At 36.6% G+C, this 57,493-nt stretch carries 61 protein-coding genes (1 of these 61 cut by a window edge); 35 read left to right on the plus strand and 26 right to left on the minus strand.

Translation table 11 applies throughout. The features are described 5' to 3' along the window. From MNY27_RS03890 to MNY27_RS03915, 6 genes are all read left to right on the plus strand, one after another. The coding region (locus MNY27_RS03890) for a hypothetical protein (protein ID WP_346391896.1) at positions 1-419 on the plus strand (419 nt) is incomplete at its 5' end. A 76-nt stretch (positions 420-495) separates the two neighbouring features. Then, positions 496-699, plus strand: coding sequence for a hypothetical protein (locus MNY27_RS03895; RefSeq protein WP_346391897.1), 204 nt, complete (start codon positions 496-498; stop codon positions 697-699). A gap of 108 nt (positions 700-807) precedes the next feature. After that, the gene (locus tag MNY27_RS03900; RefSeq protein WP_346391898.1) at positions 808-1,848 is read left to right on the plus strand and encodes a hypothetical protein; all 1,041 of its coding nucleotides are present in this window, start codon (positions 808-810) and stop codon (positions 1,846-1,848) included. Positions 1,849-2,051: 203 nt separating this feature from the next. Continuing rightward, positions 2,052-2,390, plus strand: coding sequence for a hypothetical protein (locus MNY27_RS03905; RefSeq protein ID WP_346391899.1), 339 nt, complete (start codon positions 2,052-2,054; stop codon positions 2,388-2,390). Positions 2,391-2,401: 11 nt separating this feature from the next. Continuing rightward, complete coding sequence (locus MNY27_RS03910) at positions 2,402-3,574, plus strand: site-specific integrase (protein ID WP_346391900.1); 1,173 nt, start codon at positions 2,402-2,404, stop codon at positions 3,572-3,574. A 25-nt stretch (positions 3,575-3,599) separates the two neighbouring features. Beyond that, entirely contained in the window at positions 3,600-3,980 is a 381-nt protein-coding gene (locus tag MNY27_RS03915) for a YbgC/FadM family acyl-CoA thioesterase (protein WP_152183015.1), read from the plus strand. Here MNY27_RS03915 and MNY27_RS03920 read toward each other — a convergent pair. Then, entirely contained in the window at positions 3,960-5,288 is a 1,329-nt protein-coding gene (locus tag MNY27_RS03920; RefSeq protein ID WP_152183014.1) for a hypothetical protein, read from the minus strand. The genes MNY27_RS03915 and MNY27_RS03920 overlap by 21 nt on opposite strands. After that, on the minus strand, positions 5,285-5,944 hold the full coding sequence (locus tag MNY27_RS03925; protein ID WP_152183013.1) for a uracil-DNA glycosylase: 660 nt from the start codon (positions 5,942-5,944) through the stop codon (positions 5,285-5,287). The genes MNY27_RS03920 and MNY27_RS03925 overlap by 4 nt, the downstream gene beginning before the upstream one ends. Before the next feature lie 117 nt (positions 5,945-6,061). Between MNY27_RS03925 and MNY27_RS03930 the strand changes: the two genes are divergently transcribed. Continuing rightward, entirely contained in the window at positions 6,062-7,651 is a 1,590-nt protein-coding gene (locus MNY27_RS03930; RefSeq protein ID WP_152183012.1) for a GGDEF domain-containing protein, read from the plus strand. Between the two features lie 15 nt (positions 7,652-7,666). Here the strand turns inward: MNY27_RS03930 and MNY27_RS03935 are convergent, their stop codons facing one another. Further along, positions 7,667-8,053, minus strand: a complete 387-nt coding sequence (locus tag MNY27_RS03935; protein ID WP_152183011.1) for a class II SORL domain-containing protein — start codon at positions 8,051-8,053, stop codon at positions 7,667-7,669. Between the two features lie 97 nt (positions 8,054-8,150). Continuing rightward, positions 8,151-8,783 (minus strand): GW dipeptide domain-containing protein, encoded by a 633-nt coding sequence (locus MNY27_RS03940; protein ID WP_152183010.1) that lies wholly within the window; start codon positions 8,781-8,783, stop codon positions 8,151-8,153. 88 nt (positions 8,784-8,871) lie between these two features. On the opposite strand from MNY27_RS03940, the gene glyS reads away from it, so the two are divergent. Then, the gene (gene glyS / locus MNY27_RS03945; protein ID WP_152183009.1) at positions 8,872-10,893 is read left to right on the plus strand and encodes a glycine--tRNA ligase subunit beta; all 2,022 of its coding nucleotides are present in this window, start codon (positions 8,872-8,874) and stop codon (positions 10,891-10,893) included. Between the two features lies 1 nt (position 10,894). Here the strand turns inward: glyS and MNY27_RS03950 are convergent, their stop codons facing one another. After that, positions 10,895-12,007 (minus strand): tetratricopeptide repeat protein, encoded by a 1,113-nt coding sequence (locus tag MNY27_RS03950; RefSeq protein ID WP_188109407.1) that lies wholly within the window; start codon positions 12,005-12,007, stop codon positions 10,895-10,897. 1 nt (position 12,008) lies between these two features. Beyond that, positions 12,009-13,451, minus strand: coding sequence for an adenylate/guanylate cyclase domain-containing protein (locus MNY27_RS03955; protein ID WP_152183007.1), 1,443 nt, complete (start codon positions 13,449-13,451; stop codon positions 12,009-12,011). Between the two features lie 82 nt (positions 13,452-13,533). Between MNY27_RS03955 and MNY27_RS03960 the strand changes: the two genes are divergently transcribed. Beyond that, entirely contained in the window at positions 13,534-14,655 is a 1,122-nt protein-coding gene (locus tag MNY27_RS03960; protein WP_152183006.1) for an FAD-dependent oxidoreductase, read from the plus strand. Here MNY27_RS03960 and MNY27_RS03965 read toward each other — a convergent pair. Continuing rightward, on the minus strand, positions 14,639-15,379 hold the full coding sequence (locus MNY27_RS03965; RefSeq protein ID WP_152183005.1) for a hypothetical protein: 741 nt from the start codon (positions 15,377-15,379) through the stop codon (positions 14,639-14,641). The genes MNY27_RS03960 and MNY27_RS03965 overlap by 17 nt on opposite strands. Positions 15,380-15,496: 117 nt before the next feature. Between MNY27_RS03965 and MNY27_RS03970 the strand changes: the two genes are divergently transcribed. Continuing rightward, the gene (locus tag MNY27_RS03970) at positions 15,497-16,186 is read left to right on the plus strand and encodes an alpha/beta hydrolase (RefSeq protein ID WP_246153786.1); all 690 of its coding nucleotides are present in this window, start codon (positions 15,497-15,499) and stop codon (positions 16,184-16,186) included. Then, the gene (locus MNY27_RS03975) at positions 16,186-16,938 is read left to right on the plus strand and encodes an ElyC/SanA/YdcF family protein (protein WP_152183003.1); all 753 of its coding nucleotides are present in this window, start codon (positions 16,186-16,188) and stop codon (positions 16,936-16,938) included. The genes MNY27_RS03970 and MNY27_RS03975 overlap by 1 nt, the downstream gene beginning before the upstream one ends. Here the strand turns inward: MNY27_RS03975 and MNY27_RS03980 are convergent. Genes MNY27_RS03980 through coaBC form a run of 7 tightly spaced genes read right to left on the minus strand, consistent with a single transcriptional unit; the run spans position 16,935 to position 22,719 of the window. After that, positions 16,935-17,741 carry an iron-binding protein gene (locus MNY27_RS03980; protein ID WP_152183002.1) on the minus strand — a complete coding sequence of 269 codons (807 nt, stop codon included), beginning with the start codon at positions 17,739-17,741 and terminating at the stop codon, positions 16,935-16,937. The two genes, MNY27_RS03975 and MNY27_RS03980, sit on opposite strands and share 4 nt — an antisense overlap. Positions 17,742-17,757: 16 nt before the next feature. Next, complete coding sequence (locus MNY27_RS03985) at positions 17,758-18,204, minus strand: iron-sulfur cluster assembly scaffold protein (protein WP_346391901.1); 447 nt, start codon at positions 18,202-18,204, stop codon at positions 17,758-17,760. Positions 18,205-18,213: 9 nt separating this feature from the next. Next, positions 18,214-18,924, minus strand: coding sequence for a tRNA pseudouridine(38-40) synthase TruA (gene truA / locus MNY27_RS03990; RefSeq protein WP_152183000.1), 711 nt, complete (start codon positions 18,922-18,924; stop codon positions 18,214-18,216). Beyond that, the gene (locus MNY27_RS03995) at positions 18,924-19,943 is read right to left on the minus strand and encodes an LptF/LptG family permease (protein WP_152182999.1); all 1,020 of its coding nucleotides are present in this window, start codon (positions 19,941-19,943) and stop codon (positions 18,924-18,926) included. The genes truA and MNY27_RS03995 overlap by 1 nt, the downstream gene beginning before the upstream one ends. Further along, positions 19,943-20,764 carry an A24 family peptidase gene (locus MNY27_RS04000; RefSeq protein ID WP_152182998.1) on the minus strand — a complete coding sequence of 274 codons (822 nt, stop codon included), beginning with the start codon at positions 20,762-20,764 and terminating at the stop codon, positions 19,943-19,945. The genes MNY27_RS03995 and MNY27_RS04000 overlap by 1 nt, the downstream gene beginning before the upstream one ends. Beyond that, entirely contained in the window at positions 20,764-21,441 is a 678-nt protein-coding gene (locus tag MNY27_RS04005; RefSeq protein WP_152182997.1) for a di-trans,poly-cis-decaprenylcistransferase, read from the minus strand. Before MNY27_RS04005 ends, MNY27_RS04000 begins: the two co-directional genes overlap by 1 nt. Further along, a complete protein-coding gene (gene coaBC, locus MNY27_RS04010; protein WP_346391902.1) occupies positions 21,442-22,719 on the minus strand; it encodes a bifunctional phosphopantothenoylcysteine decarboxylase/phosphopantothenate--cysteine ligase CoaBC in 1,278 nt (425 codons plus the stop codon). A 275-nt stretch (positions 22,720-22,994) separates the two neighbouring features. Here coaBC and MNY27_RS04015 point away from each other — a divergent pair, with 275 nt between their 5' ends. Continuing rightward, a complete protein-coding gene (locus tag MNY27_RS04015; protein ID WP_152182995.1) occupies positions 22,995-23,801 on the plus strand; it encodes an HDOD domain-containing protein in 807 nt (268 codons plus the stop codon). Here the strand turns inward: MNY27_RS04015 and MNY27_RS04020 are convergent. Both MNY27_RS04020 and glmU read right to left on the minus strand, forming a co-directional pair. Beyond that, positions 23,790-24,287 (minus strand): DNA-deoxyinosine glycosylase, encoded by a 498-nt coding sequence (locus tag MNY27_RS04020; RefSeq protein WP_152182994.1) that lies wholly within the window; start codon positions 24,285-24,287, stop codon positions 23,790-23,792. The genes MNY27_RS04015 and MNY27_RS04020 overlap by 12 nt on opposite strands. Before the next feature lie 9 nt (positions 24,288-24,296). After that, on the minus strand, positions 24,297-25,601 hold the full coding sequence (gene glmU / locus MNY27_RS04025) for a bifunctional UDP-N-acetylglucosamine diphosphorylase/glucosamine-1-phosphate N-acetyltransferase GlmU (RefSeq protein ID WP_346391903.1): 1,305 nt from the start codon (positions 25,599-25,601) through the stop codon (positions 24,297-24,299). A gap of 109 nt (positions 25,602-25,710) precedes the next feature. Here glmU and MNY27_RS04030 point away from each other — a divergent pair, with 109 nt between their 5' ends. The 14 genes from MNY27_RS04030 (at position 25,711) to mog (ending at position 40,289) form a co-directional block, all read left to right on the plus strand. Beyond that, positions 25,711-27,303 (plus strand): phosphoethanolamine--lipid A transferase, encoded by a 1,593-nt coding sequence (locus MNY27_RS04030; RefSeq protein WP_346391904.1) that lies wholly within the window; start codon positions 25,711-25,713, stop codon positions 27,301-27,303. After that, positions 27,300-27,986, plus strand: coding sequence for a phosphatase PAP2 family protein (locus MNY27_RS04035; RefSeq protein ID WP_152182991.1), 687 nt, complete (start codon positions 27,300-27,302; stop codon positions 27,984-27,986). Before MNY27_RS04030 ends, MNY27_RS04035 begins: the two co-directional genes overlap by 4 nt. A gap of 79 nt (positions 27,987-28,065) precedes the next feature. After that, positions 28,066-28,830 (plus strand): MotA/TolQ/ExbB proton channel family protein, encoded by a 765-nt coding sequence (locus MNY27_RS04040; RefSeq protein WP_152182990.1) that lies wholly within the window; start codon positions 28,066-28,068, stop codon positions 28,828-28,830. Between the two features lie 11 nt (positions 28,831-28,841). Beyond that, a complete protein-coding gene (locus MNY27_RS04045) occupies positions 28,842-29,615 on the plus strand; it encodes a flagellar motor protein MotB (RefSeq protein ID WP_152182989.1) in 774 nt (257 codons plus the stop codon). Between the two features lie 3 nt (positions 29,616-29,618). Further along, a complete protein-coding gene (gene fliP, locus MNY27_RS04050) occupies positions 29,619-30,356 on the plus strand; it encodes a flagellar type III secretion system pore protein FliP (RefSeq protein ID WP_152182988.1) in 738 nt (245 codons plus the stop codon). A 16-nt stretch (positions 30,357-30,372) separates the two neighbouring features. After that, positions 30,373-31,485, plus strand: coding sequence for a tRNA (uridine(54)-C5)-methyltransferase TrmA (trmA, locus tag MNY27_RS04055; RefSeq protein ID WP_346391905.1), 1,113 nt, complete (start codon positions 30,373-30,375; stop codon positions 31,483-31,485). Beyond that, positions 31,482-32,105, plus strand: a complete 624-nt coding sequence (locus MNY27_RS04060; protein ID WP_152182986.1) for a hypothetical protein — start codon at positions 31,482-31,484, stop codon at positions 32,103-32,105. Before trmA ends, MNY27_RS04060 begins: the two co-directional genes overlap by 4 nt. A gap of 27 nt (positions 32,106-32,132) precedes the next feature. Next, positions 32,133-33,539, plus strand: coding sequence for a TrkA C-terminal domain-containing protein (locus MNY27_RS04065; RefSeq protein ID WP_152182985.1), 1,407 nt, complete (start codon positions 32,133-32,135; stop codon positions 33,537-33,539). Positions 33,540-33,599: 60 nt separating this feature from the next. After that, complete coding sequence (gene aroB, locus MNY27_RS04070; RefSeq protein WP_152182984.1) at positions 33,600-34,646, plus strand: 3-dehydroquinate synthase; 1,047 nt, start codon at positions 33,600-33,602, stop codon at positions 34,644-34,646. Then, positions 34,646-36,304 carry a mechanosensitive ion channel domain-containing protein gene (locus MNY27_RS04075; RefSeq protein ID WP_246153785.1) on the plus strand — a complete coding sequence of 553 codons (1,659 nt, stop codon included), beginning with the start codon at positions 34,646-34,648 and terminating at the stop codon, positions 36,302-36,304. The genes aroB and MNY27_RS04075 overlap by 1 nt, the downstream gene beginning before the upstream one ends. Then, positions 36,304-37,554 (plus strand): tRNA (N(6)-L-threonylcarbamoyladenosine(37)-C(2))-methylthiotransferase MtaB, encoded by a 1,251-nt coding sequence (mtaB, locus tag MNY27_RS04080; RefSeq protein ID WP_152182983.1) that lies wholly within the window; start codon positions 36,304-36,306, stop codon positions 37,552-37,554. The genes MNY27_RS04075 and mtaB overlap by 1 nt, the downstream gene beginning before the upstream one ends. Further along, complete coding sequence (locus MNY27_RS04085; protein ID WP_346391906.1) at positions 37,541-39,196, plus strand: AAA family ATPase; 1,656 nt, start codon at positions 37,541-37,543, stop codon at positions 39,194-39,196. Before mtaB ends, MNY27_RS04085 begins: the two co-directional genes overlap by 14 nt. After that, complete coding sequence (gene bioV, locus MNY27_RS04090; RefSeq protein ID WP_152182981.1) at positions 39,183-39,704, plus strand: pimelyl-ACP methyl ester esterase BioV; 522 nt, start codon at positions 39,183-39,185, stop codon at positions 39,702-39,704. The genes MNY27_RS04085 and bioV overlap by 14 nt, the downstream gene beginning before the upstream one ends. Positions 39,705-39,755: 51 nt before the next feature. After that, positions 39,756-40,289, plus strand: a complete 534-nt coding sequence (gene mog, locus MNY27_RS04095; protein WP_152182980.1) for a molybdopterin adenylyltransferase — start codon at positions 39,756-39,758, stop codon at positions 40,287-40,289. A 3-nt stretch (positions 40,290-40,292) separates the two neighbouring features. Here mog and MNY27_RS04100 read toward each other — a convergent pair whose 3' ends face one another. Further along, positions 40,293-40,970 carry a MerR family transcriptional regulator gene (locus tag MNY27_RS04100; protein ID WP_152182979.1) on the minus strand — a complete coding sequence of 226 codons (678 nt, stop codon included), beginning with the start codon at positions 40,968-40,970 and terminating at the stop codon, positions 40,293-40,295. Positions 40,971-41,062: 92 nt separating this feature from the next. On the opposite strand from MNY27_RS04100, the gene MNY27_RS04105 reads away from it, so the two are divergent. The 4 genes from MNY27_RS04105 to MNY27_RS04120 all read left to right on the plus strand — a co-directional run bounded on the left by MNY27_RS04105 (position 41,063) and on the right by MNY27_RS04120 (position 43,151). Next, positions 41,063-41,578: a YeeE/YedE thiosulfate transporter family protein gene (locus tag MNY27_RS04105; protein ID WP_152182978.1), complete on the plus strand. Its 516-nt coding sequence runs from the start codon at positions 41,063-41,065 to the stop codon at positions 41,576-41,578. After that, entirely contained in the window at positions 41,571-42,152 is a 582-nt protein-coding gene (locus MNY27_RS04110) for a YeeE/YedE thiosulfate transporter family protein (protein WP_152182977.1), read from the plus strand. The genes MNY27_RS04105 and MNY27_RS04110 overlap by 8 nt, the downstream gene beginning before the upstream one ends. Before the next feature lie 2 nt (positions 42,153-42,154). Further along, entirely contained in the window at positions 42,155-42,685 is a 531-nt protein-coding gene (locus MNY27_RS04115; protein WP_152182976.1) for a peroxidase-related enzyme, read from the plus strand. Between the two features lie 136 nt (positions 42,686-42,821). Then, on the plus strand, positions 42,822-43,151 hold the full coding sequence (locus MNY27_RS04120; RefSeq protein WP_188109406.1) for a DUF1566 domain-containing protein: 330 nt from the start codon (positions 42,822-42,824) through the stop codon (positions 43,149-43,151). Between the two features lie 2 nt (positions 43,152-43,153). Here MNY27_RS04120 and MNY27_RS04125 read toward each other — a convergent pair whose 3' ends face one another. The 5 genes from MNY27_RS04125 to MNY27_RS04145 form a co-directional block, all read right to left on the minus strand. Continuing rightward, the gene (locus MNY27_RS04125) at positions 43,154-43,930 is read right to left on the minus strand and encodes an exodeoxyribonuclease III (RefSeq protein ID WP_152182974.1); all 777 of its coding nucleotides are present in this window, start codon (positions 43,928-43,930) and stop codon (positions 43,154-43,156) included. Between the two features lie 71 nt (positions 43,931-44,001). Then, positions 44,002-44,883 carry a CoB--CoM heterodisulfide reductase iron-sulfur subunit B family protein gene (locus MNY27_RS04130; RefSeq protein WP_152182973.1) on the minus strand — a complete coding sequence of 294 codons (882 nt, stop codon included), beginning with the start codon at positions 44,881-44,883 and terminating at the stop codon, positions 44,002-44,004. 10 nt (positions 44,884-44,893) lie between these two features. Then, positions 44,894-45,874 carry a succinate dehydrogenase iron-sulfur subunit gene (gene sdhB / locus MNY27_RS04135; RefSeq protein ID WP_152182972.1) on the minus strand — a complete coding sequence of 327 codons (981 nt, stop codon included), beginning with the start codon at positions 45,872-45,874 and terminating at the stop codon, positions 44,894-44,896. Between the two features lie 9 nt (positions 45,875-45,883). Further along, entirely contained in the window at positions 45,884-47,596 is a 1,713-nt protein-coding gene (gene sdhA, locus MNY27_RS04140; RefSeq protein WP_346391907.1) for a succinate dehydrogenase flavoprotein subunit, read from the minus strand. A gap of 132 nt (positions 47,597-47,728) precedes the next feature. Beyond that, positions 47,729-48,940, minus strand: coding sequence for a diguanylate cyclase (locus MNY27_RS04145; protein ID WP_152182970.1), 1,212 nt, complete (start codon positions 48,938-48,940; stop codon positions 47,729-47,731). Positions 48,941-49,023: 83 nt separating this feature from the next. Between MNY27_RS04145 and MNY27_RS04150 the strand changes: the two genes are divergently transcribed. From MNY27_RS04150 to MNY27_RS04160, 3 genes are read left to right on the plus strand one after another with little or no spacing between them, the layout of a single operon-like run. Further along, complete coding sequence (locus MNY27_RS04150) at positions 49,024-49,842, plus strand: thiamine-phosphate kinase (RefSeq protein WP_152182969.1); 819 nt, start codon at positions 49,024-49,026, stop codon at positions 49,840-49,842. Between the two features lie 20 nt (positions 49,843-49,862). Continuing rightward, entirely contained in the window at positions 49,863-50,936 is a 1,074-nt protein-coding gene (gene truD / locus MNY27_RS04155; RefSeq protein WP_152182968.1) for a tRNA pseudouridine(13) synthase TruD, read from the plus strand. A gap of 15 nt (positions 50,937-50,951) precedes the next feature. Next, positions 50,952-51,779 (plus strand): phosphatidylserine decarboxylase, encoded by an 828-nt coding sequence (locus MNY27_RS04160; protein WP_152182967.1) that lies wholly within the window; start codon positions 50,952-50,954, stop codon positions 51,777-51,779. A 9-nt stretch (positions 51,780-51,788) separates the two neighbouring features. Here the strand turns inward: MNY27_RS04160 and ychF are convergent, their stop codons facing one another. Continuing rightward, entirely contained in the window at positions 51,789-52,889 is a 1,101-nt protein-coding gene (gene ychF, locus MNY27_RS04165; protein ID WP_346391908.1) for a redox-regulated ATPase YchF, read from the minus strand. Between the two features lie 91 nt (positions 52,890-52,980). On the opposite strand from ychF, the gene MNY27_RS04170 reads away from it, so the two are divergent. Next, positions 52,981-53,304, plus strand: coding sequence for an MTH1187 family thiamine-binding protein (locus MNY27_RS04170; protein ID WP_152182965.1), 324 nt, complete (start codon positions 52,981-52,983; stop codon positions 53,302-53,304). A 278-nt stretch (positions 53,305-53,582) separates the two neighbouring features. Next, a complete protein-coding gene (locus tag MNY27_RS04175) occupies positions 53,583-53,996 on the plus strand; it encodes a cytochrome c (RefSeq protein ID WP_152182964.1) in 414 nt (137 codons plus the stop codon). 36 nt (positions 53,997-54,032) lie between these two features. On the opposite strand, the gene metE is transcribed toward MNY27_RS04175, so the two are convergent. The 3 genes from metE to MNY27_RS04190 form a co-directional block, all read right to left on the minus strand. Further along, complete coding sequence (gene metE / locus MNY27_RS04180; RefSeq protein ID WP_346391909.1) at positions 54,033-56,312, minus strand: 5-methyltetrahydropteroyltriglutamate--homocysteine S-methyltransferase; 2,280 nt, start codon at positions 56,310-56,312, stop codon at positions 54,033-54,035. A gap of 70 nt (positions 56,313-56,382) precedes the next feature. Further along, complete coding sequence (locus MNY27_RS04185; RefSeq protein ID WP_152182962.1) at positions 56,383-56,583, minus strand: hypothetical protein; 201 nt, start codon at positions 56,581-56,583, stop codon at positions 56,383-56,385. A 41-nt stretch (positions 56,584-56,624) separates the two neighbouring features. Next, a protein-coding gene (locus tag MNY27_RS04190; RefSeq protein ID WP_346391910.1) for a leucyl aminopeptidase crosses the window boundary here: on the minus strand, positions 56,625-57,493 show its 3' portion. It continues 538 nt past the right edge of the window; 869 of the gene's 1,407 nt are visible here — the last part of the coding sequence; the start codon falls outside the window, past its right edge — the gene reads right to left on this strand; it ends in the stop codon at positions 56,625-56,627.

Here is a 57,493-nt window from a genome sequence, read left to right on the forward strand (position 1 = left end):
CTTTCTTGACGCTTTTTAGTAAAAGTGTCCGAATCATTTCCGTCATCACTGTCCGATTTAAAACCGTCACAGGTGTCCGAACTAAAACGTTATGGGTGTCCGATTTGGTGCGTTTTTTGCATAAAGGCAAGGTGTTACAAAAACATTTTGCGTATGATAGAGAGCAGATCGTTCAAAAGACCAAGAGCATCACTAACGGTGAATATGAGTTCATTGATGACCATTATATAAATGCCGATACGAAACATACTTTTAAACATATAACATGTGCGACAGAGTTCAATAAAACATGGAATAAGTTCAGAGGCGGACAAAGATGCCCGAACTGTATAAGACGAGGAATGGACTCTATGACATTCCCCCATTCTTTTATCAGATTCTTTTTCAAAAACTTCATTAAAAATGTAAAGAGTTACTAAAAAGTTTTGCATTTTTTCAATAACACCTTTTTTATACATTAGTATTTGCTCATCCCAAAAAAAGGAGGAGCGAAAAATGTCTGAAGAAGATCATGTTTTCAACGAAAACAGATCGATCACTCAAGAGCGTGTTGCAGATAAAATCGCAAAGATCAAGCAAACGCAAAGATTGATCAAACGACTTGAAAGATTAGAGATCGAAATTGCCAGATTAAATAAGCAATTAGATACTAAAAATTTCAAGCGAACAGAACTGCTCGAAGAACTAGATGCGATGTGATCTATGAGCAGTTTCAAATGAGGTAAGGGTGTACACTGGGTACCCAGTATACACCTCAAAACGAACTAGGTATTTTTTACTTAGTAATAAATATAAAAAGGAAAGATAATGAAAGAAGCTAAAAGCTCTATTCATATTGAGGCTGGAAAAATCTCGGTCTTTATGCACAATGATAGAAGTATATCAACGGCAAATGCTATCTTCGATGACGAAGTAAATGAATATAATATTTCAGGCGTGCAAGCATTGCAAAAGTATTATCGTTTACTTAAATTAAGAATTGAAGTGTATACAAAACGAACAGGGCAAAAATTGAATAAAAAAACCATTACTCATTTTTCTGTAATCGTGAATATTAAGCGAACAACAACAATGAGAGAGTTAAGAAGATTAGCTATTCGAATAGAGATGCTTTTTGACACAATAGTGGTACAAATCGCGATTCATCGGGATGAAGGTCATGTCGAAGATGGCAAACACATTAAAAACTATCATGCGCATTTAGAATTTATAGGAATTGATAGTAATGGTTATTCGATCCGCCGAAAACTTACACGTAGTTCACTTTCACAACTGCAAGATATAACAGCAGATATTCTTAAAATGCAACGAGGTACCAACTATGCCAAAGAGAAAAAGAAAAGACCGAAAAGATTAGATACTCATGCCTATAAGCAGGCGATGATAATAAAGGAAAAAGCTGTAAATGCTGTAAAACAAGAGTTCTCCCTAATTATAGAACAAAAAGACAAAAGAATAGAAGAACTTAGTGAGAAGCTAGATGAAGAAAGTGCACAGTTAAAAAAAGTTACACGACAAAAGAAAAGTGTCGATACAGCATTGACCGAACTATTGCCACAATTAGAGCTAAATGCAGTAAGTGGTAGAAGATATTCCTATGCTCAGGTTAAGGAGCTTATCTTGGAAAAGTTCACTGAACTAAATAGAGAGATAGAACAACTTCAGGAAACAAATAAGAAATATCACAAATATGCAATTCATGCAAAAAAGATGTATGTAGATTTAGAGAACCAGAATATATTGCTTGAACAGAAGATAGAAATGTTAGGCAAAAACAGTATAAAAAATATAGAGAATAACGAGGACGATGATGAAGAAATTGAAAATTCTTGGAGGGTTTCTTATTAAAATGTTGAGATCTACTAAAAAAGTTTTGAATTTTGTAAGAGACGAAATTTTTTGTTATAGAATTATTCTGTTTCTTCGCCATAGGTGCACAGCCCAGAATTAGTTTAGCGACGAAATGAGCTGCGCGGACCATGCAAAGCATGAATACCATTATAGTGTATTTATGCTTTTAGAGAGTAAAGCTTAAAGGATACATGATGTATTTGGAAGAAAAATTAGATTTAATTTTAAAAAATCAAAAATTTATAAATGAAAAAATAGACTTGTTTTTACCCGATATAAGCACAGAAAAAGGGGTTATCCATTTTTTAAATATCACAAAGAATACATATAATGCATATTTAAATAATGGTGTTTTAATTGAAGGTATTCATTATATTGTTGAAGGTGAAAAACGTGTATTTAATTCAGAAGCTGTAATAAAACTAAAGAAAGGAGGAGTGAAAGGGAAGCATCGAACAAGAGCTACAAGTAATAATCAAAATAAAATAGATGCTATAAATAGACAACTTGGTATAATTCCATGTGCAGATGCCTCATAGAAGGATATGCTATGAGTGTAAGAATTTGTTCAAGCAGACATGGAGTGTTGTATTTGGACATTAGATATGGTGCTGGTTTACGAAGTCGTCAATCTACCAAGTTGAGAGATACTGTAAAGAATAGAAAGTTACTTGAAGATAAGATAATACCAAATATCTTACTACAGATAATGAATGGTACTTATAATCCAAAAGTTTCTAAGACTATTGTCCCAAAAACTCTAAAAGAGTATGGTTACTTGAGTTTAAAAAGACATAGGAACAATAGACGCTCTCATGTGCATGATGATTATGTAAGACATTTTGAAACAAAAATAGTACGATATTTCGGAAACTATTTAGTACAAAATGTGTCGGCAATGGATTTGTTGGATTGGCAACTTGATTTACTTGAAACTCACAAAGCTTCAAGTGTTAAAAAATACAGAACAGTCTTTAATGGTATTTTAGAAGATGCTTGTAAAGAGTTAGTGAATGGTGAGAAATTGATATTAGGTAATCCTTTTCGAGATGTTCCTATACCAAAAGATATAGAAACCTTTGTTGTCGATGATGATTATGAGTACATAGATGGAAATATTAAACCATTTAGTTTTGATGAAATTGATGACTTGATTCGTAAAGCATCTGGATATATGAAGAATTTTATTGGAATGGCTTCTAGGACGGGGATGAGACCTGGTGAATTAATTGCCCTTCGTTGGAGTGATGTTGATTTTGATAATGAAATAATTAAAATCAGAAAAACAAGAGTCGAAGGGAAAAATGGACCACCTAAGAAGAAAGCGTCGGTTCGAAATATCGAAATGATTCCTGGAGTAAAAGATTTTTTTCTTAATCAATATGAATTAACAGGCTCCCAAAAGAGTGATGTATTCTTAAATAGTTCCAATAAACCATTCTACAGTCATGATATTATAGCGAAGAAATTCAAGAGTTTATTGGATGATGGGGATGAAAGATATTTGTATCAACTTCGTCATTCATTTGCATCAATAATGATATCTGAAGGTGAAGATATTTTATGGGTAAGTCATATGCTAGGTCATAAAAGTTCAGATATTACATTAAAGACATATGCGAAAGCATATAAGCTTTTTAAAGATAAAAATAAGCGTAAAGCGAGAGCTTTATTCTTAACTAAGGGGCACACTGAGGGCACACCTGAGATGGTTGCTTCTTGAAAACCCCTAAAATAGGAGACAAAAGGTGAAAATACGAGTCTATTACGAAGATACCGATACAGGTGGTGTGGTCTATCACTCTAATTATCTAAACTTTTGTGAAAGAGCACGAAGTGAGGCTTTTTTCTCACGTGGCATGACACCTGTTTTAGAAAATGGACATTTTGTTGCACGTAAGGTCATCGCAGATTTTTATACAAGTGCAAAACTTGGTGATCTGCTTGATATACAAACAGAACTTATAGAGATGAAAGCAGCCTCTTTTTCTCTCAAACAGACAATCTACAAAGATGATATGAAGGTTTTTGAATTGGAAATTTTACTCGTTTATATTACGTTTGAAGGAAAAGTTCAGAAGCTGGATAAAGAGAGTAAAGAGCTTGTCTTATCCCTCTTCACGGGGTGATACATATTTTAAAAACTTTGTCCTTCCCGGTCGTAGAAGTTCAATGTCATAGATGATTTGGCTATCTGTGATATTGATATCATACTCTCGCTCTTCTCCGGTGATCTGATTATAAAAATAATCTACACCAATCGTTGTTGTATAGTTAATCCAGTCATAAACAATATCATTACCAAGCAGTGAGTTCGTCTCAACAAGGACACTGTTGTTCTTTATAATCGAGTTTGCAACAATCATCTTTTCTCTGTCTATGTATTGTGTCATCGAGAGTAACAGTGGGTCATAGTTGATTTGAGTAGAGAGAATATTTGTCGCATTTGTATCATAGAGTGTAAGTTGCGACATAATCATTCCGCTTTTGATAATAGGTGTATTTATGAAAAAGGAACCGTTAATAATATCTTCATTCTCTTTGAGATAGTGTTCAAGGTTAGTTGTTCTGCGTGAGATAAAGTATTTGATAACCTTTTTTTCAGTTACATTTCCATCGTCGGCATTGACAACTTCTTGGTCCTCTGCCTCATCATTCGCAGATGAAGAGTTAAAAAAGCTACCAAAGATTCCATCTTCTGCTACTTTTTCATCGATACTCTGTTTTGGATGTAAAAATTCTTCTTCTTGATAGAGTGCGAGTTTTTTCCCGGTTTGTGATTTATCTGAAAAAATAATAAGTGGAGAGACGGCCTCTTTTAAAAGAAGACTGCTTTGTGCATTATAGTCAATACCTCCAAATAGAAAGTACAAAGAAGATGCTTCAATGTCATTTTTGTTAATGGTTGGGAAGTAGATATTGATGTTTGGGTTTAAGTCAATGATATTTTGTGCACCTTCTTTTGTAACCGGTGCGATAACATAGTCATAGCCATCATCCTGAATCTTTCTGATAGCACTGCTTAAATCTTCTATACTCTCACTCTCGATTCTATAGCTTTTAAGACTAAAAGGATTGCTCTTTGTCATAAGATAGGCAAAAGTTGCATTTATTGTAGAAGAGGCATATTTCCCTATTTTTTTGTATGGTAGTAACAGAGCAATTTTGAGTTGACCGCCGGCATTAAATGCTCCAAGATTAAAAATTGCGATATTCATACTTCTTGCTTCATCCAGCTCTTTATCTGCCAGTTTTGTATTTGCATGTGAAAGAAAAGAGAAAATCATATCTTTTTCCAAATACTCTCGCATACATTCATTGTCACACTCATAAGGGTCTAAGTCTTGAATGTATGTCTTAGGCAGCGGAATATTTGATATCATAAAGCTTTGTGCAAATATGATAACAGGTAAAGATAAAAGTAATAATTTTTTCATAAGCAACTCTTTATAGTATGTAGATCATTTAATGTTATTTTCTTGAGTTCAGGGTTTCGTAAAAGATACTGTGGGTGATATATCGGGACTAGTTTAGAGCCTTTAAAATCAATAAGATGACCACGTATATTTTCAAAGTTTTCTGCTTTATCATTTGCAACATGCGCATAAGCTTCCTCACCCAATGTTACAATGACTTTTGGCTGAATGAATGCTAATTGAGAAAAGAGATATCCTTTACATGAATTCCACTCTGATTCAGATGGTTTGTTTGACTGCAGAGGTTTACATTTGATGGCATGTGTAATGTAAACATCATCAATCTTTAGATGCAGAACATTCTCAATCATATTTTTTAAGATCTCTCCTGAACGACCAGCATAGTAACTGTTTGTACTGTCTTGAGCCTGTGATACTAGATAGTCAATTATAACAAGTTTGGCATTAGTATTTCCAAAGCCATGCATACTTTGTCGGCGTGATTTACTTAAATCACATAAATGACAGTTTCTAATATTGTGAGAGAGCTCATCTAATGAGTTTGCCTGCTCATAATTTGTTTTTTCATTGATATTAAAATGATCAATATATTGAAATCCCATAGCTTTGAGTCTATAGAGGTTTTGGAGTAAAACAAGATTTTGAAAAGATTTCAATTTTAAGCACCAACTTCAGATAAATTCACTGAAAGTATAGTCGAAATCTTGTTAAACTCTACTTTATATTAAAAATATGTTAGTATACTATACTATAAGAAAACGTTGGAGATGTGAATGCCTGTAGATAGTGATAAGTTAGAGATAAATAATTTTCAATTAGAATCATCAGTAGAGGTAGAAGAGGTAGTCCAAAAAATAAATCTACTGAAAAAAAATAAAGTTCTAATTCATATTGTTTCTTATATCCATAATACAGTGTTGGTTCAAAATCTCATTAAAGAGTTGAAAAAAACGATACCTCAAGCACAGATAGTTCTACTCAAACATGATAACAAAGTTGTAACATCGGTAACACTCTTTACAATTGATACAGATGATGAAGAGCATATCAGCGATGAGATTCTCAAGGAGCTCTATGTCGATAACTATAATAAAAAAGAGAGCATTGAAGAGTATAGAGTACAGCTTTTTAAACGCTATTTTACAGACCACCTGACAAACCTTCCAAACCTCTATCAGCTTAGAAAAGATCTGCAAAACTGTGATGATGCAGGGCTCATACTACTTAAAATAGATAACTTTCAGGCTATCAATAACTTTTATGGTTTTGTCGTAGGTGATTATGTTTTAGAGTATGTCGGAAAATATCTCAAAGAGATTCTAAAAGAGCACAAGATTTACAGACTCTCAGGTGCAGAGTATGCTTTAACGATAGAGACAAGAATGGGATTTTACCAACTTAAAGATTATCTTACAGAGATTTATGAAAAGATAAAAAATGTGGAGATAATCTATCAAGATACAAAGATATATGTTGATTTTACTTTGGCATCTTCATCGAACAAAGATAACACAAGTATCTTCTCTAAAGTTTCAATGGCACTCATTTATGCAAAGAAAAAAGGTGTACCATTTTGGATATATGAAGACAGAATGAACTTTGAGCATGAGTATAGGAGAAACCTTATCCTCTCTCATATTGTAAGAGAAGCAGTTGAAAAATCACGTGTGGTTCCTTACTATCAAGCGATTATGGATAATGCAAACTCAAAAATAGTGAAGTATGAATGTTTAGCTCGATTAATAGATAAAAATGACAAGATACTCTCTCCAACACTTTTTATTCCTATCGCCAAAAACATCAAGATATATAATGAAGTGACAAAAATTATTATCAATAAGGCTTTTGAGACTTTTAAAGAGAGCGAGTATGAGTTTAGTGTCAATCTATCCATCGAAGATATTATGAGTAGTGAAATATTTAATTTTATCATTCAAAAACTAAAAAACAATCGTTCAACTGCAAACAGAGTGACATTTGAGCTTTTAGAATCAGAAGCGATTCAAGACTTTAAAAAAGTAGATAGATTCATTGGTGAAGTTTCACGCTATGGTGCTAAGATTGCTATTGATGATTTTGGAAGCGGGTATTCAAACTTCTCATATCTTACAAAAATCAATGCAGACTATATTAAAATTGACGGTACACTGATTGAAAATATCGATGTTGATGATGCTTCTCTTATTGTAGTAGATATTATTGTACAGTTTGCAAAACGACTGGGCATTAAAACAGTTGCTGAGTATGTACACTCGAGTGTAGTCATGGATAAAGTTAAAGAGTTGGGAATTGATTATTCGCAAGGGTTTTATATTGATGAACCCTCTTTAGAGGTAAAACTTAAGCCTACTAAGCAGGCTTAAGTTTAAAAAGAGTGATTATTCAGCTACTTCGACAACAACCGGAGTTGATTCCCAGATACCGTGTTTAGTACAGTAACCGTGAGCTACAAGATTTAGTTTGTTTTTCATTGGTCTGATGTTGAATGTTACTTCTGCATGAGATTTTTCATTACCAAGTGTACCCGGTACGAAAGTAGCCATTGCAAGTTTCGTTTCACCATCAAAAAGAGTAATAGATTCGATATAGTGATCGAAATCATCTGGGTGAGTATATTCGTTACCCATTTTAACGTTTACTGAAAGCATTTCACCTTTTTTTGCAACACCCTCTACTGTGATGAATGGTGAGTGACGATCGATTAGGTCTTTTTTTGCTTCTCTTTCTACTGTGTCAATATCAACATATTTGTTAATCTTTGGCATATTAAATCCTTTTGTTTTATTAATTTACTATTATTGTACCTGCAAAATCTTTTAGCTAAACATAAATGAGACTATTTCTGTCTTAATTAAGTTTTTTTTAATTTTTAGAGCTGAAAGTTGCTTCTTGAATAATGAGCGGATAGAAGTACCCATATCCAAAATCTTTATCTTTTATAGCAATACCCTTTGCATAAACAATCATTCCTATTTTTGGAGGATTTTGTTTCGTTGTAAATACCAAGTCATCCATCCCTTCAAATCTGCTGCCATCTTGGATATGTATCCAGTTTAGTCCCATAATTCCACTGGAAACTTTTGTGACTTTTCCTTTTACAGTAACTTTTGTTTGTGCATACTGTGTTCTCTCTTTAAAAAGTCCTGCGATACTGACTGTACCTTTTTCTTGATACTTAGAGTTCATAATATTGGGCTTTTTTTCTGCTGGATTTTTCTGTTGCTTGGCAATATCTGCAGCAAAAAGAATTTTATCAAAAGTACGGTTCAGTGTTTTGGAGTGAAAATTTTTCATCCATCCCTGTTCTGTATACTTAATTGTATCACCGGTTTTTACACTTCTTTGTGTCATTGCGATCCAATAGTTCTGATTGCCATCTTGGACTTTTATGTAGGTATATCCACCACTGTTCATTGTCTCAAGAACTTTTGCTGTGTGTATAGTCGCAGCAAAAAGAGCTGCAGATAGTAGTAATGTCAATGTCAATTTTTTCATACTTCTCCTTTATCTTCTGTATTTTAACGAGATTTTAACCAACAAATGGATAAAATCGCCACAATTATAAAGATAAAAGAGTATTCATATGTTAAAACCACTACTGATTGAAATAGGTGTTGAGGAGCTACCTGCTGTTCCACTTTTAAAAGAGTTAAAGAATATCGAAAAAAAATATGTACAAATATTAGAAGAGTATGCACTTTTAGGTGAGTTTGAGTTTTATTATACGCCTCGTCGTCTGGTACTGTGGCATAGAGAGTTTAAATCGTCTCAAGAAGACTCAGTTGAAGAGTTTTTTGGAGCACCTTTGGCTGTTGCATATAAAGATGGTAAACCGACAAAAGCGGCAGAAGGGTTTGCTCGAAAATGTGGTGTCTCTCTTGATGAGCTCAGCACTGCAGACAAAGGCGGTAAAGAGGTGCTTTACTATAAAAAAGATATCAAAGGACGTCCATCAGTTGAGCTTCTTCCTGAGATCGTAGAGAAGTGGATAAAATCACTTGATTTTGGAAAATCAATGCGCTGGGGGAGTCTGCGTGAGAGTTTCATCCGTCCTATTCGTTGGGTAAATGTACTTTTGGATGATGCAGTAGTACCTATGAAACTTTATGAAGTTGAGAGTGCAAAAACAACAAGAGTGCATCGCATTGCAAGTTTTGACCCTATTGTGATTGACGGCGCAAAAGATTATTTTGAAAAACTTAAAGTCGGTGGGGTGACACTCTACCAAGATGAAAGACGTGAGAAAATCTTTGCTGATTTTAAAGCTATTGAAACGACAAACGGTGTCACTATTGAAATTGATGATGATCTGATGGATGAAGTTGTAGCGATTACTGAAAATCCTACTGCACTGCTTGGCTCATTTGATGAAGAGTTCTTAGAACTGCCACCTGAGGTTATCATCACCTCTATGAAAGAGCATCAACGTTATTTTCCTGTCTTTAAAGATGGAAAACTTATCAATAAGTTTGTAGTAGTTTCCAATGCTTTAACAGATGACTTCTCTGAAGTGATTGCAGGAAATGAGAGAGTACTGCGTCCTCGTCTTGCTGATGGACTTTTCTTCTGGGAAAATGACTTAAAAAACGGTCTCAGCACGAAAGGACTTGAAAAAGTTGCTTTCTTTAAAGGACTAGGATCTGTTGCTGATAAGATTGTGCGTGAGACAAAGATAGCTGAGGAACTTTTTGACAAGTACAGCATCAATGCTTCAAAAGAGGACCTAAAAAGAGCGATGCAGCTTGCAAAAGCAGACCTTATGAGTGAGATGGTTTATGAGTTTACTGAACTTCAGGGACTTATGGGTTACTACTATGCTTTAAAAGCAGGTGAAAACGAGGCAGTGGCACTTTCTATCAAAGAGCAGTATCTCCCAGAAGGTGAAGATAGCCCACTTCCTTCAACACCTCTGAGTGCTATTGTAGCGATGAGTATGAAACTTGATACGTTGCTTGGACTTTTCTCTGTAAATCAGATTCCAACAGGCTCACGTGATCCGTTTGCTCTGCGTCGTGCAGTAAATGGAATCATCCGCATCGTGAATGAGTACGGATTTACTTTTGATATTGTAAAAGATATAAAAGAGCTTGCAAAAAACTATGAGGGTACAATAGATTTAGAGAAGTTGGAGAATTTCATCTTAGAGAGAATCAAACGTTACTATAAAGTAAATCCGTCTATCATCGAAGCAGTTTTAGCTTCCGGTGAGCGTGAGCTTTTAGCAATGGGTAAAAAGATAGAAGCACTGAACACTCTTGTAAATTCTGAAGGTTTTGATGAAGTGAGTTCTACATTTAAACGTGTTGCAAACATCACAAAAGATATCGACCTCACGCAGGATTTGAGTGTCAATGAAACACTCCTTCAAGAAGATGCAGAAAAAGCGCTTTATAAAAGATTTAAGGAAGTCAGTGCGCAAGAGTATACTTCATATGAAGAAGAACTTGATGCGCTGCTTGGCCTCAAGCCTGAACTTGATGCTTTCTTTGACAGTGTGATGGTAAATGCTGAAGATGAAGCACTTAAGAACAATAGAAAAGCACTTGTAGCTTCTATTTATAAAGCTATCTTAAATATTGCAGATATCAAAGAGGTAAGTATCTAAGCTACTGCAAACTTTTAATGGTATGGAGCTGTCTCTGTATCTTTTTATGATAGATAAGTGAAGTGTTATTTGTCTTATCAATTTTGAGTGCTTTTTCAAAGCACTCTTTTGCCTGATCGAGATTTTTATTGTTGTAGTACATCTTTCCATCTCTTACATATTTGTTCACAGCCTCTTTGGCTTTGTTCTTTGCAGTTCTTATGATCTGTTTTGTTTCTTTGTTCTTTGGTTCCAGTTGCAGAACATTTTTTGCATGTGCGATGGCTTGGAGGTATTCATTTGATTGTAGTGCTTTGTTGGCAAGAAAAAGCGTGTGTTTCTTACTCTGTTTGAATGCTATCTCTTTCATATATTTTGTAGCAGTTTCATCAGATGGGTAGATGGAGAGAATTTTAGTAAAGTTCTTTTTGGCTTCTTTGAGTTTTCCTTTTTTATAAATCACTATTGCCTGGCTGAGTAAACGGCTTTTTTCTTCTCTTAAGAGTTTTCTGGCTTTTTGCACAGTACTGTTTTTATAATCATATTTTGCCAAGTTTGTAAGAGAATTTTGTATGGACTTGAGTTCTGTGAAACTTCCCTTATTATTGATGAGCTTTGTCTCTAGTGCATTTTCAAGTGCATTGATGTAGATTTTAAGTGCTCTGTCATCTTTAAGATTGCGATACAACTGTTGTGTATTTTTGTAGTTTGGGTTGTTCATCATAACACTGTTGAGTTCTACGAGCGCTTTTCGTTTATTGTCGGATTTGAGATATTTTTGTGCATTTTTATAGTGTATTTTAGCTCTTACTTTTGCCTGGATTTTCATCTTCTCTATCTTTTTATTAGAGATGGCATTGGAGCCTTCATAGAAGTTCACAAGCTCATAGGCATTGATAGCATCATGGTAGTAACTGTTTTTATAATCTTCATCGCCTTTTTGACTGTAAAGGCTGATCTCATTTTTGATAGATTTGTAGATAAGACGTTTGTCATGAGAGTCTAGCTCTTTGACCTCTTTGTTAAGTCGGATAACATGAATCTCTTTTTTTTGGCTTGGTGTGACACTCTCTTGTTTGAGATTTACACAGGCAGAGAACAAAAGTGCAATAGCGAAGAGTAAAGAGGTGTACATATTACGCCTCTTTACTTGATATAGAGTAAGCAGTAACATGATTACTGATCCCTTTGAGTGAGAGAGGCTCTGTCAATGTATAGTTACATTTATATCCAGAACTTGCAAAAGTTTTCTTATCGATAATAATCTCTCCCTCTTTTGCATAGGAGCACAGACGTGAAGTCATATTTACAGCCAGTCCGATGGCCGTATAGTCCATATGCTCATTGTAGCCAACATTTCCTACAATAACTTGACCTTTAGATATACCGATGCCGACATTACAGATAGTTTTATTTTGGTTTTGACGCAGGGAGTTCTCTTGTTGGATTTTCTGTTGTATCTCTATGGCACTTTTGATAGCTTTTACCGTAGCATCTTTTCCACTAAATGATGCCATCACTTCATCACCGATAAATTTATCGATATCACCACCGTTCTTTTTGATGATCTTAGCCTGCAAAGAGAGGTAGAAGTTTATAATATTGATAACCTCTTCAGGTGTTTTTTTCTCATTTAATGAAGTAAAGTTACGAATATCACAAAACAAAAAGGTCATGTTCTTATATTCCCCACCTAGCACTACAGGCTCATGGGAAGAGTTCTTAATCATATCAACGGTAGAGTTGGAGACAAACTTCTGGAGTCTGTCTTTTTCTCTGAGCCATGCGACCATCGTATTAAAGTGATTTGCGAGATTTTGGATCTCATCATTAGTATGGACATCAAGGTGGACATCAAGATTGCCTTTTGTGATTTCCGAAGATGCTTTGGTGATTTGCAGTATGGGCTGCGTGACACGCGTACCGATAAAATAGACATAGAGCGTTGAGAGCAGTAAAATAATAAAAGCAATCATATAGATATAATCAAGTACTTTATCTATAATTTTAGAGATGGCTTTTTTATCATAATAGAGCAGTGTAAAACCAAGCAGAATATTTTCACCTTTATACTGGTAGAGAATAGGGCGGATAAAACGGTATGTCTCAATCGTCTCATTAGCTGTTTTAATCGTATAGGTATCATATGTTACATGTTCTGTTGTTGTGTTTTCAAGATACTCCAAAAGAGACTTCTCAAGAGGAAGGTTTTCTACTTTTTTACCAAATCCTGAAATATACTGGAATATACTGCCGTTTTGTTCTTTTTGTCTTTGATAGATGGAGATTCCTAGCAGTCCGTCAATGTGGGACTCTTTTAATCTTTCAATAGCGTCATTGAGACTTAAACGATTTTCATAGGTTCTCTCTAAGAGTGCAAACGAGGAGAAGTCAGAGATTCTCTCAATCGTCGTAGAACTCACTTCAAAGGCTTTTTTTTCAATATTTTCTTTGATAAAAGGGATGATAAAATAGTTTTGAACAGAGATAGCGAGAAAAATAGAGATAAATACAAAACTGATAAGTTTAAGCTTGAGTCCGCCTTTGTATAAAATCTTCTTGATTGTGGTTTTAATCATTTATCCTTACTAATTCGATATAATCTTACTACTATTTTAGCTAAAAAATTTAAATGTTTCGTTTTTTATAGGGATTGGTATAATGTATGATATAGCTGTTATTGGTGCCGGTATTAACGGCTGTAGTGTTGCTTATGAGTTTTTGCAAGAGGATAAAAGAGTCCTTGTCCTTGATAAAGAGGGTGTAGCAAGCGGCGGCAGTGGGGCAGCAGGTGCGTTCATCTCTCCGAAGTTTTCAAAGGCAGGTGAGCTCAAAGCAATCATTGAAGATGCTTTTATATACTCTATGGAATATTATGAAAAACATTTTGCAGAGCACTTTAAAAAAGCACAACTTTTACATATTGCCAAAGATGCAGATGAAGAAGAGACACTTCGAATTTTCAAAGAAAAAACAACACTACCTTTAAAAGAAGCCAAAGAGAGTCTAAAAGCAAAGCTCACGCAGAGCGCACTGCAAAGAGAGAGTGTGTCCCTTGAAGCAGGCATCGTTGATGCACAAAAGATGTGTGAAGCGATGATAGAGGGTGCAAAGTTTATCAGGCAAAAAGTAGAAAATATTGTCTTTGAAGATGGATATTGGCTTATTGATGATACCTATGCGGCAAAAGAGCTTGTATTGGCAACAGGTGCTTATAAAACACTACTAAATGAGTCCTATATTGAACTGCGTGGGGTTTGGGGACATAGAATCGATGTTCAAACCAGCACACAAAATCCATACTCCATTCATCAGTTTGTCTCTATTTCGCCGAGTGATGGTAATCGCTTGGCAATAGGTGCCACGCATAATGTGCATTATCATCCCCAAACCTCACGTGAACCTTATAATGTAGAAGAGGGGAGACGTGAGCTTTTAGAGAAAGCTTCACGCACTATTAACCTGAGTGATGTAGAGATAGTCAAAGATTACACGGGACTGCGTTCGGGTTCCTTTGATTATATGCCACTTGTCGGTCCTCTTGTACTCTCACGTGAGACACTGGCGTGTTGTGAGAAAAATATTCGTGTAAAAAAACCAGATTTTCAAGAGTTTTTGTATTATCCGCAGCTCTCTATGATAAATGGAAGCGGGGGTTATGGTTTTGTACTTGCTCCTTATCTTGCTCGTATTTTAAAAGAGCATATTTTGAGTGCAAAAGAGATAAGTGAGCGAATCATTCCTGCACGATTTTTTGCCCGTTGGGCTAAGAGGAGATCTTAACCACTTGCGGTGGAGTGGTTTTAAAGACCTCTTTGAGAGCATTTGCACGCTTCTCACGCATTTTACCTGTTGCAAATGGTGAGAGGAAGTAAGCGATTTGGCGACACTCATCTTCATCATAATTGTTATCATGCATAAATACGACTGTTTTATCGAGCTTGTTTACATGTTCAGAGAGTGCTCTGGCGTAAGCGATAATATTCTTATGGTGTCTGTCATATTTGTGTCCCATGCCGAAAAAAACAAATTTTCCAGTCAGACGAATGTTTGGAATGTCGATGTAGTTCAGTGCTCTGTCATAACGTGTAAGCTGCATTGAGTTTAACTTGTCCAAGTCTGCATCAAACTCTTCTAAAATCGGAGTCGGTTCGATATTTTCACGATTATAGTTAAAGAGATACCGTATCTCTACAAGTTTTCCTTTGTAGTGCTCTTTGAGTGCAGCATTGAGGACGTACATTCTTGGAGATTCATTGAGTGTTACATACTCATCATACTTCTCAAACCCATCCTTTTGTAAGAAACGGCTCATTTTATACCCTGTAGGAGACTCTTCCGGGTTATATAAAAAGATAGTTCCCACTACATGTTTACGCTTTTTTTTGAGCATTCTCTCTAAATCATCAAGCGTGATTTTTTCATCTTCACTCTCATTGATGTAGATATATTGCTCAACGAGATAATCCATATCGAAATTTGTTGAAAATTTTCCAAATAGTTGCATTGTAAATCCTATAATAATTGATGGAATTATACTACAATATTGGCTATGATTTATATAGCTTTTATAATTTTCACTTTACTTATTTTACTTTTTGTTTTTTATCAGTGGCAACACTTTATGGTTTTTTCACCCTTTCACTATAGAGATGAGCATTTGTGTGAAGCATGTACGCTGCTGAGTATGACAACAGATGACGGGGTAGAGCTTGAAGGTGTAGTGTATGAACCAGAGTATCCTCATAGTACACTGCTTGTATTTGTAGGAAGAAGCCATGATGCAGTTGGGCTTATCAATAGATTTGCAAAGCTCTATCCGCAGGTGAGAATCATTACATTTAACTACCGCTCTTATGGAAAAAGCGAAGGTGTGCCCAATGAGAAAAATCTTTTGCAAGATGGTCTTAAAATCGCGCAGCTTATCAAAAAAAACTATGGAGACTTTTATCTGCTTGGTTTTTCCATAGGCTCAAGTGTAGCAGCCTATGTAGCTTCTAAAGTAGATGTCAAAGCACTTTTTTTAGTAGGTGCTTTTGATTCCATACCCTCTTTGGCAGCGAAAAAATTTGGTATTAATGTAGCAGCTATGATAAGATATAAATTCCAAACGAAAAAGTTTATGCAAAATGTGCATGCAGCAAGCTACCTTTTTGTAAGTCGTGATGATGAAACAACATACATAGAAAATGCAAGAGCACTCAAAGAGAGTATAAATAATCTTGTTTATTACGTTGAAATTGATGATTTACACCATAAAGGGTTGTTGTGGGATGAGAGAGTGGTAGAAAAAATAAGGGGAGTGATACAATAATGGAGATAGGATTTTTACTTAAGAAGTTTATATCATTTTTTATCGAGCCGGTTGGTCTTATTTTAACGCTGCTCGTTCTTGGTATCTACTACTTTTATGCAAAAAATGAGAACAGAGCTGAAAAGTTCTTCTTGAGTTCGCTTTTTTTACTCTTTTTATTTTCCTATCCTCCTTTTGCAAACTATCTTGTATCAGGTTTGGAGAATCAATACTCTAAGTATGATTATAAACAGGAAGTAAAATTCATTCACGTACTGGGTAATGGGCATGATACCGATGAAGCACAGCCACTATCATCACAGCTTACAGATGCTTCTATAAAAAGAGTAGTGGAGGGTATTGTTATTCATAACAAAATGCCAAACTCAAAAATTATTTTTACAGGTTTTGAAGGCAAAACAGATATTTCCCAAGCATTGATGAACGCAAAAATGGCAGAAGCATTAGATATCTCAGGTGAAGATATGCTCATTAACCCTTTACCAAAAGATACAAAAGAAGAGGCATTGTTTACCAAAACAGTTGTAGGCTCAGAGCCTTTTGTGCTTGTAACATCTGCTTCTCATATGCCACGCGCCATGATGCTTTTTGAATCACTCGGCATGCATCCAATAGCAGCACCAACGAGCTTTTACAGAAGTGAATTTAGAGGCTACCTAAGAGTTCCAAGTGCAAATGCTTTATATATTTCAACGATTGCTCTCCATGAGTATATTGGAATTTTATGGGCAAAGTTAAAGTCACTCTTTTAGAGTAACTTTTTCATCAGCTCGATATGATACGACTCCTGATAGTTGATAAAGTCGAAAAATTTTGAGAGTTTTTCATCTTTGATGGAGTCACTGAGCTCTTTACACATCTCTTTTGCAGCTTCTTCTTCTGCTATGCCGTCTTTTACAAATTTGTCCAAATCTTTAACAACATAGGTCATCTCATGAAGCTCACGCGGGAGTGCAAGGATGCCGAGTTTTGCCATCATATTTCCAAAAGATTTGAGATGGAAGTGTGACTCATCGACAAGGTCTTGAAAGACATTGAAGTGAAGCACATTTTTTGTGCGTGCCTGCATGTATGCATAGACTAAAATGAGTTCATACTCTTTGTAAGACTCTTCAAATAAAAAGAGTGTCAGTGCATCGACTTGACTCTGGTCCAGATCTTCCCATTTTCTCTCCATATTAAAAGCGGTCACTTTGGCATCGTTTGCAGGATTAGCAAGGAGTTCAGAAATATACTGCAGAAGATAGGTATCGTCTGTTTTGATGCGCTCTCCTAGGATTGTATCAGGGTAAAGCGCTTGCGTAGCTTCTATCTCCTCTTTGAGTGCTTTTAGTATCTCAAAATTACTTTCTCGTTTTAAAAGCGCCATTTCTCTGTCGTAGTTATAATCTTTGCCACTCTCTAAGATATCATTGCCAAGCCATTTCATATGGCGGAATGCGATTTGTGAAAAGTCATAAAGACGTGATTTGATTGCTTCATCATTGATCGCAAAAGATGCAAAAAGGATGCTGAGCCACAGCTCATGTTTTTTTTGATATGTTTTATTTGTCATTTTTTTCTTCCTCTTCCTATGGTACTTCACAACTCTTTTTCATTTTTAAGAGATGCAGTTCTTCATTAGCACCGTTTTGTCTGTTTTCATAGTTTTTGAGTGATGCTATAAAGGCAGTAAAGACGATATCTGCACAGACCTGCTGTTGTGCCGAGAGTTTACCCAGTTTGTCATGCATCTTTTGAATCGCTTTTTGTGCATAATCAACATCATTCTCTTTTATCATCTCTGTAAACATTGAGCCGATAACGACGGTATCTTGACATCCGTTTGTAGCAAATTTTACATCTTTTACTATTTCATCTTCGAGTTTTGTATAGAAAATGACATACTCTTTTGTCTTTTCATCGAGTGCTACTCCAATGCCGTCTGCATCATCGAGTTTTCCATAGTTTTTGGGATACATAAGATGTTCCAGAGCTTCTGGAGACATTCCTTCGGGCATCTTTACATCTTCAAACATAGCCATCCTTTAATATTTTATTTTTGCGAGATAGAGCCCGTTTGGTGGGGCTGAATCTACTTTGTGGTTTGTGTCACCGAGTTTTTCTATAATCTCTTCTTTACTTAGTTTTAAAAGTGAGCCAACCATCATTCGAATCTGGCTTCTTAAAAATCCGTTTGCTTCAAAGTTAAGTATTATATACCCTTTATGCTTATAGGCAAATGCTTTGTATATCATTCTGATGGTTGTATTTTCATCACTGCCGTTTTTCTTGAAGTGCTTGAAATCATGCTCACCGAGAAAGAGCTGCATCTTATGGTGCAGCATCTTGACATCAAGTTTCTCTTGGGAGTATGTTACAAAGTCAGCCTCAAAAGGGCTAAGTGGCGTATCTTTTAAGATATAACGATAGACTCTTTTTTTTGTTGAATATCTGGCATGAAAATCATCACTTACCTCTTTGACACGAAGTATACGAATGGAAGAAGGAAGCATAAAATTAAGAACTCGTTTGAGCTTTTGCGTGTCACTCCAGTAAGGAGGCAGATCAAAGTGACACACCTGTCCTGTGGCATGAACACCACGGTCTGTTCGACCGCTTACAATGACTCTCTGGTCAATTCCGAGTCGTAAAAGGGCATTTTCAAAAGTACCAAATATCGTAGGTGAGATATCTCTTTGAATTTGAGAGCCGTGATAGTGGGTACCGTTGTATGCCAGTGTAACAGCTACTCTCATTAGAACTTTCTTACTATTGTTCTTCTATAAAGCAGATAGCTTCCAAAAAGCCACCCAAGAGAAACGGCTGCAATGGTGTAAAATCCAAGGTACTTCTCTAATGCCAAAAGTCCGGAGTAGTAAAAGAGAATCGTTAAAAACAAAAAGAGATAAATCTTCGATTTTTGATGTCTTGTGTGAACGACACCGAAAGAGACAATCAAAAAGAGTGTAACGAGTGGAAAAAGACTCATCAGTGAGTTTCTGATAAACAGGTGTTTCTTTCGTCCGTATCCCTCTTTTGAGAGCCAGTACTCAAGCGGTTTTTTGTAGTTCATCAAGTCCGCTTTCATGGTGTCATTTATTAGCATTGTGTTAAAGTTTATTTGGGAAAATTTCTCTGTTGAGTAACTGTACCCTTCACCCTGCGTGAGCTTGAGTCGTAAAATCCCTGCATCATTAATGACCTCTGCCTTTTTTGCAGCAATGAGAATCTCCTCTTTTTGTTTTTTGTTAAAAAGAAAAACTTTCTCAAAAGTACCGTCTTCATTCTTTTTACCGAGATACAAAAGCCAGTCTCCAAAGCTGTTACCAAACTCACTTGCAGAGAGGTTGAATTTTGCTTCACTCTTTTTGTAAGAGACAAAGTTTTTCGAGAGTACTGTTGCGTGCGGGTCAATAACCAAAAAGTTAAAAAACATAACCAAAGAGAGCAGCAGTGCAGGCCAGAAAAATGTTCTTACGATAAAAAACGGTTTGATACCCAGGGAAAAGAGCACAATGATCTCATTGTCATTTGAGAGCTTAAAGAGTGAGAGTGTCGCAGCTATGAAAAAAGTAATCGGCAGTGTATAAAAAAGTAGCTGCGGTAAGATGAAAATATAAAGCTTTGTCATCTCCCAAATCGTTAGCTGTATAATGGCAGTATATGCTGCGAGTTTGATCAAAAAGATAACAGACGCAATGGAGAACAGCGGCAAAAATATAGAGAGAAAAAGAGATGAGAAGTTACTCAGTATATATTTTCGTAGTCGCTTCATCAGTAACTAGCCTTGATGTAGTCCATAATTTGTGAATCATAAAGAAAGACGATAAAAGTAGCCATTGCTAAAAAAGGCACATAGGGTACGCGTTGTTCTTCAGCTGAACGTCCAAGAACAAGCAGCATTACAGGCAGTGCCAAAAGGGCAGATAAAAAGATAGCAACAAGACCAAGTTGTATACCAAGAAGAGCCCCCATAGTAGCTGCTACCATAATGTCGCCTTCTCCCATGGCTTCGATAAATGGTGTTCTATCATAGTGTCTGTTCCAAGTTGTTTTTGTCTTGAGACCTGCTCGAAAAACAGAAGAGGTCAAGTAGTATGAAAGTGTAAAACGCAGCAGAGTAAATCCACCGGTAAAGAGTAGGGCATTTTGAAAGTTATGCACAACACCATCAACATTCCATGCACCAAAAACTGCAAAGAAAATTGCCAACAGATTAAGTGAGTCCGGAATCATTTTATACTTAAAGTCAATGACTGAGAGTGCAAGTAGCATTAAAAAACTCATGGCAATGAAAAAAGAGGCAAAAGAGAGGCCGTATTTAGAGGCTATTGCTAAAAAAACAAATCCGGAAATCAGCTCTACGATTGGATATTGAACAGATATCGGAGTTTTACAGTAAGCACACTTTCCTCGCAGTAAAATCCATGACAAAAGAGGAATGTTGTGCCATGACTTGAGTTTATTACTGCAGTGCACACAGTGTGAGCCTCCAAATACAATGCTCTCTTCTTTGGGTATACGAACAATGATTACATTTAAAAATGAACCGATAAGAAGGCCTAAAATAAAAGAAGTGATTAGAGTATATTCCATTATTTCAGTCCTCCAAATCTACGTTCGACTTTTTTAAACTTTTTGATGATTTTTTCCAACTCTTTTGTACCAAAATCCGGCCAAAGAGTGTCAACAAAAAAGAGCTCTGCATACGCTGCCTGCCAAAGCAAAAAGTTAGAGAGTCTTTTGTCTCCTCCGGTACGGATGAGCAGGTCGACATTATGTTTACAGTCAAGTGCATTAGAGAGTATTTGTGTTGTAATGTCTTCTTCAACACTTCGCAGTTTGTTCACAGCACGGATAATTTCATCCTGTGAGCCGTAATTGAGTGCCAAAGATTGTACAAGTCCGTCACAATGTGCTGTTTTTTCTTGAACCATAGCAATCGTTTTTTGCAGTGATTTTGAAAAGGCACGAATATCGCCGATAGGTTCAAAACGGACATTATTCGCAAGATAGACTTCAAGTTCATTTTTGAGATAGTTATCAAGCAGTTTCATTAAAAACTCCACTTCAAGGCGTGGACGTTTCCAGTTCTCAGTTGAAAAAGCATAGAGAGTAAGACGTTCTATCTCTTCATTATTGGCACAATACGTTGTTATCTCTTTAACAACTTTTGCTCCGGCTTCATGTCCTTTGACACGTTTTTTGCCTTGAAGTTCTGCCCATCTTCCGTTTCCATCCATAATAATGGCTATATGCTTTGCTCTGTTCATCTACTTCTCTTGGAGGCTTTTTGCACTCTCTACTATTTCAAAAGAGAGAGAAAGTTTGCCATTTTCTGGTAATGATGTAACTTTATCTTTTGTAATGAACTCTATCTTATTTGTAGAGCTGCCAAAGCTTGAAGAATCCTCTAAAATATTCAAACAGACGGCATCAAGTTCTTTGACTTTTAACATTTTTGAAGCATTATCGATAGCGTTTAGTTTATCCATCTCTGCTTTAAACCCAATGGTTGTTATACCATCTTTATCGATTGAATCCAGTATATCTACATTTTTTTTGAGTTCAAGCTGCCATTCATCGCCAAGAGACTCTTTTTTGAGTTTTCCGGCCTGTTCAAATTTTGGTACATAGTCACTCACGGCTGCTGCCATAAAAAGGTAAGGCTTTTTCTGTATAAGATGGATATGCTCATCACGCATAAGTGTTGGTTTAGAGAGTTTACCTTTTTTTGCGATGCGAATGGAGTCAACAAGATACTCCAGCATCTCCGCTGAACTTTCAACATCAATTTTATGCATATTTTCGGGAAGTTCACTGTCAAATCTTGTTGCTATTAAGTTCACATCGGCACCTTTGAGATAAAGGGCAACAGCCAGGGCACTTGCCATTTTCCCACTTGAGAAGTTTGAGAGATAGCGGACATCATCAATCTTTTCAATTGTACCGCCACCGGTTACTATAACGCGTCTGTCAGACCAAAATTCATCTTTTAAGAGTTCTCGTGCACTCTGATAAAAAATATCGAGCGGCTCTGCCATTGCACCATCACCTGTTGTTTTACATGCGAGCTCTTTTACCTGTGTATCTAAAATCGTGTAGTTTGCAATACCGAGCATTTTAAAGTTGGCTTGTGTGATTGGGTTTTGCAGCATATTTGTATTTGCTGAGGGTGCTAAGATTTTCATACCTGAGTATGCAAGTGCGCACTGGAGTAAAATATTGTCTGCGATGGCATTGGCAAGCTTTGCTACAGTGTTCGCAGTAGCTGGAGCGATGACCATAATGTCTGCCCATTGTGTGATTTTGATATGGTTGAAGTCACTTGACCAGTCTTCATTTGTATCATCTAAGACTTTGTTTGATGAGAGTGTTTCAAAAGTAAGTGGTGCAACAAATTTTTTGGCACTTTCACTCATGACAACACGCACTTCAGCTCCTGCTTTTACAAAGAGACGAACGAGCTCAAGTGATTTGTATACAGCGATGGAACCTGTCACTGCTAAAAGAATTTTTTTATTTTGAAGTAAATTTTCTGTGATATTCATAAAAAACTTTCTAATTTTTCTTGTATTTTAGCGAAAAATTCTTATATTTGACAGGGAAGGGTAATATACTTGATTCTAAAGATAGAATATAGGTATAAAGTTAGAATAGAAGGAATATTAATGTTATAAGTGAGATTAAAGAGTATTTAAAATATCAATTGATTGTTACTAGAATATACAATTAGATGAAAATATTAAGAAATAAATCGGCAGGAATGGAAAATTTTGCTCTCTCTGCATTACAATAAAAATAGATTAGAAAAAAGGTAAGATAGATGACAAAAACACTTTTAGAAAATATAGAGTCAATTCCGGCACTTCCTGAGTCAGTTCAAGAAGTTGAGAGAATTTATCAAGATCCGGAATCTACATTTGAGGATATGCAAAAAGCCATAGAAAAAGATCCGCTTTTGACAGCTAATATCCTTCGTATTGTAAACTCGCCTGCTTATGGAATGAAAAGTAATATAACAAGTATCAAGCAGGCAATCTCTCTTCTTGGAAAAGATGCAGTAAGAACTTTTGTACTTACGAGTGCAGTTGATTCAAACTTTGAGATAGATCTCTCTCCATACAATATGACAAAAGAAGAATTTGCACTGGCATGTGACAGACAACTTGCACTGACCATTAACTGGCTTATCCGTAAAGAGTCAAAAAATCTTGGAGTTTTGGCACCGGCGGCATTTTTAGTAGATATCGGTCGTGTGATTATCGCTAAAACACTTGTAGAAGATGGTAAAGTTGACATTATTCAAAAAGCGCTTTTAGCAGGTAAAGATATCGCAAGTGCTGAAAAAACGGCTTGTGGAGCACAAACAACTGATGTAACTGCAACACTCTTTCACAGATGGGGACTTGATCCGGAAATCGTACATATTATCCGCTATAGTGATGACCCGGAGGGTACAGGGCCGGATGAACAGAGAATGGCAGCTGAGTTAAAAGCTGTACGTGAGACAGTATTGCCAAATGGTGAAATAACGGACGAATCAATTGCAACAGCAAAAGAGACCATAGAAGAGTTTGGTCTTGATATGGATGCTTATGAAAATGCTTTGGAAAAAGTTTTAAATTCCTAAAATCTCTTGAAAGAGTGCTTTGTATTTTTGTAGTTTTTCATCAAGTTTCATGCTTGCGTGAGCCGGAGATGTAGAGGGAAGGAGCACTTTTCTTATTGCAAGATGTTTATATTTTGTATTGAAAATCTGCTCTGCCTTTTTGCCTGTAAAAGCAATAAGTTCAATGCATGGATACTCTTTTAAAAGCCCTTCAAAGTCATTTACTTCTATATTTTTCAGATTTGTATCACTCGAGTTGCCTTTTTCTCTTTGCAGACTCTTTGCACTGTCAAAGAGTGCAATATGGTATTTTTTACAAAGTTCGATTTTCTCTTCTTTTGTATCTGCTTTTTCATGAAATATCTTAGAGAGTATTGGCCAGAACTGATTACGTGGATGCGCGTAGTAAAATCCCTCTTGGAGAGATTTTATACTTGGGAATGAGCCTAAAATCAAGATTTTTGAATCAGGAAATATTAGAGGATCAAATGTATGATACTCTGTCATTTTTAAAAACTATTTCTTCCCAAAAAATTTATAATAAAAGTCTTTGACAAGACGCATTTTTGTACGGCTGAGAACTAAATTTCCACTAGCAACTGTACCACTAGTAACGGTTGATCCTGCTGCTATCATTACATCATCTTCGATTGTAACAGGAGCTATAAGTTGTGAATCACTACCGATAAAGACATTTTTTCCAATGATGGTTTTATATTTGTTCTTACCATCATAGTTACAGGTAATGGTGCCTGCTCCTATGTTTGTTCCCTCACTTACCTCTGCATCACCGATGTAGCTGAGATGTCCTGCTTTTACACCATGTAGCGTTGCTTTTTTTGTTTCAACAAAGTTGCCAATATGTGTATCTGTGATATGTGAGAGTGGACGAAGATGTGCCATCGGACCACAATCTGAATCTACCATTGTGCTATCTTCAACAACACTGCCTGCTTTGATATGAGAGTTTACAATTTTGCTTTCACCTGTGATACGACAGTTGTTCTCTACGATACATTCACCTTCAAAAACTACACTCTCTTCAATATAAATAGTATCAGGCAAGTGCATAATGACACCCGCTTCCATCCATCTTTTTTTAATACGGTTTTGCATAATGACTTCTGCTTCAGCCAAATCTTTTTTAGAGTTTATCCCTTTAAAGAAGGCTTCATCAACAAGGAGCGGAACGATGGAAGCTTCTTCTTCTTTTGCCATGGCAATAATATCTGTCAGATAGTACTCTTTTTGTGCATTATCATTGGAAAGGAAAGGAATATATCTCTCTAAGATACTGCGTGAGAAAGTATATACACCTGCATTTACCGTTGTAACATTGAGCTCAGCATCACTGGCATCTTTTTGTTCGACTATGTATTCAACCTCTTCATTACGAATAATTACACGGCCATATCCACTTGGGTCTTTTAGGTCAAAAATGCTCATAATAATGTCAGCTTCCAAAGAAAGAAAACCTTTAAGAGATTCAGCAGTTATAAGTGGCATATCACCGTTTAGTACCAAGACCTTGTCATGTTTTGGTGTGATATCCATCACAGCACCACCGGTTCCAGGATAGTTCACGGCATCTTGTTCAACGAAATTGATATCATCAAAATATTGTTCCATAGTTTTTACTACTGCATCTTTTTGATGCGCAATGACCACAGTAATATCATCAGAGATTTTTTTGGACTCTTTAATGATATGATAGAGCATTGGTTTGCCACTGATAGTGTGGAGTACCTTTGCTTTGTTTGATTTCATACGGGAACCTTTTCCCGCTGCTAAAATTACGATACTGATTGCTTCATTGTTCATTTTTAATCTTTTCTTATAAATTAATGATGGAATTTTACCATTTTTTACTTTTACTTCTCATTCATTTTAAGAATGTATAATTCTAAAAAAATATAAAGAGAATATTCCGTTGGAAAAAATCACACAAACACAACTTATTTTACTGACAAGCCTTTTTTTGGTTCTGTTTGATAACTACACATTTTTTGTAAATCTGACAAAAGTCTATCCACTTGGAGAAAATTTCGGTTTTGTTGCCTCAACAGCGATTGTTATTTTCTTTTTTACAACACTGCTTTTTTCTTTGGTCAGTACGAAATGGACTATTAAACCCATTATTATTTTGATTTTGATTGTCTCTTCTCTGACAAACTACTTTATGAACAGTTACAATGTTGTTATCGATGACAGTATGATTCGCAATATGATGCAGACAAATATCAACGAATCAATGGATCTGCTGACATTTAAACAGGTACTTTACTTTACGTTCTTAGGTCTGCTTCCTTCTATTCTGGTCTATAAAGTAAAGATTGATAACAGAGGCTTTAAAAAAGAGCTCATTTCGAGATTAAAATTGATTGGTATATCTATTGTTGTTATCGTTGGTATGATTTTCATTTTCTCCAAGCACTATACATCATTTGCAAGAGAGCATAAACCACTTCGTTTTACCGTTAATCCTGCTTATTGGATCTATTCAACAGGAAAATACATCAATAAAACATTTAACAGCGGACCGATAGTCGTAGAGCCAATAGGAGAAGATGCGAAAGTTGTTAAACCATCAGATGATAATCGTTCAAAACTTGTCATAATGGTTGTGGGTGAAGCAGCCCGAGCTGATCATTTTAGTCTTAACGGTTATGAGAGAGAGACAAATCCACTGCTTAAGAAAGAAGACATTATCAACTTTACAAATGTCAGCTCGTGTGGAACTTCAACAGCTGAGTCAGTACCTTGTATGTTCGCAGTTTATGACAGGGGTGATTATAACTACAAAAAAGGTATTACAACTGAAAATGTTTTGGATGTTTTAAAACATACGAATGACATAGCAGTTTTATGGCGTGATAATAACTCAGACTCAAAAGGTGTAGCACTGCGTGTACCGTATGAAGATTTTAAAATTCCAAAAAACAACTCTATCTGTATAGAAGGTGAGTGTCGAGATATTGGAATGATTCAGGGACTTGATGCGTTCATTGAAAAAAACAGAGGGAAAGATATTTTTGTTGTACTACATCAGATGGGAAACCATGGACCGGCATACTTTAAACGCTATCCAAAAGCCTTTGAGAGGTTCACACCGACATGCAAAACAAATCAGCTTGAAGAGTGTACGCAGCAAGAGATTGTTAATGCTTATGACAATGCAATTCTCTATACAGACTATTTTTTAAGTCAGGTCATAGAGTTTTTGAAAAAATATGATGAAAGTTATGACACTGCAATGATCTATATGGCCGACCATGGGGAGAGTCTTGGCGAAGGTGGTGTCTATCTACATGGTTTACCATACTTTATGGCACCTGATGCACAGACGCATATCGGTGCGATTATGTGGTTTGGTAAAAATATGAGTAAAAAGATCAATGCAGAGGCCTTGCGTGAGAGAAGTCATAAAGAGTATTCACAGGACAATCTTTTTCATACATTTTTAGGCATTTTCAATGTAAAAACAGACGTTTATAAAAAAGATATGGATATGCTCAAAAGATGACACTGAAGCGACAAATCATCCTCACATCATTGATACTTGCAGCAGTGATACTCTTTTTTGGTATAACAGATGTTGATCTTTATATCCAGGATATGTTTTATAACTTCTCGACACATAAATGGATTTTAGACTGGTCGCTGCAGCCTTATAGATTTATATTTTATGATGGAATTAAAAAACTGCTTATTATCATTGCAGCAATGTTTCTATTTGCTTTGATCTTTTTTTGGAAAAAACCACTCATTCAGAGCTATAAAAGAGGTATAGTTATCTTGATACTCTCAGCTATATTTGTACCGGTAATTTCAAGTGGGCTCAAAAGTCAGACAAATATGCCGTGTCCAAAAGATGAGAAGCATTACGGCGGCATCTACCCAAGAAGTGCAGTATGGCAAAGTTATTCGCAAGAGTTTAAACTGACACACAAAAAAAGTAAGTGTTGGCCGGCCGGACATGCAAGCGGTGGTTTTGCGCTTTTGAGTCTTTTTTTTCTCTTTAAAAAGAAAAAAAACAAAATTATCGGCTTGGGTATAGGAGTTGTTACCGGTTGGAGTATGGGACTTTATAAGATGATAATAGGGGATCACTTTTTCTCTCATACTGTTATTACAATGGTGCTGGCATGGCTTATAATTTTACTAATCGTAAAGTTGCTTGACTCTTTTCGTGTTTTAAAATTATAAAAAAAAACTCTTCATTTCCCTCTACATAATAATTTTTGTGGTATTATAATGTGATTATAAATTTTGACAAGGTAATTAAATGGATTTAGGTACGGTCATTGGTATTGTTTTGATTATGGCACTTCTTTTGGGTGCTATGGTTATGGGTGTTGGTATCGGTGCGTACATCGATATTCCATCAGTGCTTATCGTTATCGGTGGTAGTATTGGTGCCTTAATGGTTTCATTTAAACCTTCTCAGATGAAACAGTTTACAAAGATCTTTATGAAAGCTATCAAGCCGGGAGAAGAAGATACAGGTGAACTTATCAAAAAACTTGTTGAGTTTGCTACAAAAGCCAGAAAAGATGGGATTTTGGCATTAGAGAGTGAAGTAAACAATGAAGAAAATGAGTTCTTAAAAAAAGGACTCTCTATGGCGATTGACGGGAATGAGCCAGATACCATCCGTGAGCTTTTAGAGATAGAGATGGAACAAACAAGTACTCGTCACAAGGTAAACGGTTCTATCTTTAGTCAGTGGGCAGGACTTGCGGGTGCGATGGGTATGATCGGTACACTTATCGGTCTTGTTGCGATGCTTCTAAACATGGCAGATCCTTCTGCAATTGGTCCATCTATGGCGGTTGCCTTACTTACGACGATGTATGGTGCAATGATCGGTAATATCTTTGGAGCACCGATTGCAAATATCCTGGCAATTCGTAATGATGAAGAGACGATGGTAAAAGAGATGATACTTGAGGGTATCATGTCGATTCAATCCGGGGATGCACCTCGTGTTCTTGAAGCAAAACTGCTTGCATATCTTGCACCGGCTGATCGTGTAAGCCAGTTTGATTAAAGTGAAGATTGATGGGTAAAAAAAAGTGTCCTGAATGTGAAGAGTGTCTCCCTGCCTGGCTAGCTGCCTTTGGGGATTTGATGTCTCTTCTTCTTTGTTTCTTCGTACTTTTGCTCTCGATGAGTAGTATGGATGCTAAAAAAGTCTCTGAAGCCATTGGTTCTCTCTCCGGAGCTATGAGTGTTTTGGAAGGTGGAACAAAAACAGAGATATCGAAGCAACGTATTCAGGAGTCTACTCCAATTGAATCTCAAGATGAGACAAGTGATGCAGTAAACAGAATTCAGCAGGCAGCTGCAGATGCCAATGAAATGATGGAAAAATCACAAGGTCCTGAGGTTACAGTAGAAGAGGCTGAGAATGGTTTTGTTATCAAACTGCCTGCAGCACTGCTTTTTAAATCAGGATCTGCTACGATTGAAAATCAAGATGCACTGCTTTTCTTAAAAAGAGTAGCATTTATTGTCGGTGAGTTGCCAAATGATATGCAGGTGAGCGTACAAGGACATACTGATGATGGTAATCCTGGCCCGTCTTCTCCTTTTAAGGACAACTGGGAACTCTCAAGCGCACGTGCCATCTCTGTTTTGCATGAGTTGGTTTTAGATGGGGTTGATCCTGCTCGAATGTCAGCAGCAGGCTTTGCACAGTATCATCCTATTGCAACAAATGCAACACCTACAGGACGAGAAAAAAATCGTCGTGTTGAGCTTCATTTCTTTGGTAAGAAAAGCGAAGAGAAAAATAAAGAGACAACATCTGTTTTAGATAAGGTGAACAAGTAAAAAATGATGAGAATCATTCTAGCTCTTTTTGCATTGAATATGGCTGTTTTTGGTGCTGATGCTGTAACTATTCCAACGGTAAACCTAAGTCTCTCAGCTCCAGATACACCACAACAGCTCGTCTCATCATTGAATGTTTTAGTTATTCTTACGCTTTTGGTTCTGGCACCGTCTATGGTGCTTGTGATGACAACATTCACCCGTTTTGTGATTGTCTTTGGTTTTTTACGCCAAGCTCTTGGAACGCAGCAAGTCCCACCGACACAGCTTTTGGTCATGCTTGCTATGATCCTTACATTTTTTGTAATGGAACCCATAGGGACAAGAGCATATGAGCAGGGAATCAAGCCCTATGTTGCACAAGAGATAGGTTATGAAGAGGCATTTACAAAAACAGCCCTTCCTTTTAAAAACTTTATGATTCGAAATACACGAGAGAAAGATTTGGCACTCTTTTTACGCATACGTAAAATGGAAAATCCAAAAAGTGTCGCTGATGTACCTCTCTCAATTGTTATTCCTGCTTTTATCATCAGTGAAATGAAGACAGCTTTTGAGATAGGTTTTTTACTCTTTTTACCATTTTTGGTCATTGATATGGTTGTTGCTTCGATTTTGATGTCAATGGGTATGATGATGCTACCTCCTGTAATGATATCACTGCCTTTTAAAATACTTGTTTTTGTACTGATTGACGGATGGAATCTTCTTATTGGCAATTTGATTGCTTCAATAAAATAGTGTGAGGAAATAGCTTTTGGATTGTAAATATTTTGGTGAGTGTGGTGCATGTCGTGTTTATGAAGATGGATATGAGGGACAGCTTTCGCAGAAGTTAGCGCTCAATAAGAGTAGATTTCAGCCATATTACACACAAGAGATAAAAGTTTTCGAGTCACCACAAGAGCACTACAGAGCACGCAGTGAATTTAAAATCTGGCATGTTGAAGATGATATCTTCTATGCGATGAATCATCAAGAGCACAAAGGTGTTGTATTGGTTGATGCATGCCCACAGGTAAATGAGCATATTGCTGCTTTGATGCCAAAACTCTTGTGTGAGATAAAAGAAAAAGAGCTTGGTTTTAAACTCTTTGGAGCTGATTTTCTAAGCTCAAGCTCTGGTGAGATAGTAGTTTCACTCATCTATCATCGAAAACTTGACAGTGTGTGGGAAGAAAAAGCAAAAGAGATTGCTCAAAAACTCGGTATCTACCTCATAGGGCGCTCACGCAAACAAAAAGTAGTAATCGGACAGGATTATATCACTGAATCTTTGATGATAAAAAACAAAGAGTACAAGTTTAACTACATAGAGAACAGTTTTACGCAACCAAATCCACGTGTGAACGAGCAGATGATTTTCTGGGCTATGGATGCATTTCTTGGAAGTAGGGGAGATTTACTGGAACTCTATTGTGGCGCAGGAAATTTTACGATTCCTTTTGCCACACTTTTTAATAAAGTCCTTGCAACTGAAATATCAAAATCCTCTATAAATGCTGCAAAGAGTAATATGCTTTTAAATGGTGTTGATAATATAGAGTTTGTACGAATGAGTGTTGAAGAGTTTGTAGAAGCACTTGATAGTGTACGAGAGTTTCGCAGAATGAAAGATATTGACATTAAAAGTTACGATATCAATGCTATATTTGTTGACCCTCCTCGCAGTGGTATGGATGAATACTCTTGTAAATTCAGTGCAAGATATGATACTATAGTCTATATCTCCTGTAACCCTGAAACACTCTATCGGGATCTGGAAATTTTAACAAAAACACATGAAGTGATAGATATGGCACTCTTTGACCAGTTTCCATATACACATCATGTAGAGATGGGCGTAAAGCTTCTTAAAAAAGGCAGATGATGATACGGCTCTTTTTACTTACATTTTTTCTCTTTTTTTCTTGTAACCTTTTTGCTACAGAGGAGATACAGCGGATTGATGCCATCGTTGATGATATTGAAAAACTGCGTCACAGTTATGAAAAACAGCTTTTTGATCTAAAAGAGAAAAACATTGTTTTAGAGCATGAAAACAGTGTCTACAAGAAAAAAATCACACATTTGAAAAATCAAATAAAAGAGCTGAACAAACAGTTAAAGAGACAAAAAAAGAGTCCGAAAACAAAAGTTATTGTCAAAGAGAAAATAAAAAAGATAGTCATCAGACAGCCTTTGTGTGAAGATGAGAACAAATTTCCAACACTAAAACTCAAAAAAAGTACTCAAGCTATAGTAAAAAAGAGTAAAAAAGTAGAGATAATACATTTTAAGGCATCTGCATTCCGTCTGCGTGAGGATGCAAATATTTATGCCGGTATACGTAGTTTGAAAACCATTGGCAAATGGGAAAAAGGAACTTCTTTTACTTCTAATGTGAGAACTCAAACACGTGTTAAAATCACCGGCTATTTTGTCAACAAAGTTTGGAAAAAAGCAGATAAAGAGATGTGGGTGGAACGTTCACGTATTCAAAAAAGATAACAGTTAAAGTTCTGATATAATACGGCCATGAAAAAAATATTGATAATCAGTGATGGTGCAATCGGTGAGCATTTTATTCAAAGGGTAAGTGAGACATATACGAGTGAAAACATCTATTATGTCGTTCAGCTAAAAGAAAAAGAGTTCCCTACAGCCAATCCTGCACGTTTTAAATTTTATGAATTTGATCCAACAAGTTTTTATAAACTGTCAAATTTGCTTAAGATGGAGTTTATCCAGGTTATTATTGCCATGGATAGTCAGGCGGACGTTGAAAACACCATCAAAAATATCAGAGTTATCAAAAAACAGCTTCGTATCATTGTCCTTAATCAGTGGAATATGGAGAATGAAGATGCCAATGTCGTTTTAGTCAATGCAAATGAGATCTTGGCTTCCAGAATGCTTGATTATCTTCCAAATGTTCCTGTAATTGCCCAAAATGTTGGACTTGGTGAAGGCGAGATTATGGAAGTTCTCGTTCCTTTTGGAAGTTCTTTTGTCTATCGTCACATTGGTGTGATTGAGCAAAAGAACTGGCGAATCGTTGCAATTTACAGAAATCGTCAACTGTTGATGCCTTCACGAAGACGGATGATCCAGCCAAATGACTTGCTGCTCTTAGTGGGACAGCCTGCAGTTCTTAAATCTGTATACCGTGCCATTAAGCGTGAACTTGGACAATTTCCTGAGCCATTTGGAACAAATATTTTGCTCTACATAGATATGGACATAGTTTCTCACGCAAAGATAAAAGAACTGGTACGTCGTGCTGTTTATGTACATACAAAGTTCAAACATGATCTTGTCATTAAGGTTGTCAATCCTTCAAATATAGAGATACTGCAGTATATCAAAGAGTATAGAGACCTGGATATTGTTATTGATATTAATTATGACAGCTTAAATCTCAAAGAGACATTTTTCAATGATGTCAAATCCTACCATGTCGGTCTGGTTATCGTACCTACGGAGATGTTTAGGGATTACTATGTCAGACGTGCACTGTATGAAGTACATGTTCCTGTACTCAAGCTTGCAGACAGAAGCTTCTCAAACGTAAAAGATGCGGCACTTGTGCTCTCTGATAACAGAGATTTGGAGAAGATTTCTGCAACTATCTTTGATATCTCTGAGCAGATGAACTTTAACCTTGAACTCTATAATTATCTTCAGGAGCATCAAGAGGAAAAAGAGCAGGTAATCGAGCACTATTACAACCTCTCTACAATCTTTTCAAAGTCAATTAAAGTGATAAAAGAGAATGAAAATCCTATTCGTGCTTTGAAGCATAAAGATAATTTTATTCAGATTCTTCCTTTTACTTCTAAATTGACAACACGACGCACTTATGCACTCTTCTCTACTGATTCAGAGAAACTGTACTTCAAGCTTGATAATTATCATCAAATTTTCATACCTGTACAGCTCTAATTTAGTAACTTTTTAGCATAATTTAAGTATTATCTATCATATTATATTTTTGGACAGATAATGCAAGTAAACATTCCCCTTAAACAAGTTGTTGATAACTCTTATGATATTACTATTGATACAATTCCAGAGCTCACATATGATACAAAGGTAGCTATTGTTACAAACCCTAAAGTAGCAGGTTTGCATTTAGGCTATTTGCTCTCAAAAATCAGAGCCAAAGAGCTTTATATCATTACTGTACCGGATGGAGAGGGCTACAAAAATCAGGTATCCATTGATTTGATTTTAGAATCTCTTTTCAATCATCGTTTTAACAGAAAATCTCTTTTGATCGCTTTTGGCGGTGGTGTAATCGGGGATATGACAGGATATGCTTCAAGTATCTACCAGCGTGGTATTGATTTTGTACAGATTCCAACGACACTGCTTTCACAAGTTGATGCAAGTGTCGGTGGGAAAACAGGAATTAATAACAGTTATGGTAAAAATCTCATTGGTGCTTTTCATCAGCCACGTGCGGTCTATATTGACCCGCATTTTTTAACAACACTGCCAAAACGTGAGTTTGGTGCAGGTGTTGCAGAGGTTGTCAAGATGGCAGTAACATTTAACAAAACCTTTTTTGAATATTTGGAAAATGCTGACTTGAACGATAAAACTGCACTGCAAGAAGCGATTAAACAGGCTGTAGAGACAAAAGCGGATGTTGTTGCAAAAGATGAAAAAGAGCATGGTCTACGAGCTGCACTTAACTATGGTCATACATTTGGACATGTTATTGAAAATGAAACAGGTTATACAAAGTATCTTCATGGAGAAGCTGTTGCCATTGGAATGGTTATGGCAAATGCACTTTCTGTGAAACTGGGTCTTATGCGTGAAGAAGAAGCGCAAAGAGTAAAAGCTTTGTTGGAAAAATACAATCTGCCTACGAATTATATGATAGAAAATGTAGAGAGTTTTTATGATGCATTTTTCTTAGATAAAAAAAGTTCAGATGCAACAATCACTTTTATCTTACCTGTTGGTCTTGGCGGTGTTAAAATTACAGATGAAGTGGACAAAGCAGTTGTCCTTTCTGTCTTAAAAGCGTTTGGAAAATAATGATGCTGTTTTTTCAAAGAGTACTTTTTACAGTTTTTATACTTTTTTTACCATTAAAGACTTTTGCTCTTGATGCAAACAATGCCCTAGTCCAGACAGCGGCAGAAAAATCAGATGCATATGATGCAACACAGCAAAAAATGCTTGTTTCAGAGCAGATAAGCAGATACCTTAAAGAACTGAATGAACTTGACAATCAGATATCTGATGAGAATGTTTGGATTAAAAGTTACGCATCCTATCTGACATCGCTAGAGGTGAAAAATAAGCTTGATGCTATCAAAAAGAGAATTAAGTGGCTCTCAAAGCATGCGAAAACCTCAAGTGATATGGATGAGCTTGCAGGGCTTATCTCTAAAGAGAATATTTTAACATCACAGATAAACAAACTCAAAGGTGACAGCAGTGCACCATTTTCCAAGCTCATTACGCCGCCTAAGATAGAAGATGTTCCCAAAATATCCAATCCGTTTGAGATATTTACAGGCCTCTCTCTTATAAAGACGATAGATGCAAATTATGATGACTATAAAAAAAGGAAAGAGAACCTAAGCGCTTTAATTGTTTTACTGCGTAAGGAGCTTGATCTTTATAAAAAACTTTACAAGTTAAATCCAGAGAAGTATCAAGATGTCTTGGAAAGAAAGCAGACAGAGCTAGAGCGATTTGAAAGAGCTTTAGATACAATGAGCGTAACACTCAATGTGTATCAAAAGCGCTTAGAGATTGCAAAAATAAGCATTAACAAAGGGATACAAAAACAGGTTTACAGACTTATAAAGATTGGTATCGCTGTTTTATTTGTCTTTTTCATCTTTTTTCTTCTTAAACTTATTGTTAAAAAGTACATTACTGATAATGAACGCTTCTATATGGCAAATAAGATTATTACCTTTACAAATTTCACTATAATTCTTCTGATACTCTTTTTCAACTACATAGAAAATGTCAGTTATTTAGTCACTATTTTAGGATTTGCATCTGCAGGTATCGCTATTGCCATGAAAGACTGGTTTATGTCCATTCTTGGCTGGTTGGTGATTGTTTTTGGCGGCAGTGTTCACGTAGGGGACAGGATCCGTGTAGATATGGACGGGATGAAATATGTGGGAGATGTACTTGATATCTCACTGCTTCGTATTACGATTTTAGAAGATATCACACTCACATCTATTATGCAAAATCGTCGTGCAGGACGTATCATCTTTGTGCCGAACAATTACATTTTTACACGCATGATTGCAAACTATACGCACCACTCTTTAAAAACAGTATGGGATGGTGTAAAGATTACGGTGACATTTGATTCGAACCATAAAAAAGCGATGCATCTTGTCAAAGAGATTACAAAAAAGTACTCTAAAGGATATACTGACATTACAAGAAAACAGCTCAATAAGTTGCGTCAGCACTACAGTTTGAAAAATACAAATGTTGAACCAAGAATCTACTCTTTCATTGAACCATATGGAATTGATATTGAAGCCTGGTATCTGACAAATGCCTATGGAACACTGACACTCAGAAGTGTAATATCAACAGAGATTATTGATGCTTTTAAAGCAGAAGATGATATCACTATTGCATACCCTACACAAAAACTCAATATCGATATGCAAAGTGAAGCACCTGTGGCACATAATAACGAGTTAGTATAATGTCAAAAAAAGTATATTTTAAAACCTTTGGGTGTCGTACAAATCTTTATGACTCACAAGTAATGATGAGCTCGCTTCAAGAGTATGAGATAACAGAGAATGAAGATGAAGCAGATGTTGTGGTTATTAACTCTTGTACAGTTACCAACGGTGCAGATACTCATGTACGTTCTTATATCTCACAACTTGAGAAAAAAGGAGATAATAAGAAGCTTTTTTTAACAGGTTGTGGAGCACATACAAAAGGTGAATCACTACTGCGTGAGGGACGAGTACATGGTGTCTTTGGGCAGAGTGAAAAAGAGAAAATCGACACATTACTGAAAAAAGAGCAGCCTTTTTATGAAAAGGGTGACTTGAACCATATAGATGAGATGGTTGTTGATGAGTTCGTCGGTAAAAGCCGTGCTTTTATAAAGATTCAAGAGGGATGTAATTTTCGTTGTTCTTACTGTATCATTCCATTTGTTCGTGGTGATGCACGAAGTATGGATGAAGGACGCATTTTAGAGCAGGTTTCCCGCTTGGCACTCAATGGTTTTGGTGAGTTTATCTTAACAGGAACAAATGTCGGCTCATATGGTCAAGATACAAAAACATCTTTGGCACAGTTGATGAAAAAGATGTCACTTATTCGTGGAGTACGTCGTATTCGCTTAGGGAGTGTTGAACCGATTCAAATTACGGATGAATTTAAAGAGATTTTAGATGAGTCATGGATGGAGAAGCATATGCATATTGCCCTGCAGCATACATCTCCCAAAATGCTTAAACTGATGAATAGACGAAATGTTTACAGACAAGACAGAGAACTGTTTGAGTTTTTAGCTGATAAAGGCTATGCGATAGGAACAGATTTTATTACCGGCTTTCCAGGAGAGAGTGAAGCGTTATGGCAAGAGGCAATGGAGAATGCAAAAGCATTGCCACTTACACATCTGCATGCTTTTACCTATTCAAAGCGTGATGGTACACCTGCTGCGACTATGAAACCAGAAGTAAATGGCAAAGTTGCAAAAGAGAGACTGCATGAGATAGAAGCTTTGGTAAATGAGAAAAATTATGCATTTAGAAAAGCTTTTAATGGGGAGTTGGATGTTCTCATTGAGTCCTATAAAAGCGGGCTGTATCATGGTCTTGACCAACATTTTAATAAAATAGTGGTAAAATCAGATGAAGACCTTCTTGGAAATTGGGTGAAAATTTCAGATTATGAAGTGATGAAGGAACATAATTATGCCAACATCTAAAACAAACCGTATTGCATTAATCGTTTCTGCTTTTATTATTATTGCCCTCATTCTTTTTGCAATACTGCGTGACAATGCTGATGCTATTACGCTGAGTCAGGCAAACGCTTTATTACAAAATAAGCAGGTAACAAAAGTAATAGTAACAAAAGAGTATGTCTATCTGAAGACAAAAAACGGTTATTATAAGATTGCTTCTTCACAGGTTACTCCTCGAATGTTTGTTGATTATAAAGTTGAAGTTGGTAGTGAATCAAACATTCTTATCTATATTCTTTTCTTGGTTCTTTTCTTAGGAATTGGCTCTTTGCTTTTTAAATTTTTACAAAGCAAAGGTATCTTTTCTACACTTCAATTTACAACAAAACAAAATGAAGGTACGGGTAGCAGCTCTTTAGAGATAAATGCTCCTATAGAAGCGATAAAAAGTGATGTAAGTTTTGATGATATTGGCGGTATCAGTGATGTCAAAATTGAGCTTGAAGAGATTATTGACTTTATGAAAAATCCAAAACGTTATAAGAACTTTGGTGCACGTCTTCCTCGAGGTGTTTTACTCGTAGGACCTCCCGGAGTTGGGAAAACTATGATAGCCAAAGCAGTTGCAAATGCTGCAGATGTGCCGTTTTACTACCAAAGTGGGGCTTCTTTTGTACAGATCTATGTAGGTATGGGTGCAAAACGTGTTCATGAGCTTTTTGCAGCAGCAAAGAAAAATGCACCATCAATTATCTTTATAGACGAGATTGACGCTGTCGGTAAAAAACGTGACGGACAGAGAAATGATGAACGTGAGGCAACACTCAATCAGCTCCTTACGGAGATGGATGGTTTTGAAGGATCTAGCAGTGTTATTATAATTGCTGCAACAAACAAGATAGATGTACTTGATCCGGCACTGCTTCGTGCAGGACGATTTGATAGACGTGTATTTGTTGAACTACCGACAAAACGAGAGCGTGAATCAATTCTGATGAAATATCTTTCTAAAGTACCGCATGAGCTTGATGTCAAAGTGGTTGCAAATATGACAGTCGGATTTAATGGAGCAGCCTTAGCTGCACTTGTGAATGAAGCGGCACTTTTGGCTCTTCGCCAAAATGATTTTCATATAACTTTGGATCATTTTTATCAGGTAAAAGATAAAGTGATGTTTGGTAAGAAAAAACTGCAGATGCTGAGTGACAAACAAAAAGCCTATCGTATTACTTATCAGGCAGGAAAAGTCATAATAGCAACATATTATGACCTGCCATTTGAGAAGTTGATGCTCTCTAATGAGAAGCTTACACCTGCAACAGATGAGCCTTTCATCAAGCAGGAGTTAGAGGCTCGTGTGAAAATGCTTATCGCCGGTAGTGTGGCTTGTGATATGAAATTTGATGAGCATGCAAGCAGTGCAAAAAATGACCTTGATGAGGCCAAATATATTACGCATAAGATGTGTCAAGAGTATGGAATGGGCTCATCGATCATTCCAGAAGCCAATGAGGAAGAGTTTATGTTAAAACGTCTCTATGAAGAGACAACACTGCTTTTGGAATCACTGGGTGAAGTGATGCAAAATGTTGAACGTGTCTTACAAGACAGAGAGAGCATTACAAAAGAAGAGGTAAAAAAGTATATCAATGAAATTTTTTAGTGGTTTTTCTCTAAAGAATGATGTGCACTTTTTTGCACCTTTTATCAAAGAGAGTGATTATACGGTTTGTGGTTTTTCTTATGGTGCTATAAAGGCATTTGAGAGTCTGAAAAAAGCACTTTTAGAAGGAAAAAGGGTAGATACGCTACAGCTTTTTTCACCGGCATTTTTTCAAAGTAAAGATGAAAAATTTAAACGATTGCAGTTGATGGCATACAGAAAAAATGAAGAGGCCTATTTGCGCCAGTTTATCAACGCCTGTTTTTTACCTTATGAACGTAGAAAAGTAGAGCAGAGTATAACTGTTTTAGAAGAGCTTGAAGAACTTCTGTATTATGAATGGAAAAAAGAGGAGTTGCTACAGCTGCGTGAGGCAGGTGTAGTTATAGAGGTCTATCTTGGTGCTAAGGACCACATTGTGGATGCTGATGCAGCAAAAGAGTTTTTTCAAGAGGTGGCAACCGTAACATATATAAAAGACGGGAATCATTTTTTATTAACTGAATAAAAAAATATAAAAACTATTGTAATGAAATAAAAAACTAATAAGGAAAGAATAATGGCAGAAATAAAAATAGGTGTAATAACAGCAAGTGATAGAGCAAGTAAAGGAATCTATGAAGATATCAGTGGAGTAGCGATTCAGAATACGATGAAAGATTATCTTAAAAGTGAGTTTGAGATAGTGTACAGATGTATTCCGGATGAGCAGGATGTGCTTGAAGATACGATGAAAGAGCTTTGTGATGAGGCAGGATGTTGTTTGGTGGTAACGACTGGTGGTACAGGTCCTGCACTTCGTGATGTGACACCAGAAGCTACTGAGAATGTATGCGACAAAATGATGCCCGGTTTTGGAGAGCTGATGCGTCAGGTGAGTCTGCAGTATGTTCCAACAGCAATTCTCTCACGCCAAACAGCTGGGATTCGTGGAAACTCTTTGATTATCAATCTTCCTGGAAAACCAAAATCAATCCGTGAGTGTCTGGATGCTGTTTTTCCTGCTGTGCCGTATTGTATCGATTTGATAGAGGGACCATATATTGAGACGAATGAAGATGTTATAAAGGCATTCCGTCCAAAGGCAAAATAGAGTCTATTTTTGAGTAATCTCTTCTTTTGCTCTTTGAAAAAGTAGTTTATAGGTAGAGCGGTTAAATAGATATTTTTTGGCATGAAAGAGTGTGTCAAACATAATTTTCCAAAGAGTTGTAAAATTCTCTTCATCTCTTACATCGCAAAGTTTCTCTAGCATCTCTTGCTCGATATTTGCAAGTATCGTCGCATGCTTTATGTACTCTTGCAGTATAGAGTAGGGTATTCCAACTTCTAAAAAGTGCTCTACCAGTGTTACGATAGTTGCATCTTTTTTTGTAAAGTCATCTTGATTGACTGGCAGTACAATTTCATCTTCTATCAGCTTTTGCAGTAGATCTTTATCAATCGCAAAGTGTTCAATGAACTCTTGTTTTGTGTAGTGTTCAAGTCCTGAGTCATCACTGAGTGTTTTCATAAGTGGTGCAAGCATTGTATAAGAGCCTGCAAAGGAGCTGTTCTTTTTCCTGAGAGCCTCTTTTATCTCCTCGATGGAGCTTCCCATTCTCTCTTGCATATATTTAATGTATCTTATCAGTTCTATATGTTCGTCACTGTATTTATGAACATTGAGCTTAATCTTTTTAGCTTCGGGCAATAAACCCTCTTTGATATAGTAGAGTATTGTTGATTTTGGTACATTTGTTTTTGCTACAACTTCTGAGATCTTATACTCCATAGAGAGCCTTCATTTAATTTGATTTTAATAATTATAGCATATAATACAAAACGTAAAGCATCACTTTACACTTTTTATATTAAGGAGTTTTTATGCCAAAACAGATACCGTGGTGGGCTGGTGGTATTGCTATGAGTCTACTTTTTTATTTTTCTTTTTCAATCTGGGGAGCAGATAGATCGATAGGAGCATCTACCGGTATGGCATATATATCGACGATGCTTTTTGGACTGGATAGTAGTCATTATGAATATACAAAAGAGATAGAAAGTTCAGGTGCCTGGGAAGCATTGATGCTGCTTGGTGTGTTTTTTGGAGGACTTTTTACTTCTCTCTTTATTACCAAAAGTTTTCATATCAGTTTGATTCCAACACTTTGGAAGGAGAGAAAAAATAAATCTGTACCATCACGTATGTTCTGGAGCTTTATTGGTGGGTTTTTACTTGTTTTTGGAGCAAGGCTTGCAGGTGGATGTAATGCAGGACATGTCCTCTCTGGAGGCTCGCAGATGGCAATAAGTGGATTTATATTTACAATTTTGGCACTTGGAACAGGTATGTTGGTAGGAAGAGTCTTTTATAAGAAGAAAAAGGCATGTGATGTTTGATATTATAGCAAAAGAGGAACATGGCTCGATTTTAACTATACTTGTGATAGGATTCTTTTTTGGTGCAATAATTCTCTACAGCAGGCTAGACAAGTTTGAAAAGATGGCAGGATTCTTACTTTTTGAAGATACATTAGCCATCCGTATGGCAATGACAACAGTAGGGCTCTCAAGTATCGGTTTCTATTTTTTGGTAGCCAATGGTTATGCAAGCTTTGATGTCAAGCCGACACTTCTTGGAGGTTTAATTATTGGTGCAGTGCTCTTTGGAACAGGACTTGTTATACTTGGAAAATGCCCTGCAGCATTTTTTGTCTCTGTTTCAGAAGGAAGAATCGATGCACTTGTTGGTGTCATTGGTGGTATGGTTGGCGGTGCTGTTTTTACCTATTTTTATCCTTATATTCAAAAGATAATGGAGCCAAATTTTGGTAAAATAAGACTTCCTGATTTTTTTACAGAATATGGGATGGTGATTACAGTGGTTTTTGGAGTTCTTTTACTTGTAGGTGCGTATCTGTTACCTTCTCTAGAGTATAAAGACCCTGCAGATTTTAAAAATAGTAAGGATTAAAAATGGCATATATAGATTTACCGGAATTTGAAGAGATGAGTCCAGAGATTCAAGAGAGAGCTCGTCCTATTTTAGAGAAAACAGGTTCGCTAGGAGAGATATTTAAACTTTTGGCACTTGATAAAAAAGTCTATTTTGCAACAGATGCAATGGTACAAACCTATCTTTTAGAAAAGACATATCTCTCATATGATATTAAAGAAGCGATTGCTTTGCTTATTTCTAAAGAGAATAGCTGTGTGATGTGTGTTGATGTTCATAAAAATATAGCAAAGATGCTAGGGTTGAGTGAGGCTAAAATCGAAGAGATTCTTCGTGGTATTGACAATATGCAGGTAGATGATAAAGAAAAGGCACTTTTAAACTTTTGTGTAAGAGCATCAAAAAAAGATAATTATAAGATGATGCAAGAAGATATCGATGCTATTAAAGCATTTGGATGGAGTGATAAGGAGATACTCGAAGCTGTAGCGATTGTGGGTTACTTCAATTATATCAATACACTTTCCAATGTTTTTGGACTTGGAAAGTAGTTTTGAGAGATTACACAAAAAGTACACATAAAAGAGTTACTATAATAAAACCAAAAGAGGAATTGTCGTGCTAAAGTATTTTTTATCAATCTATTTATTAGTTACTTCTCTTTATGCAGGAGACCAAGGATTTGTGTTGGATAATAAACAGCACTTACAGTGGCAGGACAATGTTGAAGCAGAAGAAAAGATATGGAAATTGGCAGTAGGATACTGTAAACAATTAGACTTAGGTGGGCACAACGATTGGCGTTTAGCTACACAAAAAGAACTTTTTACACTTTCACAATCAGATAAATTAAAAGAGAAGTTTCAATTTTTGGGAGCACATGTGTACTGGAGTAGTGAGAGTGATAAAAATGAAGAGTTAAATGCCATTACTGTTTTTACAGGCAATGGATTTACATCTTCAAGTGATAAATGCGATAAAAACTTTATTATTTGTGTGAGAGAGTATAAGAAATAATCTTATATTGCAATACGAATACCTACAGGGCAGTGGTCTGATCCTTCGATGTAGTCTAAAATGAAAGCATCTTCCAAAGACTCTTCCAAATCTTCAGAGATAAAAAAGTAGTCAATTCTCCAGCCTACATTTTTCACTCTAGCATTTGCACGATAGCTCCACCATGAGTATCTGTCAACTTCATCTCCGTTTACATAACGAAATGTATCTATATAGCCATGATCAAGCAGTTTGTCTATCCATGCTCGCTCTATCGGTAAAAAACCGGATGTTTTGGCGTTTGCTTTAGGGTTTTTTAAGTCAATCTCACGGTGAGCCGTATTAACATCTCCACAGATGATGATACTTTTTCCATCCTCACGCAGCGCTTCACAATGTGCTAAAAAATCATCATAAAACTTCATTTTATGAGCCAGTCTTTCTTCATCTCTTTGTCCATTTGGAAAGTAGACATTAAATAAAACGATATCATCATAATGTGTTTCAATAATACGCCCTTCATGGGTTGTGTCTATCTCTGGACAAGTCGAATGATAATCACTTTGTAGCATACTAAAAGTCGCTGTACCACTGTAACCTTTTCTTTGAGCAGGATTGATAAGAACTTCTGTAAATTCTTTTTCAAAAAGATTATCTGGAATCTGTTCTTTTTGGGCTTTTATCTCTTGAAGGCATAAGATGTCGGTATCACGTTTATCTACCCATTGAAGAGCTTCTTTGTTAGCAACGGCACGAATTCCATTAACATTCCATGAAATTATCTCGATTGTATCTGACATTTGTAAAGTCCTGAAGTTTTTATATAGAAGAGGATTATTCCATCTTTGAAAGATGGAATAAAAAAGAGGTATTAAACGAAATCAACTTTCGCTAAGTGATGGTTAAGTCCAAGCTCAGCCGGAGTACAGCCAAGTGCAAGCCCTACCATTTGCTGCATATGAAGTACAGGAAGCTCAACTTCACGACCGATTGCTTCACTTGCATGTGCAGTTTGCGTATCAAGTTTAAGGTGACAGAGTGGACATGGTGTTACCATCCAGTCTGCGTTTCCATCCATCGCACCCGCAATCGCATTACCAGTAAGAACTGCAGCAGTATGAGGAGCTTGAAGCTCAACATGGAAACCACAACATTTGTTCTTCTCTTCATAGTCAACATTTTGACCACCACACGCAATGATTAGATCATCGAGTGAAGTAGGGCGGTATGCTGACTCTGGAGTTTTGTGTGTCTCATTTTGTAACTCTGAGGGACGAATATTGTGACATCCATAAAAAGGAGCGATATTGAACTGGCTCAGTGGTGTTACAACCATCTCTTTGATTTTATCAAGACCGATATCATCAATGATAGCATATAAGAAGTGAGTGATATCAGAAGTACCTTTGTACTCCAATCCAACTTCTGCAAGTTTTTCATTTACTCTTGCTTTGAGTTCTGGGTTTTCATCCAGACGATGTTTTGTCATTGCAGTGTTAAGTTGACAAGTATTACAGATAGTTACCATTGTAAGCCCGTGTTTCTCAGCATAAGCAATGTTTCTTGCATTTAAAACAAGTGATAAAAAGTCATCATAATCCTGTAAGTGAGAAGCGCCACAACAAGAAGCTTCTGTTAACTCTACAAGTTCGATTCCCAGTTTTTCAGCCACAGCCATTGTTGACATCATCTGCTCTGGAGTACTCTGTTTTGCTGTACATCCTGTAAAAAGTGCGTATCTTAATTTTTCCATTCTTTAACTCCTAGAACTTTGCTGTAGATGAAGATTTGACAAGTTTTTTAATCTCATCCATATTATCTGATGTTGGAATATTCCATGGCATTGCAATTTTGCCTTTTTTAAGCATTTTGAGTGCAACTGGAACATGTTTTACAATAGCTGGACCTTCAGAGTAGAGTACTAAGCCACCTTCATCAAGGACACCACGTTTTTCAATCGATTTTTTGAATCCGACTGCGTGACGTACTGCAACATTATTTTCTGCGATTCCTTTTTGGAATGCCATTTGATGCAGTTTTGTGATCTTAGAAATAGGATTGATCTCTTTAGGACAAACTTCAGCACATTCAAAACATTTTACACAATCCCAAACACCCTGTTTCTCTGCATTTACATCCGCAAGTCTTGAATCAGCATTATCACGGACATCTGATTCAAATCTGTATGCTGCTGCAAAAGCCGCTGGTCCCATGAAATCTTCATTTATCTCAACTACAGGACAAGCATAATGACAAGCACCACACTGGATACATAAGTCTGCTTCATCAAGTGCTTCTGCATCTTCAGGTGAAACAAGATTCTCCATCTCTGGTTCCTCATCAATATCTGCGACAAGATAAGGTGTTACAGCTTCGTGTTTCTCCCAGAAGTCACCTTTGTCAATGATCATATCTTTTACAGCACGTTTGATACTGAGTGGTTCGATGACAAGCTCATTTCCAAAGAGTGCAACCATGTCGTTCATGCTCTCTTTACATGCAAGTGTACTTCTGCCATTTACTTTGATAGCACAAGCACCACAGATACCGTGACGGCAAGATCTTCTGTATGAAAAACTTCCATCATGGTCCCATTTGATTCTGTTTAATATATCAAGTACAACTTCTTCAGAAGTCACTTCCATATCGTAGTTTTCATAATATGGTAAATAATCTTCATCAGCATTAAAACGGAATACTTTGAAGTTTACTTTTTGTGTAGTTATTTTATGTTCTGTACTCATAAGTTATCCTTAGTAATTTCTTGCTTTAAGTTCATGTTTGCCAAGAACAACATCCATGTAGTCAAGTTTGATATTGCCATCTTCATCCATATACGCCATAGTATGTTTTAAGAAGTTTTCATCATCACGCTCTTGAAAATCCTCTCTGTAGTGTGCACCACGGCTCTCTTCTCTCGCAATAGCACTCTCAACAATAAAAAGAGAGTAGTCAAGCATGTGACCAAACTCAATAGCCTCTTGAAGTTCTGTATTGAATACTTTTGATTTGTCTTTGATACGAATGTTTTTAAAACGCTCACGCAGCTCTTTTACTTTATCTACTGCGATTTGAAGCGTCTCTTTTGTTCTAAAAGCACCAGCATTGTCTGTCATACACTGTTGGAGTTCATCACGAAGTGCTGGAACACTTTCATTCCCATTGTTGTTTAAAATAGATGCCACTTCATCAAGTGCACGTTGAGCATCTTCTTGGGAAGCTGGACGCAGTTTAATGTTGTCGATGTCATTCACCATTGTCTTACCAACAAAACGACCAAAAAGAAGCGCTTCAAGAACTGAGTTTGCTCCAAGACGATTTGCACCGTGAACAGATACACAAGAACACTCACCCGCAGCATAAAAACCTTCAACGAACTCTTCATTATTAAGACGTGCATGTCCGTCAATATCAACCGGAATACCACCCATTGAGTAGTGTGCAGTAGCAGAGATAAGGATAGGTTCTTTAATCATGTCAAGACCAAGGAAAGTCATAGCAAGCTCACGAAGCTCAGGAAGTCTTTCCATAATTAAATCTTTTCCTAAATGTGTAACATCAAGATAAACCGCATCTTTTCTTGGTCCTACACCACGTCCTTCACGAATCTCATTAAGAATTGCACGTGCAACAACATCACGAGAAGCCAGCTCTAGTGCATTTGGAGCATATTTTTCCATAAAACGCTCGCCTTTAGAGTTGAAAAGTCTTCCACCCTCACCACGAGCTGCTTCAGAGATTAAAACACCGTTACCTGAGAGTCCAGATGGGTGAAACTGCACAAACTCCATATCTTCTAATGGAAGACCGTGACGCGCTACAATAGAGAGACCGTCTCCTGTATTTGCGTGAGCATTTGAGTTGATTTTATACGCACGAGCATAACCACCTGTTGCAAACATGACAGATTTTGCATTGAAAATCGCCATTTGCATATCACGAATGTTAAATGCTACAACACCAGAAACTTTTCCATCTTTATAGATGATATCTGCAGCATACCACTCATCCCAGAATTTTACACCAACGCGGTCTGCTTGCTCATAAACAGTCTGAAGCAGTGTTAATCCTGTTCTGTCTTTTGCATAACATGCACGAGGAGAAGATTGACCACCGAATGGACGTTGTGCGATTTTTCCATTTTCCTGTCTACTAAAAGCAGCACCCATTTTTTCAGCCCAGCGAATTGTTTCAGGAGCTTTTTGGCACATAAATTCAACAGCATCCTGGTCTGCTAGGTAATCAGAACCTTTTACTGTGTCAAATTCATGAAGCTCAACACTGTCTTCATCACTAAATGCTGCATTGATACCACCTTGTGCTGCACCTGAGTGACTTCTAAGTGGATGTAACTTTGTAATAACAGCGACTTTTTTTCCTGCGTTTTGCAACTCTCTAGCTGCTGCACATCCTGCAAGACCTGCACCAACAATAATTGCGTCGTAAGTATAAATAGGAATACTCATTAACTTTCCTTCAATAAAGAACTAAAATAATGCTGATTATATCGCAGTCAGCCTTAGTGCAGGTTAAATATTGACTTTGTATCGAGGAAGTTTCAGTTTGTTACTATTTGAGACATATAATACAAAATGATATTATATCTCTCGTTGTGCAAGGTCTCTTGCTTGAAGAATTCTGTTGGTACCTGTTGATTGTGCGTAGTGTAAAATCTCTTTTGCCTGTTTCATTGCTTCTTCCAAAGAGGTGTTGTTTGGTTTGATGACAAAACCACCACTGACAGTTATCTGTGTAGAACCTTGATGTGGAATATTGAACTTTAGTTCTGCGATACTTTCACGAATGAGCTCCACATCTTTGTAGGACTGCTCTTTTGAAGAGCGGGAAAAAATAATTGTAAATTGATTAAAATCTGTTCTTGCAATGACATCAATGGCCTGTTCATGTAGAGAGATAGTATAGGCAATTTTTTTGAGTATTGCCTGTGTTACATCTTGAGGAAAGGCTCTGTTTGATTTTGAAAAATTATCTATCTCTAAAACTGTAACAGAGGTAAAGTTACTCTCTTTAGCACCTTTTTTCATTGAGTATGAGTTAATTAATCCTTTATGATTATTGATACCGGTTACCGGATCAAGAAAATCAGGATTGTCACTTGATGTGTTTTTTCTGTTCATGCGCAGTGCAATTGCATCGGCCTCTTGAGAAAAGATAGTATAGGTTTTTCTGTGTTTCTCCACTTGATATAAAAACTCTATATCTTTGTAGATAGCGTTAAGTGTACGACGATAGTAAAATGTTGCTAAAAGAATAAGAATAAAAATAACAACAATAGCATTTTTAACAAAGTAAAATTTCTCTTCATTATATGTTATGGTTTTTAGGAGCATAGAGTCTATATGTTTGTTAATAGTGTAGAGCGCTACGTCTAAACGTCTTTTTGCTGTTTTTTCTCGTTCTATGTCTCTTGTGTCAACATAGTACTCTTTTGCAGCTTTGTTGAAAGTGTCGGTCAGTTCTGAGAGTTTTTGTAAATCTGCAAAGTACTCTTGTTCATTTTTAAGAACATACTTGTCAATATAAGCATACTTATAAAGTGTACGTAGTTTGTTTATCTCTTGATGCAGGCGAGTGCTTTTACCATTAAACTGTATAAGTGCTAGTTCAAGATCACTTTTATCTAGCTTTGTAAGTGTAGAGATAATCTTTTTTTGATTACGTAAATTATCTACTTTGTCAAATGATAAACTATGCTCTAGAACAAGTAACATACCAAGTATCGCAACAAATAAAACAAAAAGTAAATATGTATTTAAGTTCTGAAATATCTTTTTTATGGATTGCTTCATAAATATTTTTCCTAAAAATGTTATAATAACTTACCATTCTATATCGGTTGCAATTAATAATAGCTTAAGAAAAAGAAGAGTTTTTGAATTTAGAAAATTATTTTATATCACTTTTTAACAATAAACATATTGGTGATGATGCTGCTTGCATTGGTGAGTTTATCTATTCAAAAGATGCTTTTTTTGAAAATGTCCACTTTAAAAAAGAGTGGATGAGTTATGAACAGATAGCTAAAAAAGCGATGCTGGTCAATATTTCAGATGCCATTGCCATGAATGCAAAGCCTCTGTATGCACTTTTGAGTGTTGCAATGCCAAAAAGTATGTCAAAACATGATATGCAAGCGCTCGCAAAGGGCTTTAAAGATGTTGCAAAATGTTATAATATGGAAATTATTGGTGGCGATACGATAAGTAACACGAAGTTAGACATAACCGTGACGATTATTTCAAAGAGTAAAAAACCATTACTTCGAAAAGGTGTGAGAGATAACTACCTTTTTGCGTATACAGGGAAGCTTGGAGAGAGTGCAAAGGAGCTTAAAAAACTTTTCAATCTTGGAAAGATTCATAAAAAGTCGAAGTTTGTAGATATACAACTCAGAGATACTTTTATTAGAAGATCAGAACGGTTTTTAAAAGCCGGCATGGATATTTCTGATGGGCTCCTGAGTGATTTACAAAAGATTACAACACGCAATAGTATCGGCGTGCGATTTCATACAAAACTTCCTAAGTCATTGGGGTGTAGCGGTGAAGAGTATGAGATGCTTATAGCCTTTGATAAGCGCGATAGAAAAGCAGTAGTTCGGCGGGCTGTACAAAGTCGAACACCTTTAAATATTTTTGCAAGAGCCTCACGCAACAGATATAAAAACAGATGTAGGGCACACCATTTTTAAATAGTAGGAAAAAGAATTATATGGATAGATTTTATTCGCTTGCACATGCAAGTATAGATTTTCATTTTAAACAGTCTCCACGGGATTTTGTAGTAGAAGAGATACCTCTTTATGAATTTAGTGGAGAGGGAGAACACCTTGTCCTGTTTGTGAGGAAAAAAGGACTCTCTACAACAGAGATGATAGGACAGATTGCCCGTTATCTTGGCATCAAAAACAAAGAGATAGGCTATGCGGGGCTCAAAGACAAACATGCCATGACAAAACAGTATATCTCACTGCATAGAAAATATGAAGAGGCGATGGATAGTTTTAATTTTGACGGCATCAAAATTCTCTCAAAAACCTATCACAACAATAAAATCCGTATCGGGCACTTAAAAGCTAATCGTTTCTATATTAAACTCAAAAAGGTCAATCCTACAAGTGCGGCTAAAATTGATGAAGCCTTGAAAAACATTGACAAGCAGGGAATGCCAAACTTTTTTGGATACCAGCGTTTTGGGAATGACGGCAATAACCATATTCTTGGAGAAAAATTGGCAAAAGGTGAAGCACGTGAGAGAAACCCTCGTGTAAAAAAGCTTCTTATCAATGCTTACCAGTCACATCTCTTTAATCTCTGGCTCTCACGCAGACTTGAGATTAACTCGCTTGTGAATAGTTTTGAAGCTAGCGAATTAGAATCATTGCTTAATATGCCAAATGATGAAGTAAAAAAGATGAAAGCGCAATCTCATCCTTTTAAACTTATCAGTGGAGATGTTATGGAACATTACCCTTACGGTCGACTTTTTGATTATGAGGGTGCAGAGGATGACTTAAAACGTTTTAATGAACGTGATGTAAGTGTTACAGGCCTGCTTCCTGGGAAAAAAGCTCGGCTTGCTACTATGGAAGCCAGAGTCATAGAGAAAGATTATGATGATGATATCAATGCAGATGGAGCACGTCGTTATGCATGGGTTTATCCGACAGATATAGAGGGACGTTTCAATCAAGTTGAAGCACAATATGAACTTAACTTTACACTTCCAAAAGGTTCATATGCAACAGTACTTATAGAAGAAATAGCAAAAAGAAAAATTAATTAAGGATTTATAGTAACAATGGAAAAGAGACATATTACATCAGCAATATCACAAATATTTGGAAAATTCGCATCTAAAGAGTTTCCAGCGTGGTTTCAAAATATAGTCAATCAAAGCTATGTGAGTCTAATGGGTCTGGATATGAGTGAGTTTCATGCACCAAGCACATATAAAAGTCTCAATGCACTCTTTACAAGGCATCTGCGTGAGATGAGAAACTTCTCTCTTGGGGCAGAGGATTTTATATCTCCATGTGACTCACTAATCTCGGAGTGTGGAAAACTTGTAGATGATTATGCACTGCAAATCAAAGGAATGCGCTATAAGACGGATGAGCTTTTAGGAGAGAACTTCACGCAGGAAGAAAAAGCAGAAGTTCATGATGGAGATTTTATAAACTTCTATCTCTCTCCAAAAGATTATCATCGTTATCATATCCCGACAAATCTCAAAGTTTTAAAAGCTGTACATATTCCAGGGAAATTTTATCCTGTAAATCTTCCTTCACTTAAAAAACGTTTGAATCTTTTTATAGAAAATGAGAGGGTTGTACTGCAGTGTGAGACTATGAACGGTAAAAAATTCTATATGGTTTTAGTTTCAGCACTTAATGTTGGTGTGATGAAAGTAAGTTTTGAGCTTCGCATCCAGACCAATGCAGATGTAGTAGGTGAGCAGGTTTATGAGTTTGATAATCTCTACCTTGATAAAGGTGATGATTTTGGATGTTTTGAGATGGGTTCAACGATTGTCATACTCTCTGAAAAAGGGATGTTTGAAGAGGTTCTGGTAAAAACAGGCGATCAAGTGAAATTTGGTCAGACTATCGCAAAACTAAATGTTTAGGAGGGATTCCTAAACATTAAAACGGAAATGCATTACATCACCATCTTGAACGATGTACTCTTTTCCTTCTAGACGCATTTTACCAGCCTCTTTGGCTCCGGCTTCTCCGCCATATTCAATAAAGTCCTCATAGCTGATAACTTCAGCGCGGATAAAGCCTTTTTCAAAGTCATTGTGAATGGCAGCTGCTGCACGCGGGGCAGTGGAGTTTTTACGAATAGTCCAGCTTCTTACCTCTTTGACACCGGCTGTAAAGTAGCTCATCAGTCCGAGTTTGTCAAAACCTTTGTGAATGATTTGTTCCAAACCTGACTCTTCAACACCAAGCTCATCCAAAAACTCTTTTGCTTCATCCTCTTCAAGACCAATAAGCTCCTCTTCAACTTTTGCACAGAGCTTGATAAGCTCGCAGTTGTTTTTCTCTGCGTGCTCACGCAGTGCTTTTACATACTCATTATCTTCTAAAAGACCATCTTCATCAGTATTTGCACCGTACATAATCTCTTTGTCTGTCAAAAAGCGTACTTCACGGTTAAGTTGTTTATACTCATCAGAGTCTGCTTTTTCAAAGTTACGTGCCAAGTTGCCTTCGCCTAAGAACTCTAAAAGTTCTTCTGCAACTTCAAGTGAAGCTTTTGCACTCTTGTCTGCTTTTGCCTGCTTTTTAAGTCTCTCTATACGATTTGAAAGTACTTCGACATCTGCAAGGATTAACTCACCTTCAATGATCTCAACATCACGCAGCGGGTCAATGCTGCCTTCATTGTGAACAATGTTTTCATCTTCAAAACAGCGTACAATCTGCAAAATAACTTCAGTCTCACGGATATTTGAGAGAAACTTATTTCCTAGTCCTTCACCTTTGCTCGCACCTTTTACAAGACCTGCAATATCGACAAAATCGAGTGTAGAGTACTGAATACGCTCAGGGTTAACAATCTTTGCAAGCTCGTGGAGTCTTTTGTCCGGTACGGGAACAACTGCCTTGTTTGGCTCAATAGTACAAAACGGATAGTTCGCCGCCTCTGCGTTTTGTGCCTTTGTGAGTGCATTGAAAGTTGTTGATTTACCTACATTTGGAAGTCCGACCAAGCCGATTGCTAATCCCATAATTACCCTTTAAAAAAGTTTTTTGCAATTATAGCTAAGTAAAATTAAAATTGGGCGTGATACAATAGCGCAAAAAACAAAAGGAATTTTTATGAGTGTACTTTTAGAGTTTGCAATGTTTCCGACATCTGATAATTGTAGAGAGGGTAGTTCTGTTTCCAAACAGGTGGCAAAAATCATCGATGCTATAGATAAGAGTGGAGTGACATATAAACTGACACCAATGGGGACAATAGTGGAGACAGATACAATGCGTGAGGCTTTAGATGTAATTGAACTTGCATATGAACAGGTGAAAGAGTGTGAGCGAGTCTACTCCTCTTTAAAATTTGATATTCGTCATAACTCTGAAGAGAGATTAAAAAACAAGATAAAATCTGTGGAGAAAAACATAGGAAGAGAAGTAAGAAAATAGCCAAATATACTCTTAGTATGTTTTAGAATGATAGAAGAGGGGATGGATCCGAAAAATATCTCTGCTACTGGTTTAGGGAAGAAAGTTGAATCGTCGTATAGAGATCATTATGCTTCCAAACTTAGAGATTCTCTTAAATGAACTACCAAAAGTTGTAGAGTAGTTTTTTGTATATCTTCTAAAGTTTTGTATTGATTTATCTCCATATTGTTAAGAACAGTAACGTTCACTTAACGTTACTATGCAACAATACAAAATATAAAAATTAGGAGTTGAAAATGAAAAATATGATGATTACATTGATTGGAGTTATGGGAATAACCACATCACTATCGGCATCGAGTGGAGCTGAAAAGATATTTGACAATAAATGTGCAATGTGTCACATAAAAACTATGCCAAAAGATAAATCTAGTTTAGTAGCACCACCACTGATGGGAGTTATGCGACATATTAAAATGGTATATCCAAATAAAAAAGATGCTGTGAATTTTATAGTCGCTTATGTTCAAAATCCAACAAAAGAAAAGGCAGTCTGTATGCCACAGAAGATCAAACGTTTTGGTTTAATGCCTTCTCAAAAAGAGAATATAACTGAAGAAGAGTTACGTCAAGTGAGTTCTTGGATGTTCGATAACTATCCACCGAAAAATTTTAAAGGTGGTCAGATGAAGAGAATGAATATGCAGTAGAGTGAGAAGTCCATAAAAAGGACTTCTTCTATTCTTTTATTGTAACTCTTCTCTTACGATTTTAACCGCTTCAACCATATTTTTAAGACTTGGTTTTACTTCGTCCCACTTACGTGTTTTTAATCCACAGTCAGGGTTTATCCAGAGTTGTTCTTTTGGTAGAACTTCTAGAAGTGAGTGGATCTGTGCCACTATCTCTTCAATTGATGGAATACGTGGAGAGTGAATGTCATAGACACCCGGACCGACCTCTTGTTTATAGCCGACTTTTGCAAAGATTTTGAGTAGTTCATTGCCACTTCTTGCCGTCTCGATTGAGATAACATCAGCATCCATCGCTTCAATGGTTGCAATGATGTCATTAAACTCACTGTAACACATATGTGTATGGATCTGTGTCTCTTTTCTTGCAGAGCTCACAGAGAGTTTAAAATCTCTCACCGCCCAATCTTCGTACGCTTGGACCTTTGAGTCTCTCAGCGGATACCCCTCTTTAAAGGCAGCTTCATCGACTTGAATGATTTTAATGCCTGCATTTTGCAGATCATCAACTTCATCACAGATTCCAAGTGCGATTTGTTTGCTTACTTCACTTCTTGGCATATCATCACGCACAAAAGACCAGTTTAGGATTGTGACAGGCCCTGTCAGCATTCCTTTCATGATTTTGTCCGTTTTGCTTTGTGCATACGTGATCCAGTCAACGGTCATTGCCTTTGGACGGCTGATATCACCATAGATAAACGGAGGTTTTACACAGCGACTTCCATAACTCTGTACCCAACCGTTTTGGCTAAATCCGTATCCTTGCAGCTGCTCTCCAAAGTACTCAACCATATCATTCCTCTCAGGCTCACCGTGAACTAAGATCTCTAGTCCGCACTCCTCTTGAAATGCTATACATTCATCAATGTAGTTTTTCATCTCTTGCGTGTAAGCATCTTGCGTGAGATTACCGTTTTTAAATTCACGTCTTGCATGTCTCACTTCTGGAGTTTGCGGAAATGAGCCGATAGTAGTCGTTGCAAGCTCTTTATACCCTAAAAGCTCTTTTTGAATTTTGATACGCTCCTCATATGCACCGTCTCTCTCTAACTTTGTAACTGTTGCTACTCTTTGTTGTACTTTTTCATCATGGATGCGTTTTGAACTTCTGCGTGAGATATTTGCCTCTTTGTTTAAGATAAGTGCTTTTTTCTCATCCTCACAGAGGGAAGCTTCTCCATCAAAAAATATTTTACAGAGCAGAGAAATTTCATCAAGTTTTTCAATGGCATAGCTTAACCAGTTTTTTACTTCACTGTCCATTTTCTCTTCATATTTAAGCGTGAAAGGAACATGTAAAAGTGAAGAAGATGAACCTACAAGAATATTTTCTTTTTTAACAACATTTGCGATTTTTTCAAGCTTGGCAAGCGTTGCTTCTATATCTGTTTTCCAGATGTTTCTTCCATCTACAACACCTGCGATGAGTGTTTTTCCAGAGTCTGCAATAATACCCAGTGAATCATAATTCTCTTCGCCATATAAAAAGTCAAGTCCAAGAGCCCAAATAGGCGTGTTTACAAGGATTTTTGTAGCTTCGCTTGAGTGTTCAAAATAGCTTACAACTGAGAGTTTAATATTATTTGATATGAGTGCAAGTTTATCATATGTTGGCTTGATTAAAGAGAGTACTTTTGTATCTAAATCTTTTACAAAGATCGGCTCATCTATCTGCACAACTACTTCATCATCAAGCTTTGCTATCTTGGCTAAAAGTTCCTCATAAAGTGGCAGAAGTTTTGCAAAAAACTCATAAACATCACCACCGTCAGCTCTTTTTGAAAGTCCTAGATAAGTAAGTGGACCTATGATATTAATCTTTGTCTTAAATCCTGCTGCTTTTGCTTCTTTGTATTCGTTGATGATTTTATTTGCATTGAGTTTGAACTGCATCTCTTTTGAGAGTTCCGGTACGATGTAGTGGTAGTTTGTGTTAAACCATTTTGTCATTTCACAGGCAGTTGCTTCTTTGTTCCCACGAGCCATTGCAAAGTAAAGCTCTTCGTCTTTTAGACCTTTAAAACGCTCCGGAATTACACCAAAAAGTACAGAAGTATCAAGCATATTATCATAAAGCGAGAAATCATTTGAGCTGATATATTCAATACCTGCTTCTCTCTGGTATGTCCAGTGTCTCTTTTTTAGCTCACTTGCAACTTTTGTAACTTCACTAAAGTCACTTTTACCACTCCAGTAGCTCTCAAGTGCAAACTTGAGTTCTCTTTGTTCTCCAATTCTTGGAAATCCTACTACATAACTATTTTTTGACATCACAATATCCTTTGTTTTGTGTCATTTCTGACAATATTTTTTTGTTTGTTTTTCTAAGATTGTTTGATTATTAAAGGGATATTGCTAGAGGAGGGTGAACACCACTGCGACGAAATGCAAAACATACTGTATAGTATGGGCATCTTGGAATGTAGTGGTTGAGTAAAATCATAAGTTTTGATTTTATCGTAAAGAAGAGATGACAATGGCATGGTTTTGTATTGTTGAGCAGTGCTTGTTTTGTAGCTGCAAACAGTTCATTGAGTGCCATTACTCTCTCCTTTTTAACAAATTTTTGAAATTATATCACAACTATTTTATACTTTTCAAAAATTGTGTCATAAATCGTACACCTGCACCTGTTGCACCGTGAACATTGACATCCCAAGGAGTTTCTGTATATGCGCTTCCTGCGATATCAAAGTGAAGCCATTTGTTCTTGTTCTCTTCTTTGATGAAATTATCTAAAAAGAGTCCCGCAGTGATAGCACCACCGTAAGGTTTATTGGAGATATTGCAGATATCTGCTATTTCACTTTTAAGCTGTTTTTTAAGGTGTTTGTTAAATGGTAGGCTTGCTGTAAGCTCTCCTGCTTTTGTTGCAGCTTTACTGAGGTCATGTCTAAGTCTGTTAGAGTGTCCCATAACACCTGTGGTGTATTGTCCAAGTGCTACCATGCAGGCACCCGTAAGTGTTGCAAAGTCAAAAAGGTAGTCCGGTTTTGTTCTGTCTTGTGCATAGTCAAGTACATCTGCTAAAACAAGACGTCCTTCAGCATCGGTATTACGTACTTCAATCGTATCGCCTTTACGTGAGACAAGTACATCATCCGGTTTATAAGCATCACCGCCTATCATATTTTCAACTGCACCGACAAATGCATGCACTTCGATATCAAGTTTTAACTCACTTACAGCCTTGATAATGCCAAGAACTGCACATGCACCTGCTTTATCCATTTTCATAGTAACCATACTGGTTGCAGGTTTTAAGCTTAAACCACCACTGTCATAAGTGAGACCTTTACCAACTAGAGAGATGGTTTTTTTTGCATTTTTTGGTTTGTATGCAAGATGGATGAGCTTTGAGTCATGACGAGAAGCACGACCAACCGCAAGCATTGCATTACATTTCTCTTTTTTGAGCTCACGTTTGCCTAAAACATCACATGAAAGACCAT

Origin of the sequence: Sulfurimonas sp. NWX79 (genome assembly GCF_039667035.1) — a bacterium.
GTDB classification, from domain to species: Bacteria; Campylobacterota; Campylobacteria; order Campylobacterales; family Sulfurimonadaceae; genus Sulfurimonas; species Sulfurimonas indica.

Excerpts from the sequence above, each read along its gene's own strand:
- MNY27_RS03895 (WP_346391897.1), top strand. The coding sequence starts at position 496 with ATGTCTGAAGAAGATCATGTTTTCAACGAAAACAGATCGATCACTCAA.
- MNY27_RS03900 (WP_346391898.1), top strand. The coding sequence starts at position 808 with ATGAAAGAAGCTAAAAGCTCTATTCATATTGAGGCTGGAAAAATCTCG.
- MNY27_RS03910 (WP_346391900.1), top strand. The coding sequence starts at position 2,402 with ATGAGTGTAAGAATTTGTTCAAGCAGACATGGAGTGTTGTATTTGGAC.
- MNY27_RS03920 (WP_152183014.1), bottom strand. The coding sequence starts at position 5,288 with ATGAAAAAATTATTACTTTTATCTTTACCTGTTATCATATTTGCACAA.
- MNY27_RS03930 (WP_152183012.1), top strand. The coding sequence starts at position 6,062 with ATGCCTGTAGATAGTGATAAGTTAGAGATAAATAATTTTCAATTAGAA.
- MNY27_RS03935 (WP_152183011.1), bottom strand. The coding sequence starts at position 8,053 with ATGCCAAAGATTAACAAATATGTTGATATTGACACAGTAGAAAGAGAA.
- MNY27_RS03940 (WP_152183010.1), bottom strand. The coding sequence starts at position 8,783 with ATGAAAAAATTGACATTGACATTACTACTATCTGCAGCTCTTTTTGCT.
- glyS (WP_152183009.1), top strand. The coding sequence starts at position 8,872 with ATGTTAAAACCACTACTGATTGAAATAGGTGTTGAGGAGCTACCTGCT.
- MNY27_RS03950 (WP_188109407.1), bottom strand. The coding sequence starts at position 12,007 with ATGTACACCTCTTTACTCTTCGCTATTGCACTTTTGTTCTCTGCCTGT.
- MNY27_RS03955 (WP_152183007.1), bottom strand. The coding sequence starts at position 13,451 with ATGATTAAAACCACAATCAAGAAGATTTTATACAAAGGCGGACTCAAG.
- MNY27_RS03960 (WP_152183006.1), top strand. The coding sequence starts at position 13,534 with ATGTATGATATAGCTGTTATTGGTGCCGGTATTAACGGCTGTAGTGTT.
- MNY27_RS03965 (WP_152183005.1), bottom strand. The coding sequence starts at position 15,379 with ATGCAACTATTTGGAAAATTTTCAACAAATTTCGATATGGATTATCTC.
- MNY27_RS03970 (WP_246153786.1), top strand. The coding sequence starts at position 15,497 with ATGGTTTTTTCACCCTTTCACTATAGAGATGAGCATTTGTGTGAAGCA.
- MNY27_RS03975 (WP_152183003.1), top strand. The coding sequence starts at position 16,186 with ATGGAGATAGGATTTTTACTTAAGAAGTTTATATCATTTTTTATCGAG.
- MNY27_RS03980 (WP_152183002.1), bottom strand. The coding sequence starts at position 17,741 with ATGACAAATAAAACATATCAAAAAAAACATGAGCTGTGGCTCAGCATC.
- MNY27_RS03985 (WP_346391901.1), bottom strand. The coding sequence starts at position 18,204 with ATGTTTGAAGATGTAAAGATGCCCGAAGGAATGTCTCCAGAAGCTCTG.
- truA (WP_152183000.1), bottom strand. The coding sequence starts at position 18,924 with ATGAGAGTAGCTGTTACACTGGCATACAACGGTACCCACTATCACGGC.
- MNY27_RS03995 (WP_152182999.1), bottom strand. The coding sequence starts at position 19,943 with ATGAAGCGACTACGAAAATATATACTGAGTAACTTCTCATCTCTTTTT.
- MNY27_RS04000 (WP_152182998.1), bottom strand. The coding sequence starts at position 20,764 with ATGGAATATACTCTAATCACTTCTTTTATTTTAGGCCTTCTTATCGGT.
- MNY27_RS04005 (WP_152182997.1), bottom strand. The coding sequence starts at position 21,441 with ATGAACAGAGCAAAGCATATAGCCATTATTATGGATGGAAACGGAAGA.
- coaBC (WP_346391902.1), bottom strand. The coding sequence starts at position 22,719 with ATGAATATCACAGAAAATTTACTTCAAAATAAAAAAATTCTTTTAGCA.
- MNY27_RS04015 (WP_152182995.1), top strand. The coding sequence starts at position 22,995 with ATGACAAAAACACTTTTAGAAAATATAGAGTCAATTCCGGCACTTCCT.
- MNY27_RS04020 (WP_152182994.1), bottom strand. The coding sequence starts at position 24,287 with ATGACAGAGTATCATACATTTGATCCTCTAATATTTCCTGATTCAAAA.
- glmU (WP_346391903.1), bottom strand. The coding sequence starts at position 25,601 with ATGAACAATGAAGCAATCAGTATCGTAATTTTAGCAGCGGGAAAAGGT.
- MNY27_RS04035 (WP_152182991.1), top strand. The coding sequence starts at position 27,300 with ATGACACTGAAGCGACAAATCATCCTCACATCATTGATACTTGCAGCA.
- MNY27_RS04040 (WP_152182990.1), top strand. The coding sequence starts at position 28,066 with ATGGATTTAGGTACGGTCATTGGTATTGTTTTGATTATGGCACTTCTT.
- MNY27_RS04045 (WP_152182989.1), top strand. The coding sequence starts at position 28,842 with ATGGGTAAAAAAAAGTGTCCTGAATGTGAAGAGTGTCTCCCTGCCTGG.
- fliP (WP_152182988.1), top strand. The coding sequence starts at position 29,619 with ATGATGAGAATCATTCTAGCTCTTTTTGCATTGAATATGGCTGTTTTT.
- MNY27_RS04060 (WP_152182986.1), top strand. The coding sequence starts at position 31,482 with ATGATGATACGGCTCTTTTTACTTACATTTTTTCTCTTTTTTTCTTGT.
- MNY27_RS04065 (WP_152182985.1), top strand. The coding sequence starts at position 32,133 with ATGAAAAAAATATTGATAATCAGTGATGGTGCAATCGGTGAGCATTTT.
- aroB (WP_152182984.1), top strand. The coding sequence starts at position 33,600 with ATGCAAGTAAACATTCCCCTTAAACAAGTTGTTGATAACTCTTATGAT.
- MNY27_RS04075 (WP_246153785.1), top strand. The coding sequence starts at position 34,646 with ATGATGCTGTTTTTTCAAAGAGTACTTTTTACAGTTTTTATACTTTTT.
- mtaB (WP_152182983.1), top strand. The coding sequence starts at position 36,304 with ATGTCAAAAAAAGTATATTTTAAAACCTTTGGGTGTCGTACAAATCTT.
- MNY27_RS04085 (WP_346391906.1), top strand. The coding sequence starts at position 37,541 with ATGCCAACATCTAAAACAAACCGTATTGCATTAATCGTTTCTGCTTTT.
- bioV (WP_152182981.1), top strand. The coding sequence starts at position 39,183 with ATGAAATTTTTTAGTGGTTTTTCTCTAAAGAATGATGTGCACTTTTTT.
- mog (WP_152182980.1), top strand. The coding sequence starts at position 39,756 with ATGGCAGAAATAAAAATAGGTGTAATAACAGCAAGTGATAGAGCAAGT.
- MNY27_RS04100 (WP_152182979.1), bottom strand. The coding sequence starts at position 40,970 with ATGGAGTATAAGATCTCAGAAGTTGTAGCAAAAACAAATGTACCAAAA.
- MNY27_RS04105 (WP_152182978.1), top strand. The coding sequence starts at position 41,063 with ATGCCAAAACAGATACCGTGGTGGGCTGGTGGTATTGCTATGAGTCTA.
- MNY27_RS04110 (WP_152182977.1), top strand. The coding sequence starts at position 41,571 with ATGTTTGATATTATAGCAAAAGAGGAACATGGCTCGATTTTAACTATA.
- MNY27_RS04115 (WP_152182976.1), top strand. The coding sequence starts at position 42,155 with ATGGCATATATAGATTTACCGGAATTTGAAGAGATGAGTCCAGAGATT.
- MNY27_RS04125 (WP_152182974.1), bottom strand. The coding sequence starts at position 43,930 with ATGTCAGATACAATCGAGATAATTTCATGGAATGTTAATGGAATTCGT.
- MNY27_RS04130 (WP_152182973.1), bottom strand. The coding sequence starts at position 44,883 with ATGGAAAAATTAAGATACGCACTTTTTACAGGATGTACAGCAAAACAG.
- sdhB (WP_152182972.1), bottom strand. The coding sequence starts at position 45,874 with ATGAGTACAGAACATAAAATAACTACACAAAAAGTAAACTTCAAAGTA.
- sdhA (WP_346391907.1), bottom strand. The coding sequence starts at position 47,596 with ATGAGTATTCCTATTTATACTTACGACGCAATTATTGTTGGTGCAGGT.
- MNY27_RS04145 (WP_152182970.1), bottom strand. The coding sequence starts at position 48,940 with ATGAAGCAATCCATAAAAAAGATATTTCAGAACTTAAATACATATTTA.
- truD (WP_152182968.1), top strand. The coding sequence starts at position 49,863 with ATGGATAGATTTTATTCGCTTGCACATGCAAGTATAGATTTTCATTTT.
- MNY27_RS04160 (WP_152182967.1), top strand. The coding sequence starts at position 50,952 with ATGGAAAAGAGACATATTACATCAGCAATATCACAAATATTTGGAAAA.
- ychF (WP_346391908.1), bottom strand. The coding sequence starts at position 52,889 with ATGGGATTAGCAATCGGCTTGGTCGGACTTCCAAATGTAGGTAAATCA.
- MNY27_RS04170 (WP_152182965.1), top strand. The coding sequence starts at position 52,981 with ATGAGTGTACTTTTAGAGTTTGCAATGTTTCCGACATCTGATAATTGT.
- MNY27_RS04175 (WP_152182964.1), top strand. The coding sequence starts at position 53,583 with ATGAAAAATATGATGATTACATTGATTGGAGTTATGGGAATAACCACA.
- metE (WP_346391909.1), bottom strand. The coding sequence starts at position 56,312 with ATGTCAAAAAATAGTTATGTAGTAGGATTTCCAAGAATTGGAGAACAA.
- MNY27_RS04185 (WP_152182962.1), bottom strand. The coding sequence starts at position 56,583 with ATGGCACTCAATGAACTGTTTGCAGCTACAAAACAAGCACTGCTCAAC.